54 protein-coding genes, 1 tRNA gene, 1 pseudogene and 1 riboswitch (2 of these 57 only partly in view) are annotated in these 56,440 nt (G+C 54.5%); of the genes and pseudogenes, 32 read left to right on the top strand and 24 right to left on the bottom strand.

The window, feature by feature from the left end; all coding sequences use genetic code 11:
• Positions 1-198, top strand: partial view of an OmpA/MotB family protein gene (locus tag G516_RS0116305; protein WP_036536772.1) — the final stretch only. It extends 522 nt beyond the left edge of the window; 198 of the gene's 720 nt are visible here — the last part of the coding sequence; its start codon lies off the left edge, out of view; it ends in the stop codon at positions 196-198.
• A 1-nt stretch (position 199) separates the two neighbouring features.
• Positions 200-700 carry a hypothetical protein gene (locus G516_RS0116300; RefSeq protein ID WP_028294539.1) on the top strand — a complete coding sequence of 167 codons (501 nt, stop codon included), beginning with the start codon at positions 200-202 and terminating at the stop codon, positions 698-700.
• Here G516_RS0116300 and G516_RS0116295 read toward each other — a convergent pair.
• Positions 697-1,335 carry a hypothetical protein gene (locus G516_RS0116295; RefSeq protein WP_028294538.1) on the bottom strand — a complete coding sequence of 213 codons (639 nt, stop codon included), beginning with the start codon at positions 1,333-1,335 and terminating at the stop codon, positions 697-699. The genes G516_RS0116300 and G516_RS0116295 overlap by 4 nt on opposite strands.
• Before the next feature lie 289 nt (positions 1,336-1,624).
• Here G516_RS0116295 and G516_RS0116290 point away from each other — a divergent pair, with 289 nt between their 5' ends.
• Both G516_RS0116290 and G516_RS24095 read left to right on the top strand, forming a co-directional pair.
• Positions 1,625-3,115 carry an aminotransferase-like domain-containing protein gene (locus G516_RS0116290; RefSeq protein WP_028294537.1) on the top strand — a complete coding sequence of 497 codons (1,491 nt, stop codon included), beginning with the start codon at positions 1,625-1,627 and terminating at the stop codon, positions 3,113-3,115.
• 215 nt (positions 3,116-3,330) lie between these two features.
• Positions 3,331-6,462: a bifunctional diguanylate cyclase/phosphodiesterase gene (locus G516_RS24095; protein ID WP_051219521.1), complete on the top strand. Its 3,132-nt coding sequence runs from the start codon at positions 3,331-3,333 to the stop codon at positions 6,460-6,462.
• A 60-nt stretch (positions 6,463-6,522) separates the two neighbouring features.
• Here the strand turns inward: G516_RS24095 and G516_RS0116280 are convergent, their stop codons facing one another.
• Entirely contained in the window at positions 6,523-8,289 is a 1,767-nt protein-coding gene (locus tag G516_RS0116280) for a subtype B tannase (RefSeq protein WP_211225132.1), read from the bottom strand.
• A gap of 630 nt (positions 8,290-8,919) precedes the next feature.
• Here G516_RS0116280 and G516_RS22960 point away from each other — a divergent pair.
• The 3 genes from G516_RS22960 (at position 8,920) to G516_RS0116260 (ending at position 11,447) form a co-directional block, all read left to right on the top strand.
• Positions 8,920-10,296, top strand: a complete 1,377-nt coding sequence (locus G516_RS22960; protein WP_051219520.1) for a DUF4041 domain-containing protein — start codon at positions 8,920-8,922, stop codon at positions 10,294-10,296.
• Between the two features lie 126 nt (positions 10,297-10,422).
• Positions 10,423-10,884, top strand: coding sequence for a helix-turn-helix domain-containing protein (locus G516_RS0116265; protein ID WP_028294535.1), 462 nt, complete (start codon positions 10,423-10,425; stop codon positions 10,882-10,884).
• Positions 10,884-11,447: a PIN domain-containing protein gene (locus tag G516_RS0116260; RefSeq protein WP_051219519.1), complete on the top strand. Its 564-nt coding sequence runs from the start codon at positions 10,884-10,886 to the stop codon at positions 11,445-11,447. The genes G516_RS0116265 and G516_RS0116260 overlap by 1 nt, the downstream gene beginning before the upstream one ends.
• A 161-nt stretch (positions 11,448-11,608) precedes the next feature.
• Here G516_RS0116260 and G516_RS0116255 read toward each other — a convergent pair.
• The 3 genes from G516_RS0116255 to G516_RS0116245 form a co-directional block, all read right to left on the bottom strand.
• Positions 11,609-11,684: transfer RNA gene (locus G516_RS0116255), tRNA-Arg, on the bottom strand.
• Positions 11,685-11,756: 72 nt separating this feature from the next.
• A complete protein-coding gene (locus tag G516_RS22955) occupies positions 11,757-13,223 on the bottom strand; it encodes a heavy metal sensor histidine kinase (RefSeq protein WP_051219518.1) in 1,467 nt (488 codons plus the stop codon).
• Positions 13,213-13,890, bottom strand: coding sequence for a heavy metal response regulator transcription factor (locus G516_RS0116245; protein ID WP_028294533.1), 678 nt, complete (start codon positions 13,888-13,890; stop codon positions 13,213-13,215). The genes G516_RS22955 and G516_RS0116245 overlap by 11 nt, the downstream gene beginning before the upstream one ends.
• 171 nt (positions 13,891-14,061) lie before the next feature.
• On the opposite strand from G516_RS0116245, the gene G516_RS0116240 reads away from it, so the two are divergent.
• From G516_RS0116240 to G516_RS0116230, 3 genes are all read left to right on the top strand, one after another.
• A complete protein-coding gene (locus G516_RS0116240; protein WP_028294532.1) occupies positions 14,062-15,843 on the top strand; it encodes a copper resistance system multicopper oxidase in 1,782 nt (593 codons plus the stop codon).
• Positions 15,840-16,859, top strand: coding sequence for a copper resistance protein B (locus tag G516_RS0116235; RefSeq protein WP_051219517.1), 1,020 nt, complete (start codon positions 15,840-15,842; stop codon positions 16,857-16,859). Before G516_RS0116240 ends, G516_RS0116235 begins: the two co-directional genes overlap by 4 nt.
• Before the next feature lie 117 nt (positions 16,860-16,976).
• Entirely contained in the window at positions 16,977-17,291 is a 315-nt protein-coding gene (locus G516_RS0116230) for a hypothetical protein (protein WP_036536768.1), read from the top strand.
• Between the two features lie 7 nt (positions 17,292-17,298).
• Here G516_RS0116230 and G516_RS0116225 read toward each other — a convergent pair whose 3' ends face one another.
• The 4 genes from G516_RS0116225 to flgA all read right to left on the bottom strand — a co-directional run bounded on the left by G516_RS0116225 (position 17,299) and on the right by flgA (position 19,750).
• Positions 17,299-18,081: a flagellar brake protein gene (locus tag G516_RS0116225; protein WP_028294529.1), complete on the bottom strand. Its 783-nt coding sequence runs from the start codon at positions 18,079-18,081 to the stop codon at positions 17,299-17,301.
• Positions 18,082-18,104: 23 nt separating this feature from the next.
• Positions 18,105-18,605 (bottom strand): flagellar export chaperone FlgN, encoded by a 501-nt coding sequence (gene flgN, locus G516_RS0116220; protein ID WP_028294528.1) that lies wholly within the window; start codon positions 18,603-18,605, stop codon positions 18,105-18,107.
• Between the two features lie 14 nt (positions 18,606-18,619).
• A complete protein-coding gene (flgM, locus tag G516_RS0116215; protein ID WP_028294527.1) occupies positions 18,620-18,934 on the bottom strand; it encodes a flagellar biosynthesis anti-sigma factor FlgM in 315 nt (104 codons plus the stop codon).
• 147 nt (positions 18,935-19,081) lie between these two features.
• Positions 19,082-19,750 (bottom strand): flagellar basal body P-ring formation chaperone FlgA, encoded by a 669-nt coding sequence (gene flgA, locus G516_RS0116210; RefSeq protein WP_084645122.1) that lies wholly within the window; start codon positions 19,748-19,750, stop codon positions 19,082-19,084.
• Between the two features lie 131 nt (positions 19,751-19,881).
• Between flgA and G516_RS0116205 the strand changes: the two genes are divergently transcribed.
• Entirely contained in the window at positions 19,882-20,808 is a 927-nt protein-coding gene (locus tag G516_RS0116205) for a chemotaxis protein CheV (protein ID WP_028294525.1), read from the top strand.
• 96 nt (positions 20,809-20,904) lie between these two features.
• Positions 20,905-21,726, top strand: coding sequence for a CheR family methyltransferase (locus G516_RS0116200; protein WP_036536766.1), 822 nt, complete (start codon positions 20,905-20,907; stop codon positions 21,724-21,726).
• 74 nt (positions 21,727-21,800) lie between these two features.
• Here G516_RS0116200 and G516_RS22950 read toward each other — a convergent pair whose 3' ends face one another.
• The 3 genes from G516_RS22950 to pyrC form a co-directional block, all read right to left on the bottom strand.
• Positions 21,801-22,166, bottom strand: coding sequence for a YacL family protein (locus G516_RS22950; protein ID WP_051219516.1), 366 nt, complete (start codon positions 22,164-22,166; stop codon positions 21,801-21,803).
• Between the two features lie 89 nt (positions 22,167-22,255).
• Positions 22,256-22,942: a ribonuclease T gene (gene rnt, locus G516_RS22945; RefSeq protein ID WP_084645120.1), complete on the bottom strand. Its 687-nt coding sequence runs from the start codon at positions 22,940-22,942 to the stop codon at positions 22,256-22,258.
• A 14-nt stretch (positions 22,943-22,956) separates the two neighbouring features.
• Positions 22,957-23,994 carry a dihydroorotase gene (gene pyrC / locus G516_RS0116185; RefSeq protein WP_028294523.1) on the bottom strand — a complete coding sequence of 346 codons (1,038 nt, stop codon included), beginning with the start codon at positions 23,992-23,994 and terminating at the stop codon, positions 22,957-22,959.
• A 267-nt stretch (positions 23,995-24,261) separates the two neighbouring features.
• Here pyrC and G516_RS22940 point away from each other — a divergent pair, with 267 nt between their 5' ends.
• On the top strand, positions 24,262-25,290 hold the full coding sequence (locus G516_RS22940) for a flagellar protein MotY (protein WP_169449553.1): 1,029 nt from the start codon (positions 24,262-24,264) through the stop codon (positions 25,288-25,290).
• Positions 25,291-25,384: 94 nt separating this feature from the next.
• Here G516_RS22940 and ribB read toward each other — a convergent pair whose 3' ends face one another.
• The 3 genes from ribB to G516_RS0116165 all read right to left on the bottom strand — a co-directional run bounded on the left by ribB (position 25,385) and on the right by G516_RS0116165 (position 34,227).
• Positions 25,385-26,125, bottom strand: coding sequence for a 3,4-dihydroxy-2-butanone-4-phosphate synthase (gene ribB, locus G516_RS0116175; protein WP_084645119.1), 741 nt, complete (start codon positions 26,123-26,125; stop codon positions 25,385-25,387).
• A gap of 131 nt (positions 26,126-26,256) precedes the next feature.
• A riboswitch (FMN riboswitch) is annotated at positions 26,257-26,439 on the bottom strand.
• 130 nt (positions 26,440-26,569) lie between these two features.
• Positions 26,570-28,948, bottom strand: a complete 2,379-nt coding sequence (gene pbpC / locus G516_RS0116170; RefSeq protein WP_051219514.1) for a penicillin-binding protein 1C — start codon at positions 28,946-28,948, stop codon at positions 26,570-26,572.
• A 197-nt stretch (positions 28,949-29,145) separates the two neighbouring features.
• Positions 29,146-34,227: an alpha-2-macroglobulin family protein gene (locus G516_RS0116165; protein WP_028294520.1), complete on the bottom strand. Its 5,082-nt coding sequence runs from the start codon at positions 34,225-34,227 to the stop codon at positions 29,146-29,148.
• Positions 34,228-34,607: 380 nt separating this feature from the next.
• Between G516_RS0116165 and G516_RS0116160 the strand changes: the two genes are divergently transcribed.
• Positions 34,608-35,825, top strand: a complete 1,218-nt coding sequence (locus G516_RS0116160) for an argininosuccinate synthase (RefSeq protein WP_028294519.1) — start codon at positions 34,608-34,610, stop codon at positions 35,823-35,825.
• Positions 35,826-36,136: 311 nt separating this feature from the next.
• Positions 36,137-36,355 (top strand): RNA-binding S4 domain-containing protein, encoded by a 219-nt coding sequence (locus G516_RS0116155; RefSeq protein WP_028294518.1) that lies wholly within the window; start codon positions 36,137-36,139, stop codon positions 36,353-36,355.
• Between the two features lie 189 nt (positions 36,356-36,544).
• Here the strand turns inward: G516_RS0116155 and G516_RS0116150 are convergent, their stop codons facing one another.
• From G516_RS0116150 to G516_RS22935, 3 genes are read right to left on the bottom strand one after another with little or no spacing between them, the layout of a single operon-like run.
• Entirely contained in the window at positions 36,545-36,883 is a 339-nt protein-coding gene (locus G516_RS0116150) for an AzlD domain-containing protein (protein WP_028294517.1), read from the bottom strand.
• The gene (locus tag G516_RS0116145) at positions 36,880-37,623 is read right to left on the bottom strand and encodes an AzlC family ABC transporter permease (RefSeq protein ID WP_028294516.1); all 744 of its coding nucleotides are present in this window, start codon (positions 37,621-37,623) and stop codon (positions 36,880-36,882) included. The genes G516_RS0116150 and G516_RS0116145 overlap by 4 nt, the downstream gene beginning before the upstream one ends.
• A complete protein-coding gene (locus G516_RS22935; protein WP_051219513.1) occupies positions 37,620-38,174 on the bottom strand; it encodes a helix-turn-helix domain-containing protein in 555 nt (184 codons plus the stop codon). The genes G516_RS0116145 and G516_RS22935 overlap by 4 nt, the downstream gene beginning before the upstream one ends.
• 191 nt (positions 38,175-38,365) lie before the next feature.
• Here G516_RS22935 and G516_RS0116135 point away from each other — a divergent pair, with 191 nt between their 5' ends.
• From G516_RS0116135 to G516_RS0116085, 11 genes are all read left to right on the top strand, one after another.
• The gene (locus tag G516_RS0116135) at positions 38,366-38,770 is read left to right on the top strand and encodes a UPF0158 family protein (RefSeq protein WP_028294515.1); all 405 of its coding nucleotides are present in this window, start codon (positions 38,366-38,368) and stop codon (positions 38,768-38,770) included.
• 117 nt (positions 38,771-38,887) lie between these two features.
• A complete protein-coding gene (locus tag G516_RS0116130; RefSeq protein ID WP_028294514.1) occupies positions 38,888-39,352 on the top strand; it encodes a GNAT family N-acetyltransferase in 465 nt (154 codons plus the stop codon).
• Positions 39,353-39,520: 168 nt separating this feature from the next.
• The gene (locus G516_RS0116125; protein ID WP_028294513.1) at positions 39,521-40,306 is read left to right on the top strand and encodes a bestrophin-like domain; all 786 of its coding nucleotides are present in this window, start codon (positions 39,521-39,523) and stop codon (positions 40,304-40,306) included.
• Between the two features lie 56 nt (positions 40,307-40,362).
• The gene (locus G516_RS0116120) at positions 40,363-40,893 is read left to right on the top strand and encodes a GNAT family N-acetyltransferase (protein WP_028294512.1); all 531 of its coding nucleotides are present in this window, start codon (positions 40,363-40,365) and stop codon (positions 40,891-40,893) included.
• A 14-nt stretch (positions 40,894-40,907) separates the two neighbouring features.
• On the top strand, positions 40,908-41,303 hold the full coding sequence (locus G516_RS0116115; RefSeq protein WP_028294511.1) for an MmcQ/YjbR family DNA-binding protein: 396 nt from the start codon (positions 40,908-40,910) through the stop codon (positions 41,301-41,303).
• A 377-nt stretch (positions 41,304-41,680) separates the two neighbouring features.
• Positions 41,681-42,124, top strand: a complete 444-nt coding sequence (locus G516_RS0116110) for a hypothetical protein (RefSeq protein ID WP_028294510.1) — start codon at positions 41,681-41,683, stop codon at positions 42,122-42,124.
• Between the two features lie 93 nt (positions 42,125-42,217).
• Positions 42,218-42,673 carry a DUF4231 domain-containing protein gene (locus G516_RS22930; RefSeq protein WP_051219512.1) on the top strand — a complete coding sequence of 152 codons (456 nt, stop codon included), beginning with the start codon at positions 42,218-42,220 and terminating at the stop codon, positions 42,671-42,673.
• A gap of 1 nt (position 42,674) precedes the next feature.
• A complete protein-coding gene (locus tag G516_RS0116100) occupies positions 42,675-43,082 on the top strand; it encodes a TIR domain-containing protein (RefSeq protein WP_036536763.1) in 408 nt (135 codons plus the stop codon).
• Between the two features lie 118 nt (positions 43,083-43,200).
• Positions 43,201-44,181 (top strand): DnaJ C-terminal domain-containing protein, encoded by a 981-nt coding sequence (locus G516_RS24090; RefSeq protein WP_051219511.1) that lies wholly within the window; start codon positions 43,201-43,203, stop codon positions 44,179-44,181.
• 379 nt (positions 44,182-44,560) lie between these two features.
• Positions 44,561-44,815: a type II toxin-antitoxin system Phd/YefM family antitoxin gene (locus tag G516_RS0116090; protein WP_028294508.1), complete on the top strand. Its 255-nt coding sequence runs from the start codon at positions 44,561-44,563 to the stop codon at positions 44,813-44,815.
• The gene (locus tag G516_RS0116085) at positions 44,808-45,071 is read left to right on the top strand and encodes a Txe/YoeB family addiction module toxin (RefSeq protein ID WP_028294507.1); all 264 of its coding nucleotides are present in this window, start codon (positions 44,808-44,810) and stop codon (positions 45,069-45,071) included. The genes G516_RS0116090 and G516_RS0116085 overlap by 8 nt, the downstream gene beginning before the upstream one ends.
• On the opposite strand, the gene G516_RS22920 is transcribed toward G516_RS0116085, so the two are convergent.
• Together G516_RS22920 and G516_RS0116075 are read right to left on the bottom strand one after the other, a co-directional pair.
• The gene (locus G516_RS22920) at positions 45,068-45,664 is read right to left on the bottom strand and encodes a LysR substrate-binding domain-containing protein (RefSeq protein WP_051219510.1); all 597 of its coding nucleotides are present in this window, start codon (positions 45,662-45,664) and stop codon (positions 45,068-45,070) included. The genes G516_RS0116085 and G516_RS22920 overlap by 4 nt on opposite strands.
• Positions 45,651-46,762: pseudogene (locus tag G516_RS0116075) on the bottom strand (IS3 family transposase). The gene G516_RS22920 and the pseudogene G516_RS0116075 overlap by 14 nt, the downstream one beginning before the upstream one ends.
• 344 nt (positions 46,763-47,106) lie before the next feature.
• On the opposite strand from G516_RS0116075, the gene G516_RS0116065 reads away from it, so the two are divergent.
• Both G516_RS0116065 and G516_RS0116060 read left to right on the top strand, forming a co-directional pair.
• Positions 47,107-48,696 carry a sensor histidine kinase gene (locus G516_RS0116065; protein ID WP_028294504.1) on the top strand — a complete coding sequence of 530 codons (1,590 nt, stop codon included), beginning with the start codon at positions 47,107-47,109 and terminating at the stop codon, positions 48,694-48,696.
• Positions 48,696-49,385, top strand: coding sequence for a response regulator transcription factor (locus tag G516_RS0116060; RefSeq protein WP_028294503.1), 690 nt, complete (start codon positions 48,696-48,698; stop codon positions 49,383-49,385). Before G516_RS0116065 ends, G516_RS0116060 begins: the two co-directional genes overlap by 1 nt.
• Positions 49,386-49,594: 209 nt before the next feature.
• On the opposite strand, the gene G516_RS0116055 is transcribed toward G516_RS0116060, so the two are convergent.
• Positions 49,595-50,455, bottom strand: coding sequence for a delta-class carbonic anhydrase (locus tag G516_RS0116055; protein WP_028294502.1), 861 nt, complete (start codon positions 50,453-50,455; stop codon positions 49,595-49,597).
• Between the two features lie 241 nt (positions 50,456-50,696).
• On the opposite strand from G516_RS0116055, the gene G516_RS0116050 reads away from it, so the two are divergent.
• Positions 50,697-51,194, top strand: coding sequence for an NlpC/P60 family protein (locus G516_RS0116050; RefSeq protein WP_028294501.1), 498 nt, complete (start codon positions 50,697-50,699; stop codon positions 51,192-51,194).
• 119 nt (positions 51,195-51,313) lie between these two features.
• Positions 51,314-52,231, top strand: a complete 918-nt coding sequence (locus G516_RS0116045) for a glutaminase (RefSeq protein WP_028294500.1) — start codon at positions 51,314-51,316, stop codon at positions 52,229-52,231.
• A 1-nt stretch (position 52,232) separates the two neighbouring features.
• Here G516_RS0116045 and G516_RS0116040 read toward each other — a convergent pair whose 3' ends face one another.
• Both G516_RS0116040 and G516_RS0116035 read right to left on the bottom strand, forming a co-directional pair.
• Positions 52,233-52,661, bottom strand: coding sequence for a group II truncated hemoglobin (locus tag G516_RS0116040; protein WP_028294499.1), 429 nt, complete (start codon positions 52,659-52,661; stop codon positions 52,233-52,235).
• A gap of 183 nt (positions 52,662-52,844) precedes the next feature.
• A complete protein-coding gene (locus tag G516_RS0116035) occupies positions 52,845-54,899 on the bottom strand; it encodes a TonB-dependent copper receptor (RefSeq protein WP_036536759.1) in 2,055 nt (684 codons plus the stop codon).
• A gap of 382 nt (positions 54,900-55,281) precedes the next feature.
• Between G516_RS0116035 and G516_RS0116025 the strand changes: the two genes are divergently transcribed.
• A complete protein-coding gene (locus tag G516_RS0116025; protein ID WP_028294497.1) occupies positions 55,282-55,875 on the top strand; it encodes a hypothetical protein in 594 nt (197 codons plus the stop codon).
• A gap of 27 nt (positions 55,876-55,902) precedes the next feature.
• Positions 55,903-56,277 (top strand): cupin domain-containing protein, encoded by a 375-nt coding sequence (locus G516_RS0116020; RefSeq protein ID WP_028294496.1) that lies wholly within the window; start codon positions 55,903-55,905, stop codon positions 56,275-56,277.
• Between the two features lie 144 nt (positions 56,278-56,421).
• On the opposite strand, the gene G516_RS24900 is transcribed toward G516_RS0116020, so the two are convergent.
• On the bottom strand, positions 56,422-56,440 hold the 3' portion of the coding sequence (locus G516_RS24900; RefSeq protein ID WP_169449552.1) for a hypothetical protein. Its footprint extends 140 nt past the window's final position; 19 of the gene's 159 nt are visible here — the last part of the coding sequence; its start codon lies beyond the right edge, outside the window; its stop codon occupies positions 56,422-56,424.

Genomic DNA, 56,440 nt, shown 5'->3' with positions numbered 1-56,440 from the left:
TACGTGCTGGAATTGTCGTCAGTAGAGCAAGACAAAAACTGGCTGAAAACCCATCTGACGGCCAACGGTCTGTCGTCGGCCAAGCCGGTCCGCGACCAACAGGGCGACGAAGTGGCAGAAGGCTCACGGCGGGTAGAATTTCGGGTGCGCACCGATGCCGAAGGCCGCATCGCCACCATTCTGGACAAGGTGCTGTAGCGTGAAGCTGGTGGACTTTTCCGAGCAGTCGGAATGGCTACAACTGCGACAAGCCATGGGTGCCGCAGACACTGGCTCGTTCGAGCTGCATGACCCCGAGCGGCATCTGAGTCATCAGGAACTGAAAGCCCTGGCAGAGCAGGGGCTGGTGATTCCGGCCAGTCGTTTGTTACTGCTGAAAGACCGCACACTGGCGCACAAGAATCGGCGCGTATGGGTTCGACAAACGGGGGTTGAATACCCTCAGTGGCATGTTTCCAGCTGTCACGAGGTGGATCAGTGGCGGCATAAGAACGTCGACGTACTGGCGAGCATTTCGACCCAGGAGCCGGAACTGGCGGATGGCAAAACGTCGGGTATTTGCATGGCCTGTCTGGCCGAGATGGGCTATCAGGGAATCGACAGCCGCCGTATTCGGCGGGTCGATTTTGCTGAGCAGGTGAAAGCAGAATTCAGTCTGGCGGCCTTCTTTTCAGAATACCCGCCAGACTGGTCAGTCTAGACGCGTGCGGTACGACGACGGCTACGAGCCCATACACACTGCCAGATAACGGCGTGGGCAATGCCCGTCAGGGCCATCGCGACGGCATCAATACCTGAGGCACTGTGTACACCGTCAATGGCGGCGGCATCCACTCCCAGCGAGTGACCAAACAGCAGCGCACACAGCGGCAGGGATACCACAAACTGCCATGCCACCATGGCATCGGTACGGCGGAACAACAGCAGTTGGCTACCCAGCTGATAAACCGTCAGAGCAACCACCAGTGACAGCAAGGCCCAGCCCAGCGACAGTTCTGTCACTGCATTCAGAGTGGCAAACGGCAGCAGCAGGGTGGCCAGCACGCTGGTGATGCCGATCCACGGCCAGTTGGCCGACGACGGAAAATCCCAGCCGCGTACCGACAACCACAGCATGGCCAGCACACCGGTCATGGCACTGGAACCAAACGCCAGGGTATGGCTGGAAAACTGCTCCAGCGCCAACCAACCAGACGCCACCATCACCATCGCAGCGGCGATTGCGCCGGTAATCAGAATACCCAGTGTCAGCGTGCGCTTGTTGGTAGCAATGGCCGCTTTACTCTCGATATTGCGGTCAGAAACGGGTAATTGAGCGGTAAGCGAATGTGTCATGGCGCCCTCCTGTGAGCGAATGATCATGGGACGATCACAGTATCCAATAGCGCAACTGTTGCGGTTAGCGGCAGAATCAAGGGGAAATACCAGTACAGAATGACGTAACAGTTAACTGAACTGGCCAAAAAGCAACAAACTGTACTGGTCATGCTTCAAGCCCCAGGCGTATGCTGTTGACATACTTTTCAACCACTCAGGACAGCCGTTACGGCGCGGTTCTTTTATTGCGGAATACCCCCTCAATACAGAGCCCGACGCTGACTCTTTTGTTATTCAGGACACCCTCATGCTGGAACGTACACTGGAAAAACCGCTTTACCTTCAACTGGCCGATAGCCTTGCCGCTGACATTCAGTCTGGCGTGTTTCCGGTCGGCCACAAGATTCCCAGTGTCCGTAAAATGAGTGCCCAGAAAGGCGTCAGCATTTCCACGGTGTCGCAGGCGTACGCCTGGCTGGAAGATCAGGGCTGGTTACAGGCTCGGCCGCAATCCGGTTATTACGTACGGTCGGCATTTGCCGCCAACGACCCGGAAGGTGAACCGCGGCTACCAGTGTCTGAGCCGGAGAAAACCCCTACCAAAGTCACCAAGGTCGAGCTGATTACCGAGCTGTTGGACGAGTTGAAAACGCCCAGCATGGTGAACCTTGGGGCAACGATTCCTGAAGATTCGCTGATGCCTCAACGGCAGTTGCAGCAGCACATTCAGAAAGCGGCGCGTTACCACATTGACGAAGTGTTGCAGTATCAGTTTTCGCCGGGCTATCCGGCTTTGCGGCAGCAGCTGGCAGTGCGCATGCGCGATGCTGGCGTGCACTGTGGCGCCAGCGAAATCGTGGTAACGCACGGTTGCGTTGAAGCGCTGACCTTGTGTTTGCGCGCCGCCACCAAGCCGGGCGACCTGCTGGCGGTCGAGTCACCGTGTTATTACGGCTTTTTGCAGCTGGCGGAATTGCTGGGCCTGAAAGTGTTGGAAATTCCGACCGACCCGCAAACCGGCATGAGCGTGGAAGCGTTGGAGCTGGCGCTGAGCCAGTGGCCGATCAAGGTCGTGCTGTTGACGGCGCGGTTTTCCAACCCACACGGTTCGATTATTCCGGTGGCACGGCAGAAGCAATTGGTGTCGCTGGCCCGTCGTTACGACATCGATTTGCTGGAAGACGATATTTACGGTGAGTTGGCGTTTATTGGCGATAAAGGGCCAAACAGCGCCCGCGCTGCAGACGGTGCTTTTTCGGCGCTGAAAGCCTGGGACACCGATGGACGGGTGATGTATTGCAGCTCGTTCTCGAAAACCCTGTCGGCCGGTTTGCGGTTGGGCTGGTGTTTGCCGGGGCGGCACTTCAAACAAGTGGTGAAAGAACAGACTTTCACCACCTTCTCGGCCAGTACCTTGTCGCAATATGCGGTGCAGTCGTATTTGCAGCACGGCCACTACGACCGTCATTTGCGTAAGCTGCGGCAGGTTATCACTGAGAACTTCGCCCGTTTCAAATTGGAGATTCGCCGCTTCTTCCCGGAAGAAACCCTGATCTCATGCCCCAACGGCGGTTACTGCCTGTGGATTCAGCTACCTGACGGTATCGACTCGACCAAGCTCTATCACCTGGCTCGTGAGCGTTCCATTACCGTGGTTCCAGGCAGTCTGTTCTCAAACAGCGATCGTTTTGACCACTACCTGCGTCTTAACATCGCGGTGCCCTGGAACGACAAGCTGGAAGAAGCCTTGCGCACCCTGGGTCAGCTGGTGCATCAGATGAGTCCTGCTAAAGGCTAAACAGACAAGGCTAACCAGATAAGGCCAATCAGCCAGTTGCTGCCTGCCAGTTGTGACTGGCACTTGGACTTCCTCTCTCCCTGTTCTTTACTGCAAGGATGACCCTTCGGGGCTCTTTTGATTGCTCTGACAGTTTCAAGCTGTTGTGAGCGTGCCAGGCGAGCCCCACAAGACTCCCGGCATCTTGCCGAAGGACAGGGACGATGAGGACGTTTATGACATTGCGCAAGCAGATGGTCGTCGCGGTTGTTAGCTTGATCGCTGTGGGTGCACTCAGTAGCTGGACCATCGGTCGCTTGCAGCTGCATCAGGAAGCTCAGGAACTGGTATCCCGCGAGCACGCTCAGGTGCTGAGCATGTCGGCGCGGTTTGAAGGTTACCTGCAAGGGGCGGTCAACATTCTGGAGTCGCTGTCGGGGGAAGCCAGATTTTCGGCCGCTCTGGCCGAGTCTCATCCCGAGCCTCTGGTCACGCCGATGCTGCGCGAGATCATCACTCGTCATCCGCAATTCCATCAGGTACGCTGGCTCGACGAAAGCGGCCGAGAGCAAGTCCGCTTGCAGCGCTTTGGTCGCGAGGTATTGTCTCTGCCCGATGGCGAGCTACAAGATAAATCATCGCGTTACTACTTCTCGGAAACCATCCAGTTACTGCGTGGCCAGGTGTATTTCTCGGACATCGACCTGAACATGGAAAACGGCCGTGTAGAACAGCCTTTCCGCCCGATGGTGCGGCTTGCCATACGGGTGTTCGACAACAATGGTGTGGGCCGTGGCATTGTGGTCATTAACCAGCAAATCGACCCTCTGCAAATCAATCCGGACACCCCGGAAACCGTCTCTACAGGCCTGGTGCTGAATACCAGCGGTGATTACTTACGCGGTTTTAGCAGCGAGCAGGAATGGGGCTTTATGTTCGACCAGCCGCAGCGGCTGGGGCAGAGCTACCCGGAGGCTTGGGAAACCATCTGGATGCAAAACGATGGCTTACTGGAGCGCGACAACCTGTGGACCTGGTCGACCGTGGCGCTGGCGAATGCCGCCAACGCACCTCGGGTAAAACTGGTGCGGTTTGTATCGGCCGAGACCCTGACGGCCATGCAATGGCAAATCTGCCGTTCCATTTTGATGGTCAGTACGCCGGTGACATTGCTGTTGTGTTTACTGGCAATGGCGCTGCTGCACTCCCGTCATCATCATCGTCAAACCAGTGCCCGACTGGAAATTTCCGAGCGTTTGCGACAAATGACCAGCGACCTTCTGAAGGTACGCGCACGGGCGCAAAACCTGGTGGAAAGCAGCATCAACGGCATTCTGATTGTTGATAATCACGGCGTAATCGTCCTGGCTAACCCGGCGCTGAACAGCATGTTCGGGTATCACGAAGGTGAGCTGGTGGGTCAACAAGTGGAAGTGTTGATTCCCGAGCATGGGCGCAAGGCGCATCAGCGAATGCGGCACGATTACTTGCAGCAGCCGTCGCGACTGTCGATCGTTAACGACCGCCATGTATACGGCAGGCACAAGCAGGGCCACAAGATCCCACTCGAAATCAGCCTGAGCCCGGTGGACATGGACGGTGAGCTGGAAGTATCGGCAACCGTGATGGACATCAGTCAGCGCCTGCACAGCGAAAAAGAACTGCGTAACTTTGCCCGTGCTTTTCAGGACTCTGGCGAAGCCATGGTCATTACCGACACCGAGTACTGTATCGAGCATGTGAACCAGGCGTTTCTGGACCTTACCGGCTTTGACCGCAACGACATCATCGGTCAGGGAGCCAGCATCTTCCTGGGCGGCTCGGAAGAGCAGCGCGACCACTTCAAGGTCGAGAAGGGGGATAAACGCTGGACCGGTGAGCACTTTGCCAAACGCAAGAACGGCGAGCTGTTTCCAATTCGGTTGTCGGTTAGCCATGTGGAGGACGACAGCGTTGGCATGCACTCGCCGATGGCGTCCTGTCATTGTCTGTACTCGTTTATCGATATCTCCGACATCAAGGCCAACCAACGCAAGCTGGAGCAGCTGGCCCATCACGATACGCTGACGGGCTTGCCTAACCGGGTGCTGTTTGCTGAGTCGGTTGAGCAAGCAATTGCCCGGGCGGAGCGGCGTCGTATGCGCTTTGCCATGCTGTTTATCGACCTCGACAACTTCAAATACGTTAACGACGGCCTCGGTCACCATGCGGGAGATCAGCTGTTGATCAAGGTGGCTGAGCTGATTCGTACCGAGCTGCGTCGTGAAGACCTGGTGGCCCGTTTGGGGGGTGATGAATTTGTGGTGCTGTTGCAGGATATTCACGATGTTGACGACGTGATTCGCCTGACCGACAAACTGCTCGACAAGCTCGACGTGCCTTTCAATATCAAAGCCGAAACCGTACGGGTGACCGCCAGTGCCGGGATCTGCATTTATCCGGACGATGGAGAAGATTACGAAACCCTGCTGCGGAAAGCCGACGGTGCCATGTATCAGGCCAAGGACGCTGGCAAAAACACCCATTGCTTCAGCAGTGACGATGTTAGCCAGCACTCCGCCAAATTGCTGAAACTCGATTATGAACTGCATCGAGCCATTCAGAACCGCGAGTTGTTCCTCAGCTATCAGCCGCAAATCGACCTGAGTACCGGCAAACTGTGTGGGGTTGAAGCGCTGGTGCGCTGGCGTCACCCGGAGCTGGGTGTGGTGCCTCCGGGGGACTTCTTGCCGGTGGCTGAAAAAACCGGCTTGCTGGCCTCGCTGGAGCATTGGGTGCTACGCACGGCGTGCGAACAAGCCAAGAGCTGGCGCGACCGCGATATCCGCTTTGGGCGCGTGGCCATTAATCTCTCTGGCACCCGCCTGGAAAAAGGTCAGTTTGCTTCTGAAGTGATTGATATTCTGCGAGACACGGGCTGTGACGGCGCCGACATTGAGCTGGAAATTACCGAAGACTTCATCATGCAACGGGCCAACTCGGCTCTGGAAGAACTGCAGGAACTGCGCAGCCGTGGCATCACGTTGGCTATTGATGACTTTGGCACCGGGTATTCGTCGCTGGCGTATTTGCGTCGCTTGCCGGTGGACAAACTCAAGATCGACAAGTCGTTCATTACCGAACTGGCGGAAGACAGCGGCAGCGAGCAAATTGTGATGGCGGTGATTGCGTTGGGCAAAAGCCTCGATTTGACCGTGACGGCCGAAGGGGTAGAAACCCTGAAACAGTCTGAAATCCTGCGCCGCAAAGGCTGTGACACGGTGCAGGGCTACTACTACGACAAGCCCCTGTTCCCACAAGACTTTGAGAACAAATACTACCCGTCGGTGATTCCATTTCGTGGTCGCCAAAACGGTCAGGGCCAATAAGCGGCGCTGACCGTTCAGAACTTGCCTGGTTAGGGTCTCTGGGTGTCGCTGGTAAACAGATTACTCCGCGCTGTTGGCCGCGGCCAGGGTATCAGCGATCCAGCTGAAGGCTTCTTGCACATCGTAGTTACCGGAATGCGGTACCAGATACGGGAAGGCGAAGTTCACATCCTGCACCGAATCATCATTACGAATGGCCTGATACAGCAGGGTTTGCATCGCAAACGCGGTATCGCGGTCGATCATGCCGTGGCGCACGTACCAGTAAGGCGCGGTGTCAGCATCGGTGCCCAGATATTCCAATGGGTTAATCAGCTTCAACTGGGTTGCGAGTTCACTGCCATACTCACTGGCGATGTACTCATCCCACTCCATGCCCGTGTCGTCCGGGCCAGAGCCATCGGCCTGAACTTCGTTGTTGTTCCAGCTCCACTCAATAAAGTTGGAATACTCGTAACTGTCGCTGCCGAACAGATTGGTTTCGCCACTGATGCTCGGATTGCCGGTGACGGCCCCTGCGTCGAACGCCACCACGGTTTTCAGGCTGATTGGCGTGGTGACGAAGGTCAGGAACTTCTCAAAGTCGATCTCTGCGACGGTGGCCGTGGTGCCTGATCCGTTCAGCGTCAGCCAGTCGTTGGGAATGCTGTAGGTGGTACCGCGTTGGGTAACCTCAAAGTTTTCGCCAAAGGCTGGCACTGCCGTACCCGCTGCAATCTGGCGCTCAATTTCCTCTTTCAGGAAGGCAACGGTTTCGTCGTTGATGGTGTCTGCGGTCAGCGCTGTACCGTCGGCGTTGGTCAGCCCCAGACCGGCCAGATAATCCGGGAACATGGCGGCAATGGCACTGGAAGCCGCAGGCTGTGGGCCTTCGGAGTAGGCGACACCGTTTAATGCGCCGGTGTTGTCATCGCTGCGAATGGCGTTGTACTGCCACTCGTAACCGGCGTCGGCATTACCAAGGTTGTTAATCGGGCAGTAAGCCACGGCGGCGAACACATCGTCGTTAATGGTGCTGGCCAGTGTGTCGTCAGCGCCGGTGACACCGGCTGCGCCAATGGCACTGAGGAACGGCAGGTAGTCGGCGCTGTTACCGCTGGCTGCAACCGCAGAGGTCAAACCGCCACCGCCACTGGTGCCGGTAACCACAATGCGTTCTGCCGAGCCCGGCATCGCAGCGTCGTTCAAACGCAAATAACGAATGGCGGCCTTGGCGTCGACAACAGGAGCCGGTGCTTTACCAATCCAATCGCCATTCACCCCACGGGCACCGCGACTGCGGGTGCCCACATCCACCAGCACGTATCCGGCTTTCAATGCGGCGCCAACGTTGTCGGTATCTGAATCGCTGACAAACTCCGCGCCATCCGAGACATCGGTTGCAACCGGACTGTTGAACCAGCCGCCATTGTTAACCATGAAATACAGCGCCGTTTGCTGATCTTCCAGCGCACTTTCCGGCACCGACACAATCATGGTCTGAAAGGTATAGGGGTCGGTAATTTCCAGTGGCTGGCCAAAGCGGGTAGAAGATGAACCGGCAGCTAGCGGGTTGGCCACATACACAATGCGGTACTGGCGAACAGCAACCGACTCACCATCGACCGTGACATTCACCGTGGTGTAATCGGTGGCATCAAACGCCAGGGCAGTGTCTTCCGCATCGGCAACCACCGAACTGGTATTGTCGTTGTCGTCATCACTACCACACCCCATCAACAGGGAAGCAGACAGCACCGCGACCGCCAGAGGCTTGGCAAACGCAAACGGGTTTGAGGAATGGATGGAGGACAAGGCCCCCAACAGGTTGGCATTGGACTGAGTCATTGCAGGCTCCAGCGAAGTTGTCTTTGTTGTTATTAAAATGCGTAGTCAGCGTCGAAGACCGACGGCTAACCAGGATCGCCGCTGGAGCAGAACGGCGTATCGACCACTGCATCCGGCAGGCTTATCACCTTTTCGATGCTAGAAAAGCCCGCCGACAGAAAACAGCCTGCCAACCCAAAACGAATCGTTATCAATTTTGAAACGTAAAGACCGCCACCTGCTGCCACTGAACTGGCCTGACAAACCCCTGTGACTTATTGACGATACTGACAAACCTGGCCTGAAATGCGCCACACAAACGCAACCATACGTGCCAGCGCACCGCTGAAAATGATTGCCTGTTTCCCTAACTGAAAAATAGCCATGGTGAACTGCTTGAAAAGTAGAGGGTATTCAGGCCCTGAAAAGCCGGGAAATTAATAACGCGAGACAAAAACTTATGGCCGGAGCTGAGTGGAGCGTCAGAACAGCAGCGATGTAATGGGTGTTTAGCCCGGCCATGTTAGTTTATGTGTAGTTTGCTTGCTGATGGAGTGGGTTGTAGTAGCGGAAGGTGTACAGCTACTTTCTCCGATGATGTGGTATCCAGTTGCAAGCTGAATTGATTTTTCGTGAAAAGGAGAGGCAGTCATGGAGCTGACAGAACAGCAGCAGGTATACGGTGCAGTGTTATTGGGCATCACTTTGGTGGGATTAATTTTAGCTTTGACGGCTCTGACAAAGCTCAGAAAGACCTTAAGTGATAAGTCATATGCCTTGGATGAGGTAGAAAAACGTTTTGAATCTGTCACTGATATTGAGGCTGAAGTAGAAGCCTGTCGAGTCACTAAGGATCGACTACTGAAAGATATAGAGGGGGTTCGCCAAAGCTACAAAGAAAAGAGGTCGTTGCTGCAAAAATTGATTCGCGAAGTGGCAATTTATGACGAACGAATTGAATCAGCTGAGCTTGGGTTCTACGAGCCCCATTTCGATTTTGATACTCCAGATGAATATAAGGAAGAGAGGCGGCGAGTACGAGAAATTCAAAAAGAGCTGCTTTCCAATGGTCAAGGCATCTACTGCACTGCGGAATGGACTGTAGAAGGTAGCCGAACGAAAGGTAGAGCACTTGCCAGAAAGGCAGTCAAAATTGCAGCCAGGGCATTTAACAACGAATGTGATTCATCGATTTCATCCGTTAGTTGGAACAACATACTGCGTATGGAAGAACGTATCAAAAAGGCCTTTGAATCAATCAATAAGCTGAATGACACCAATAGCGTTGTTATCACTCAGCAATACTTGGACCTCAAACTCAACGAGCTCCGACTTGCTCATGAATTTGCAGAGAAAAAGCAGGCTGTTAAAGAGGAGCAGGCTGAGATTAGACGTCAAATGCGTGAAGAGGCGAAGCTCGATCAGGAAAGAGAAAAAGCACTCAAAGAAGAAGAACGCTTTGCGAAGCTATTGGCAAAGGCCAAAGAGCAGGCGAATAGGGCTGCTGGAGAGAAATTAGCTCAGCTGAATGAACAAATTGCTCTCTTGGATGAAGAATTACGAGCGGCTCACGCACAAAGTGAAAGAGCATTATCGATGGCTCAACAGACGAAGTCCGGACATGTATACGTCATTTCTAACATCGGCTCTTTTGGGGAAAATGTTTACAAAATCGGTATGACACGAAGGCTAGAGCCATTGGATCGGGTCAAAGAGTTAGGTGATGCCAGTGTCCCCTTTGTATTTGATGTGCATGCGATGATTTACAGTGATGATGCTCCAGCTCTCGAGAGCCTACTGCATCGTTCATTCGATCATAAAAGGTTGAACCTCGTTAACAACCGGAAAGAGTTCTTTAGCGTAACCCTGAACGAAATACGAGAAGAGGTGTTAAGAGTTTCTCCCGATGCCGAGTTCGTTGTGACTGCAGAAGCCCGGGATTTTCGTGAGTCCAATAGCATACGAGAACAACGAAGAGAGCCTTCCCAAGTCGAGCAGGTGTTGGACGCTTTGCCTGCTGAAATTTGACGATATTGATTACTGCCTCAGTAGTTCACATTCGAGTAGATTACTTGCTGTTTCGTTTATTTCGTTTAATCTGATCTGACGACGTGAGTAACGTGCTGTAAAATCAGAAAAACAGGGGTTAATCCAATGGGCGCAGAAGTGGTATTCCTGCCGACTGCTGAAGACAGTGAGCAGGCTAAGGACTCCAGTCGGGTGCTGGCGCAGGCGTTGTCCAATTATTCCGATGATGATCGGGTTCGGATGACCATTCAAGGTAGCTCTGGCAGCAGCAACGAGCTGGTGCTGCCGGGCGACATTATGAACCTGATGCTTAATGTTCTGACACAGGTTTCTCAGGGTAATGCGATTAGCCTGGTGCCAATTCATCAAGAAGTCAGTACCCAGCAAGCGGCTGAGCTGCTGAGTATCAGTCGTCCCCACTTGGTAAAACTGCTTGAGCAGGGGGCGATTCCATTCCGCAAGGTTGGAAGTCATCGCCGGGTCAAGTTGACCGATGTGATGGATTACCGCAAGCAAGTGGACGAAGCTCGGGGAAAAGCGCTGGATGAGTTGGCAGAGCTATCTCAGGAATTAGGGCCGTACTTCTGATGGCTCTTTTTTCCGTGGTCCTGGATGCTTGCGTCATCTACCCACCGGCACAGAGAGATGTTCTGCTAAGTCTGGCCAAACGACGAATATTCAAAGCCTACTGGAGTGACAGGATTCACGATGAATGGATGCGTAACGTTCATCAGAATCAGGGCATATCAATGGATGGCCTGAAGCGAATTCGCGCGCTGATGGACAAGGCTGTTGATGATGCGCTGGTGACGGGGTTTGATGATTTGATTGAAGGATTGCAGCTCCCTGACGCAGATGATCGTCATGTCCTGGCTGCTGCTATTCATTGTGGTGCAAATGCCATCATTACCAGCAACTTGAAAGATTTCCCTGCTGAGTATTTAAAACGTTACGGAATAGATGCTATTCATCCTGACGACTTTATTGCTTATCAGATTGATATGGCTCCTGGAGCCTGTTGTGGGGCAATAAAGGAAATGCGTCAGCGTTTGAGGAAGCCTGCTCTCACGCCAGACGAATTTCTCACTGGATTGAGAAGCCGCCTACCTAAAAGTGCTGGAATGCTCAGTGAGTACAAAGAGCTGATTTAATTGTTACTGCTTATAAGCCTATCTATCATCCCTTCGTAAATGTATCGGCCAACCAAGCGTTGACACCAATTTGACACCATTTGAGGTTTTGGCACCGTTCTGACACTTGCATGATTGTGCGACTAACTGTCGCTAGAGCCTTGATTCAGCAGGAATAGTAATGGCCTCCCCACAGGGACTCGAACCCCGATCGTCCGCTTAGGAGGCGGATGCTCTATCCTGTTGAGCTATAGGGAGCGGAAGAGAGGGCGCGTATGGTACTGAATTCCAGCGCGCTTGGCCAACGGGCAAGAAGCTTTGTTGGTGTTTTTATGATCCTGTACGGTTTTGGTGTGACGCTTCCGGGGCGGCCTCCGGGATTGTGTCTGTGGCAGGCAGTGTGATGCTGAAGTGGTTATCGCGGTCAGCACTTTGGGCCGCGACGCTGCCGTGATGCAGTTGCACGATGGATTTGCAGATGGCCAGTCCCAGGCCGGTGCTTTCGTTGCCTGTGCTGCGGTGGCGTGATGGATCGGCGCGATAGAATCGTTCGAACAGGTGTTCAAGGTGCTGGCTGGGGATGGCGCTGCCGGGGTTACTGACGGTCAGTGTTACGCCGGTTGGGGTATTGGCCAGTGTGACGGTAATTCGGCTTTGCTCGGCGGTGTGGCGGATGGCGTTGGAGATCAGGTTGCTGATGGCTCGGCGCAGCATATTGCGGTCGCCTTGTACGTTGCGGGCTTCACCCTTCAAATGCAGCTCGATTGCACGTTCGTCGGCCAGCAGTTCAAAGAATTCAAACAGGTCTTCGACTTCTTCTTGCAGGTTTATCCGGCTGGTTTGCAGGGCTTGCTGGTGGTTATCGGCTTTGGCCAACCACAGCATGTCAGACACCATGCGGGCCAGCCGCTCCTGTTCTTCCAGGCTTGAATAAAGCAGCTCCTGATAACTGTTCAGGTCTCTGGGTTGCGCCAGCATCACTTGGGTTTGGGTAATGAGGTTGGTGAGTGGCGTGCGCAGTTCGTGGGCGATGTCGGCGGAGAAGTTGGACAGCCGTTCGAAGCCGTCTTCCAGTTGCGTCATCATGGTATTGAACGACTCAATTAACGGCACCAGTTCGCTGGGGCAATGCTCTGCCGACAGTCGCTGTTGCAATTGGCCGGGCTGAATCTGGCGAATGTAGTCGCCCACCTTGCGCAGCGGCGCGTGGCCCTGACGGATGCCCAGCCATACCGCGAGCAGTGTCAGCCCGCCCATGGCGGCGGCAATCAGCCACAACTGGTGGTTGAACCCATCCATAAAGTGGCGATGGAAGGCCAGGTCGGCGGCCAGTACCAGCTGGTAGTGATGGGCGTTTGGAGCTTGTCCGGTGCTGAGCGTGAGTACGGCGCCGCGATAATGCTGTTGGTCATGCTGCCATTGAATCAGGGTGTTGGCGTTGATGTGCTCGCTGCCCGGATGCTGCAAAACCCAATCGGGCAGGACAAAGTTGGGGCTGCTGTGCAGCAGGGTGCCATTGTCTCTTAGCTGCACCTTGATGCCGTGCTGGGCCTGCACTTGATCAAGCTGTTCCAGCAGTTCAGTTCGGCCGTGTTGGCTTTGGCTGCCAAGCAGTTCGGCGACCAGCGCCAGCTGCATGGCGTCCTGTTCTACGAAGTGGTCTCGAATGGATTGCTGCACCAGCATGACCAGGCTGATCAGGCCAATACCAATGGCCAGTGCCGCATACAGGGTAACGCGCCGTTGCAAGGACAGCGGTCGTTTACGGGAGCGGCTGCACAAAGGTTCAGTTGTCATCGTCGTCCAGCCGGTAGCCCATGCCGCGCACGGTATGGATCAGTTTGGGTTTAAACGGGTCGTCGATCTTGCGGCGCAGACGTCGGATGGCAACGTCGATGACGTTGGTGTCGCTGTCGAAGTTCATGTCCCACACCTGTGATGCGATCAATGACCGTGGCAGTACTTCGCCTTTACGACTGGCAAGCAGTTCCAGCAAGGTAAACTCGCGGTTGGTGAGGGAAATTTTCTGGCCAGCGCGAATGGCTTGCCGTTTGATGATGTCGATTTGCAGGTCGGCCACCGCCAATGATTCCTGTACCGGACGGTTGCCACGTCGCAGCAGGCTACGTACTCGCGCCAGCAATTCTGCAAACGCAAACGGCTTGACCAGGTAATCATCGGCACCCAGTTCCAGTCCTTTGACGCGGTCTTCTACCTGGTCCCGTGCGGTCAGAAACAGAATCGCGGTCTGGTTACCCGCCTCACGCAGTGACTGACAGATTTTCCAGCCGTCGACGTCCGGCAACATCACATCCAGCAGAATCAGATCGAACGTTTCAGTCATGGCCAGATGATGGCCGTCGAGGCCGTTACGCGCCAACACCACATTGAATCCGGCTTCGCTGAGGCCCTGGTGCAGGTAATCGCCAGTTTTGGTTTCGTCTTCTACGATCAATAGCCGCATAACGGTCTCCATGATGAGATTGCGATTGTAGCCGACCGGAGAGGGTCTGCGACATGACGTCAACATGACGATTTTGTCATCTTGAGGTCATCGGCAGGTCAGCTGTGTTTTTCGACAATGAGGCATTCATCAGGCGTCGTCGTTGGACGCATGGCTTCAAAGGAGAACGGAATGAGCAGTTGGCAGATGCCCGGATTGTCTCGTCGTCGATTTGTGCAGGGGCTGGTTGGTGGTGCTGCGCTGGCAGCGACCACGGCGAGTTATGGTGCCAAGGCAGATACACCTTCACACTTGTCTAACGGTAGTCAGGTTCTGAGCGGCAAGGTGTTTAACCTCGAAGTGTCAGAGACGCAGGTTAACTTCACTGGCACTCGTCGCACAGCGACTGTGATCAACGGTTCGCTTCCGGCGCCGACGCTGGTTTGGCAGGAAGGCGAGACGGTCACCATTCGTGTCACCAACAAACTCAGCGTGCCAACGTCGATTCATTGGCATGGCATTATTTTGCCGTATCAGATGGACGGTGTGCCGGGCATCAGCTTCAAGGGTATTGCTCCCGGTGAAACCTTCACTTACCGCTTCAAGGTCGAGCAAAGCGGCACCTACTGGTATCACTCCCATTCCGGTTTTCAGGAAATCACTGGCATGTACGGTGCCATTATCGTCAAGCCAAAAGCTGCCGACCCGATCAGTTACGACCGTGACATCCCACTGCTGCTGTCTGACTGGACCGATGATGACCCGATGGCGGTGTTTGGCAAGCTGAAGGCTCGTGCGGATTTCATGAATTACAGCCAGCCAACGGCGCCGGAGTTTTGGGCTGATGTGCGTCAGTACGGCCTGCAAGGGGCAATGAACAAGCGTCAGATGTGGAATGAGATGCGCATGAGCCCGACGGATCTGGCGGATACCTCATCGGCGGCCTTTACCTATTTGCTGAACGGCGTCACACCGGCCAGCAACTGGACTGGCGTGTTCAAGCCGGGTGAGAGGGTGCGTTTGCGCTGTATTAATGGTTCGTCAAACACCTTTTATGACGTGCGTATTCCGGGTCTGAAACTGACCGTGGTGGAAGCCGATGGTCAGCGGGTTGAGCCGGTTACGGTGGATGAATTCCGTTTTGGCCCGGGCCAAACCTACGATGTGATTGTGCAGCCGGCGGACCAGCCATACACCATCTTTGCCCAGAACATGGGGCGCAGTGGCTATGCGCGCGGCACGCTGGCTCCGGCATTGGGTATGGCTGCGCCTGTCCCTGCGATGGACAAGCCTGAATATCTGACGATGACCGATATGATGGGGGATATGGGCGGCATGCATTCCGGTATGGCGCATGGTGCTGATCATCATACGGGAATGAATCACGGTGCTATGAATCACGGTGCTAACAACCACGGAGACATGCATCATCAGGGCATCAAACAGCCTACTCATACCGTCAACCACGCCCGTTCAGAATATGGCTCAAGCGTCGATATGCGGGTCGATACCCCGCGTACCAATCTGGATGATCCGGGCATTGGTTTGCGCAATAACGGCCGCCGGGTACTGACTTTGGCGGATCTGCACACTCCGGGTGGTCCAATGGATCATCGCCTGCCGGAACGGGAAATCGAGCTGCACCTGACCGGCAATATGGAACGCTACAGCTGGTCGTTTGATGGTCTGGAATTTGGTGATTCCACTCCGGTGCATTTCCGTTATGGCGAGCGTCTGCGAGTGATTTTGCACAACGACACCATGATGACTCACCCAATGCACATGCACGGCATGTGGAGCGAACTGGAAAATGACCGTGGCGAGTTTCTGGCCCGGTTGCACACCATTCCGGTACAGCCTGCCCAGCGCATCAGTTTTCAGGTAACCGCTGATGCTCTTGGTCGTTGGGCCTGGCATTGCCACCTGTTATTCCACATGGACGCCGGTATGTTCCGGGAGGTAGTCGTATCATGAAACCGGCGATGAAAAAGACGCCGTTGATTGTGGCAGTGCTTTCGGTCATGAGCGCGACGGCCGGGCACGTGCTGGCGGATGACGCTGTGTCCATGGATCACTCTCAGATGAACCACAAAGGCATGGACCATGGTGATATGCAGATGGCTGCTCCGGCTATGGATCACTCTGGAATGGATCACTCCGGTATGAATCATTCGCAGATGAATCATTCTGCAATGGGCCACGAGGGAATGGGTCATGACAGCATGAACCATGGTGAGATGAACCATGATATGTCCGGTGTGCAAGGCGGCTCCGCACCGGCTAACGCCCGCGACCCACATGCGTATTCAGGTGGTTACACCCTGACATCGGGTCCGTATGCGATGGAAGGTCCTCGCCAGCTGGTACTGGCTGATGAGCACTGGTTTTCGTCGCTGTCGCTGGAACAGTTGGGTATCAGTCGCAGTGGTGCTGACACCAGTAAGGTTGTTGAAGGTGAATACTGGATTGGTACGACCTGGGATCGTCTGGCACTGAGCTTTGATATCGACCGATTGAATGGCGAGGCCGAAGCCGAGCTGGGCGGTTATTGGCGTCATGCTATCACCGCGTTCTGGAATACCCAGTTGGGCGTTAAGCATGAGCGGGGCGAAGACGATTCCCGCAACTGGGTCGGGGTGGGCTTTCAGGGGCTGGCGCCTTACTGGATTGAATCCGAAGCCATGCTGTTTGTTGGCGAACAGGGCGTAACCATGCTGGAGTTGAGCGCTGAATACGAGATCCTGCTGACCCAGCGCTGGATTATCGCCGTTGAAGCCGATGCCAATCTGGCGGGTAAGGATGATTCCGAAGGCGAGTTTGCCAGTGGGCTGGTATCTACCTCTGTGGCACCACGTTTACGGTATGAAATCAGCCGTCAGTTTGCGCCCTATGTGGGTGTGAAGCGCAGCCACTGGTACGGCGATTCGGCCGACTTGCAGGAATCTTCAGCCGAGACGGCTTGGCAAGCCGGTGTAAGAGTGTGGTTTTAAATCCGTCTTTGGCAGTAAAACACCGCGTTGGTACGGCCCGTTTGCAGCACAGACCTGCTGTAAGCGGGCTGCTACCATGTTGGTATGCCGCTGTTTATCTCATCATGGGGAGTTCTAATGAAAACACAGCAATCATTAACCCGGCCTGCCGTGGCTATGCTGGTTACTCTGTTTGGCGCGGTTGCAAGCCTGAGCAGTCATACTGCGTGGGCTCATGGAGATAGCCACAAGGGGCTGGAAGACGAGTGGTACATGAACATTGAAAGCGTTGAGGACCTGGAGTCTGATCACCATGACCACACTGAGTCGAAGTCGGCAGCGAAAGGCGCATCCGGGGATCATCACTCGCACGCCCAGCATTCGGAACAAACGCATCACCAGAATCACAAGCCTGACGGTTCGGGCAATCCGTCGTCAGAAGAGCCGCAATAAGCGTTTATTAACCCGCTGATCCATTCCCGGCCTCTGGTTCGGCGTTGGCCTGATGACGCTCTTCCCACTGGAAGTCGGCAATCAGTTTACGAATGTAGCGTTGGGCATTGGACGACACCCGTGAAAAGACAAACCCGGCGCGGGTGTTGCCATCGTTATCTATTATCAGGTGACGCACTTCCAGGCCACAATCCATATGGTGCTGCTCGTTGAAGCGGATGGTCGCAGCGGCAATCGGGTTCAGCGCTTGCAGCTCATTCTTCAGGTCGCCACTGAACAGCGCTTTAAAGCCGGATTCGGACAGGTCGAGTAAGCGCCCGCGGTGCTTGGGTACCACCAGCTCCGGGTCGGAGTGATCAACTTCCGGAATCTCAACCAACACCTTATGGGCGGTGGGAATATTCACCCGGTACGCGCCGCGGCGCTGAACATATTCCAACGAGCTGGGGAATTCGCCCCGGTAGCGGTCGGCATCTTTCATATAACGTAGGCGGCCATCGGCTTCGAAGCGGATTTGCACACCACGGCTTTCGCAAAACACACGAAAGCGTTTGCCCTGATGCAGTAACTGATTGCCTTCGGCGGGAATCAGGGCGCTCATAAAGAAGCTGCGGGATTTCAGGTCGACATCGGAAAATCGGGTACGAAACTGGGTACTTGAGCCATCAATCATAATCTCGACGTCTTTTTCCATCAGCACCAGCGCCCGCAATGCTCCGTAGATGTCGGCGGTGTTGGTTAACTGGCTGTTTGGCGTATCTGGCTCAAAAGAGGCCGAGGCGTGTCCCATGAAATGCTCCTGCGTGTGGTTCTTCAGGCGGAGATGTAGCCGCCGCCGGTTCCACCCAGCTGACTTTGTCCCTGCTTATTATAGAGAATAGTCGACTGTTGCTTTTTGCCACGCAGAATTTCCAGCCGTTGTTGAACCCGGCGGCGATTTTTCAAAACAATATCCGACAGCCGGGCCGACAAGGTCCGGTTGCGCTCGTACCAGGCGGCAAGTTGTTGCCACAGGGAGCGAATGTCGGCGTGGTGTTGAATGGTGGGATGCTGAAGAAAGGCTTCGGCCAATGGCAGTTGATGCTCGTTGAGCCATTGCAGCCGTTCGTTGGCCAGTTGGCTCAGGTGTTGAAGACTGGCCGATTTACGCCGCGCAGCGGCCTGCAAGGCTTCGGCGTTGGGGTGACGCAGCAGGGTGAGTTCATCGGTCAGACGATGATGCAACAAACGGGCGTGGGCCAGCTCGGCCAGAATCAATGCACGCAGTTGTCCCGTTTGTTGGTCGTTCAATGGCAGGTTTGGGGTCTTGGACATGGCAAGTTACCGAATCAGTTGAGGCCTCCCTCAAAGTCCAGCATTTTTCCTGCCAACCTGTCGTAATCGATTTTGTACTCACCGCTGTCGATGGCGCTGCGAATGCGTTCGACGGTGGCGTCATTGACTTCCGGCATTGAGCTGATTTCAGCTTCAATTTGCTGGATGGTTTTACCGCTGGCGCTCAGTTTTACCTGATCGCTGTAGCCACTGTCAGAGCTGCCCGCTTGTTTGGCGCTGTCGGCACTGGTTGCGTCGGTCGCATCGTTGCTCCGCGCTGTTGAACGAGTGCTGTTGTCCACACCGCCCGTAAGCTTGTTAATGTTCATGTTGAAGTCTCCAAACCATTGCATTGAATGTACCCCTGCTATGAGTGTATCGGCCAGCCCTTCACCGACTTTAGAAAATATTTTAAAAATTTTTGCCGATCGTTTATTTGCTGCTATCACGCGTGCAGGCAGGTATGTGAAGGTGAACTAACGCACTTCCACTTCACCCGGCCCAACAACGATTGCCGACACGACCTTTCCTGAACGCAAATTCCGTACCCGAAGCGATTTTCCCATGCGGCCGCTGCCCAGCGCCTCGGCCCGGGATTCAATCCTGATTGGCCCACGAACCACCAATACCCGGACGTGCTGACCGCGCTCGATCACCTGTGCAGGCCGCATCATATCGGGCGACAGCACCGTGCCCTGGCGCAGATTGCGACGGAACTCCATGTGCTCCAGCTGGTTGGCATCAAGCACATAGCCCTGGGTTAAATCGCCCAGATCCTGTTCGGCAAAATGAATGCTGGCGGCGTCGATTGGTTCGCCGGAGTTGACGGTACGCGTCAGAATTGCGACGGGTTGCATTACATGCAACTGCACAGCGACAAATTGTTGCCACCAGGGCGAACGGCACACCAGTTCGACGCCGTTACGACCCGGTTGGATGGGGCGTGTCAGTGAGGTTTCTACTTCTCCCTGACAAGTCGGTAACTGATAAGAAGCGCTGATGGAGGGCAGGCTGATGCTGGCCTGTGCGCTATCGCCGCCAATAGCCTGCCACTGCTTTAGCAAGGTCTGCTGCAACGTCTGTTGCCAGCCGGCGTGTGCCCAAACAGGCAGTGCCAACAGAAACAATACAAATATCCTACCCATGTTCCAGTTCTCTACTATGCTGATTAATGACTGAGTTGAAACGTCATGATTCTGGCGATTAACCAGCGTGAGTGAATGTCCCACAGTGGGTTTTGCAAGCGCTGTGCCGAATTACCTTTTGGGAGCTTTTTATGGCCGGTGTGTTAGATACGGTAAACCAGCGAACGCAACTGGTCGGTGAGAACCGACTGGAGTTGCTGTTGTTCCGCGTCAACGGGCGGCAGGTCTACGGCATCAACGTGTTCAAGGTGAAGGAGGTACTGCAATGTCCTCCCTTGACCGTATTACCTGGCAGCAACCCGGTGGTTCGTGGGGTCGCGCATATTCGTTCGGGCACCATTCCGATCATGGATATGAGCATGGCCACGGGCAACGCGGGTTTGACCGATTTGAAAAATGCCTTCGTCATCATTACCGAGTACAACGGTAAGACGCAGGGCTTTCTGGTTGGCGGTGTGGAGCGCATCGTCAATATGAACTGGGAAGAGATTCATCCACCACCGAAGGGTACGGGTAAAGAGCATTACCTCACCGCGGTAACCCGCGTTGAGAAGGCGCTGGTGGAAATCATTGATGTGGAGAAGATCCTCGCTGAGGTATCGCCAATCAACGAAGAAATCAGTGCAGGCGTTGTGACTGAGTCCGTGCAGGAACGGGCCAGACAAAAACGCGTGCTTATTGTGGACGACTCCAAGATTGCGCGTAAGCAGATTACCCGCTGTCTGGAGAACATTGGCGTCGAAGTGGTGTCTTTGAATGATGGGCGCCAGGCCTGGGAACATCTTTATGACATGGTGGAAGAGGGGCAGTCGCCCCAGGAAACCTACATGATGATGATCTCGGATATCGAAATGCCGGAAATGGACGGCTACACGCTGGTCACCCGCATTCGGTCCGACTCCCGTATGAGCGGTTTTTACGTGGTGTTGCACTCCTCACTCAGTGGGGTATTCAATAAAGCCATGGTCGAGAAGGTGGGGGCAGATGACTTCATCGCCAAATTCGACCCGGACGTATTGGCAGCCCAGGTAACCGGTCGCGTGGAAGCGGGCGCATGACAAGGACTACCGTGTGTTAGAAAAACGGCCAGGGACGGCGATTCAGGCACCAGGGACGGTGAGGATTGTCAGCGGCAATGAGGTTCGAAACAGAGTATGACACTGCAGATTACAGCGGATGAGTACAGGCAGTTCAGAGAGATGCTTGAAAGCAGTAGTGGCATCATGCTGGGCGAGGGCAAGGAGTACCTGATTGCCAGTCGCCTGCGCCGTTTGCTGGACTCCCAGGGCCTGAAAACCATCAATGACTTGTTGCGCAAGCTGTCGCTTGATCGGGCACTGCAAGAGCAGGTGATTGATGCCATGACCACCAACGAGACACTGTGGTTTCGGGATGAGCATCCCTACCGGGTGTTTCGGGAGCGACTGCTGCCTGAGCTGGCAGAAGCGCGTCGGCCGCTGAAAATCTGGTCGGCGGCGTGTTCGACCGGTCAGGAGCCCTATTCACTCAGCATCGAGATTGAAGAATTTCGCAAGTTGTATCCGGGTAAGTTGGCCTCTGGTGAGCGCATCCTGGCTACGGATATTTCTCCCAGCTCGCTGGCGGCAGCCAAGCAGGGGGTGTATCAGCAGTTGGCCATTCGTCGTGGTATGAGCGACAAGCACCTGAAATCCTATTTTCATCCACGTGATGGAGATTGCTGGCAGATTGACGAAAAGATCAAATCGCGGGTGGATTTCCGTTCGCAAAACCTGCAACAGAACTTCAGTGCGCTGGGCAAGTTTGACGTGATTTTCTGCCGCAATGTATTGATCTATTTCTCTGGTGATCTGAAATACGACATTCTGCGGCGCATGCATGGCTTGCTGAACCCGGGCGGGTATCTGGTGCTGGGTGCTTCGGAAAGTATGAATAACCTGGGCGAGTACTTCGATATGGTGCAGTGTCACCCGGGGATTATTTACCGGGCGCGATAAGGGTCTGGTGTGCCGTCAATCGTGGCGGCACTTTCAATCGGCATTTTCAGTCCCGCCGGCAATTGGCGGCAAATTCAGCTGGCGATAAAGTCCTTCCAGGCCAGCAACAAATCCAGAAAATCGTCCAAACCACAGCCGGCTTGCTGGTCGGATTCCTGCAAGCTCAGTTGTTCTTCTTCCAGATTGATATCTTCATCGTGCATGACCTCGTGAGCCAGTACTTCGGCTTCGTGCTGGGTCAGTTGCAGGATGGTTTCCTTGCCTTGCCAGCGGTAATCACGCAGGCCGCCATCGAGCAGCAGTTCGACGGTGGTGATCAGCGCCCGCAGATGTTTCAGGTCGTCGCCAATTTCATCGGTCAGCCAACGGCCCAGCAGCAGTTGTTCATCGTCCAGGCGGGCAACAGGCTTGTGGCCTTCAAACCAGAATTCGTAGTCCAAAGTGGGCTCCGGTAGCAGCAGAAAATCGGGGCGGGAGTATAGCGTGAGGAAGGCGAGTGAGGGCAGCCCTCACTCGCAAAAGGCAGGGCTTATTCGGCTGTGCTGTCGCTGTGGTTGTCAGCGTTGTCCAGCGCCAGTGGCCAACCACCCAGGTCCTTGTAGCGGTTCACAATAAAGCAGAACAGCTCAGCGGTTTTGTAGGTGTCGTAGGCGGCACTGTGGGCAGCATCATTATCGAAGTCGATACCGGCGGTAATGCAGCTTTTTGCCAGCACGGTCTGGCCCAGAGAAATGGCTGCAATCGAGGCGGTATCAAACGACGAAAACGGGTGGAACGGGTCGCGCTTGATGTCGCAACGGTCCACAGCCGCTTTCAGGAACGCATGGTCGAAATGGGCGTTGTGGCCCACCAATACGGCGCGGTTACAACCGTATTGTTTGATCTCGCGGCGCACGGTCTGGAACATGCTGCTGAGCACGTCGATTTCAAATTCGGCATCGCGTTCCGGGTCAAACGGATCAATGCCAGTGAAATCCAGCGCTTCCTTTTCGAGGTTGGCGCCGTCGAAAGGATGCACATTGGCTTCCAGGGTTTGATCCGGGTGCAGATAGCCGTCGTCGTCCATCCGCAGGGTTACCATGGCAATTTCCAGCAGCGCGTCGGTGTCCGGGTTGAAACCGCCGGTTTCTACATCCACTACCACCGGCAGGAAGCCGCGGAAGCGTTGTGCCATCAGGCTCTTGTCCTGCTTATCGCCGTTCGTTGCGTCAGTCATCATCAATCCTTAATTCAGCCGTTGGCCAGTTTCCAGCGCAGGGTATCGCCTGCACGCAGAGGAACAATCACGTCGTTGCCAAATTCCATTTCCGCCGGTACCTGCCAGTCTTCCTTCACCAGGGTGATGGTGTCGCTGTTGCGTGGCAAGCCGTAGAAGTCCGGGCCGAAGTGGCTGGCAAAACCTTCCAGTTTGTCGAGTGCGCCCAGGTCTTCGAAAATCTCGGCGTACAGTTCAATGGCAGCGTACGCGGTGTAGCAGCCAGCGCAACCACAGGCGCTTTCTTTGGCACCTTTGGCGTGAGGTGCGCTGTCGGTGCCGAGGAAGAATTTGCCGTTGCCGGAGGTCGCCGCTTCCTGCAAGGCCGCCTGATGGATGTTGCGTTTGAGGATTGGCAGGCAGTAGAAGTGTGGCTTGATACCGCCAACCAGCATGTGGTTACGGTTGTAGGCCAAATGCTGAACAGTGATGGTAGCAGCGACGTTGGCATTCTGGCTGTTGACGAAGTCGGCGGCATCTTTGGTGGTGATGTGCTCGACGACCAGTTTCAGGTCGTTATGACGGGAAACCAGCGGTGCCAGAATGGTGTCCAGGAACTCTTTTTCGCGGTCAAAAATATCCACATGGTTGTGGGTCACTTCTCCGTGTACCAGCAACTTCATGTTGTTTTCAGACAGGGCGGCGGCCAGTTCGTCCAGTTTGCCAAGGTCGGTCACGCCGGAATCTGAGTTGGTGGTAGCACCCGCCGGGTACAGTTTTACCGCTTGAACGCGGCCAGTGGCGGCGGCTTCAGCAATCATTTCCGGGGTGGTGTTGTCGGTCAGATACAGCACCATCAGCGGGTCAAAGGAGGTGTTGCCGGCCTGCGCCAGAATGCGCTCGCGGTAGGCCAGCGCCTGCTCGGCGTTCATTACCGGTGGCTGCAGGTTTGGCATGATGATCGCGCGCTGCATCACTCGGGCGGTGGCGGGTACCGTATGTTCCAGTACCTGACCGTCCCGCACGTGCAGGTGCCAGTCGTCCGGGCGAGTGATAGTAAGGCGATCAGTCATTGGGAATTCCTTCGTCGTGGTGATCGTGCCTGTTAGCGGGCAGCCGGAATGGTCCGAGTGCCACTAAAGACACCGATTCAGAATTTGAATGGTAAAAATTGGCCGCCATTGTAGCGCAACAGCGGCTTTGCTGCTTGGCTTTGTCGTGGGACTTACGCGTCGGCCATGAAAAGTCTGGCCGAAAGTATTCAAGCCAATTGGACGTCGGCCGATAACCTCGTTAAGCCATCCATGTTTTTGCCGTCAGGCACAGGTTGCAATGATTCCATGATTCGCCCAACGCGCCATTCTTCTGCCAATGGCCGTACCGATGCCAGCGCCTCGCGTCGTGCATCTAAAACGGCCCTGAAGACTCGACCTGCCAAGCGCTGGTTGAGGCTTCTGTGCATGGCTGGATTGTGTGGTTCGGCATTCTGGAGCAGTGCCGGACAAACGCCGCGGCCCTTGGAATATGGGCTCAAGATCGATAACACCAGCTGGATGGTGTATGGCTCTGTGTTCGAGTGCAAATTTGAACAGCCGATCCCGGGCTACGGGGCGGGCATTTTTGTCAAAAAAGCCGGTGAAGACATCAGTTTTCATCTGACCAGCACCAAAAACATCATGGACTACAGCAAGGCTCAGGTGGCGCTGTTACCACCACCGTGGCGTCCGTCGGAGCGCACCGAGAATCTCGGGTCGGCGGACATTCGCCGCGAAGGCCCACTGCTGGCGCTGGATTCCCGCCGCAGTAACGTGTTTATGCACGGCTTGCTGGAAGGCAAGCGGCCGACCATCAGCCATCACACGTACTACGACGACAACCGTTACGTGCGGGTGTATCTATCGAGCGTTACCTTTCAGGACTTTTACCCGATCTTTATGGATTGCGTGGCCCAGCTGCTGCCAATGAACTTTGATCAGGTGTCGCGCCGCAAGGTGTTCTTCAAAAGTGGTGAAGACAAAATCGACGCGGCGGATGTGAAAGTGCTGGATCAGATTATTTATTACGTCAAACACGATCCCAGAGTGAAAGCCATTTATCTGGATGGCCACTCGGACAGTGTCGGCCGCCGCTACGACAACCGGCAAATGTCCAAACGTCGGGTGGAAGATGTACAGCAGTACATGCTTGATGAAGACGTTGATCCGGCCATGATCACCACCCGTTTTCATGGCGACCGTTATCCGGTGGCCAGTAACGGCAGTGCCAACGGTCGGGCGCAAAACCGCCGTGTGACCATTCGCCTGGAAATGGACGAAGACATGCCGATACCGGATGACTTGCTGTTTATTTCCACTGGGCCATTGCGTTAACGGCCGCTCAAGTTTCTTAAATCCGCACCCCGTAAAACTTAAACCCGCAGAATACAGGATGGGCACAAGTGGCCATTCTGTATTCTGCAATGGGTTACTCCATCGTTTCTGCTTCTGCCTGTTGGGCAGTTGATTCCTGCAAGGTGCGGTACAGCACGATGTCTTCAATGGTCAGCACCGGCATATTGCGGGCCTTGCCAAAAGCGATGATTTCCGGCGTTTTGGCCATGGTACCGTCTTCGTTGGTGACTTCGCACAACACACCGGCAGGGCTCAGACCTGCCAGCTTCATCAGGTCGATGGTGCCTTCGGTGTGGCCACGACGTTCCAGTACGCCACCGGCGCGGGCGCGCAGCGGGAAAACGTGCCCCGGGCGGGCCAGGTCGTCGGCCACAGCGTCTGGCGCACACGCCGTTTTGATGGTGGTGACCCGGTCGGCGGCAGAAACTCCGGTGGTGACGCCGCGCTTGGCTTCAATGGATACCGTAAACGCTGTTTGGTTAGCGCTTTCGTTGTTGGTCACCATCGGTGCCAGCTGCAGTTTTTCGGCGGTGTCGTGTGGCAAGCACAGGCACACAATGCCGCTGCATTCCCGAATCATCAGCGCCATCTGGGCGTTGGTCAGGTGGTCTACCGAGTAGATCAGGTCGCCTTCGTTTTCGCGGTCTTCGTCATCCAATACCAGTACGCCTTCGCCTTTGCGGAGGGCAGCCAGTGCCTGTTCAACACGTTGGACAGGGGTGCCGAATTCGTTCAGCAGTGAGTGTTCGCTGGTAGGGGCCAGTGTGCCGTTCAAGGCATTTTCAACAACGGAATTTGAGCTGTTCTGATTCATGGTAATACTCCAGAAGAAATCATGAATCAGGGCTGATACGGGAGGGCCAGGCGCAAGGGAGCCGCGTCCGGCAAACAACAGACGGCCGACTACCAGCCGTTAGACGGCAGAGCAGACGGTTTTTGAGTGTCGCTTATCCTCTTTCATCCGGACTATGACCGTCGGCTCTGGCATTTGACCAGATCTGCTTGACCCTTTAACCGGCTGTTGACGGCCGATTAAAGGCGCTCGTGGGCTTGTTGCTATCAGGACTGTGTTGTCTTGATGGGCAACCTACCACCGGTGGGGAATTTCACCCCGCCCTGAGAATAAAACGGCTGTTTGAAAACAACCGCAGTCGAAGCATAGAAAAAACCGTTTGGCGCGGTCAAGCCTCTGCGGTGGAACAAGCTGGTTCACGGCGTCACTCGCGCAGAGCCATGCAGGATGAAATAGATATCCGCTTCAATCCCACCAGAAGCTGACCCAGTCACTGTTGCCCTGATCGTCTACCAGCATCAGCTGTTGTTTGCCCGGTCGTTGCAGTTGGATGTTCAGGGTTTGCTCGGCCCCCGTGCTGGCGACAAATTGGCCGTTCAGAAACCAGTGTCGAGCACCTAATCCACCTTGGCTGCCCAAGGTCATTTCGGGCGAGCGTTGAGCATTGACCGCCAACAGGTGACTGTCGGGTTCTGCGCCGATGATTTGCAGCGGCTGTTCTATGGCGACCTGGGATTTGCAGTCGTCGGCCAGCGCTGGAATCTGGTTCTGGTAGCGGTGTTTGCGGTTTACCCAGGGCTCCAGCATCAGTGGCCACAGCGCCAGTTTGACACTGCTGGCGCGGGGGCCGCCACAGCCCGGCTGAATCAGCTTGCCGTCGGCGTTCAGGCTCACGATCATTGGGTTCTGGGTGTAGGGGCGATGGGCGTCGGGCAGGGTAGGCGGTACCTGACCACGAACAATCCAACCTTGTCGGGTTTGATGGCAGGAGGCTTGGTCGGTCTCGCTTTGACGTCGTCCTAGTGGCCAGCAGACGGTGGCTTGTTCAACGTCGGCGGGTGCCGCAGGCCAGCCGGGTTGTCGGTCGACCATGCGGAAAACCTGTTCCAGCAGTGGCAATGCCGTTACGCCGCCAAAGTACCCCGGTGATGGGGTGCCATCCGGTCGGCCAAGCCAGACGCCAATGGTGTACTTTTCAGAAACACCGATGGCCCAGGCGTCACGAAAGCCATAACTGGTGCCGGTTTTCCAGCCGAACGGGCGATTCACGGCGACGTCGATGCTGCGGGTTCGAGAGGGCAGCGGGTTGTGTATCAGCTCGGCGGTAACCCAGGCGGCTTCAGGGGACAGCAGCCAATGGCTGGCCGGAGTCTGAGCTGATGTTTGTGTTTGGTGTTGGTGTTTAAGTCGCTGCTGAGACGGTAGCAGGTATTGAATGGGTTGGGTTTGCCCCTGATTCATCAAGCCGTGATAGAGCATCACCAGATCTTCCAGACGCACACCGCCACCGCCCAGTGCCAACGACAGGTTGGCTTTGCCGTCACCGGGAATACGGTAATTGGCACCTGCGTTACGAATGGCGGTGTGAAACACCTGGCTACCCAGTTGTTCCAACACTTGCACCGCTGGCAGATTCAATGACTGATGCAGCGCCTGACGCGGGGTGACTGGGCCAAAGAAGCCGTTGGAAAAGTTACCGGGTTGGTAATCTTCTCTCAGCCTTGGTACATCGCTGAGCAGGCTGGCTCCGTGAATGATGCCACGGTCCAGTGCCAGGCCGTAGATAAACGGCTTCATGGTTGAGCCGGGAGAGCGGACGGCGGTCACCATATCCACATGCCCCCAACGTGCCGCATTGCCAAAATCGGCGGTGCCAGCGTAGGCCGCTACCTGATTGGTGCTGTTTTCCAACACCAGCACGGCTCCGGAATGATGGTCTGGCAGTGGCTGAACATAGCGCTTCAGCAGGTCGGCCACTTCCATTTGCACGTCGAGGTCGAGGCTGGTTTGAATAACCGCCTGCTGGGGCTGTTGCTGCACCAAACGTCTGGCCAGCAATGGCGCGTGCTGAGGGACGCCGGGCTTGAGTGCCAGCACCGGCTCCATCAAGGCCAGTTCGGCTTCCTGAGCGGTAATTATGCCGTTACCTGACAGCCGTTTTATGACCTTGTCGCGGGCGGCCTTGGCCCGCTGCGGGTGACGGTCGGGGCGTAAGCGTGAGGGTGCCTGAGGCAATACGGCCAGTAATGCGGATTCTGCCAACGACAGCTCAGCTGCGGATTTATCGAGGTAGGTTTGCGCCGCCGCTTCGACCCCTTCAATCACGCCGCCCATTGGCGCGTAGTTCAGATACAAGTCGAGAATCTGTGACTTGCTCAAATGCCATTCCAGCTGCAGGGCGCGGGCCATTTGTCGGGCTTTGCCCGCCAGTGTGCGCGGGTGTGGATAAAGAATTCGGGCCACTTGCATGGTGATGGTGGAACCACCGGAAACCACACAGTCGCAGCGCCAGTTTTGCCAGGCCGCGCGCATCAGCGCCAGTGGATTAACCCCCGGATGATAGTAGAACCACTGGTCTTCGTAACTCAGCAAGGCCTGTTGATAACGCTGGTCTACCTGGGCGTGGCTGGTGGGATAGCGCCACACGCCTTGTTGATCGGGGAAAGCACGCAGCATGCGGCCGTAGCGGTCGGTCACGACTTGTGCGAAGTCCTGGGCAAGGTCTTGCAGGTTGTTTGGTTGTCGTTGTGAGTTGGCTTGATTGGCACTGTCCATTACGGCCTGTACCCGTGGCCCGACCGGATAACAGCGGTCGAGAACCCACAGGCTGACCATGATCGCCATGAGGCCAATACACGCCGTCTTTACCCACAGTCTGCGCCACAGAATGCGGCATACATGGGCGACTCTGCGGCCAGAGCGTTGACCCAGATGCCTGCCGATGGCAGTCAAACGACTATTGGCTAACGTGTGTATCGCGGTCGGGATGGCACGTTTCAGTGCCTCCAGCCGATTGCGCCAGCGACGGCGCTTGAGCCGGCTCAAGGCTCAATCACCATCGTTTGGGTGCTGATGCCGATGGCACGGGCTTCCGGGTCGTACATGTCTTCCAGCAGTGGTCCCGGAATACGGTACTGCCCCGGCGTGACGGCACGGGCAACGTAGTACAGGCGGGCGCGGTCCCGGCCGTTGTCGTAGCGGCTGCCAGTGGCCAGTGCGGCAACAAAGCGGTCATCGCGGAATTCCCGGTGCAGCAATGGGCTGTCGGCTTTCCATTCACTGATCGGCGTGCTGTCGATCACTACCTTGTCTATTGCACCGGCCGAACCGTTGGCCAGGTTTTCATTTTCCAGCTCCAATCCTGCCGGGAGCAGGTCCACGGCCATCAGGTCCGGGCGGTATTTCTTGCTGCTTACTTGCAGCTCTACCAATACCCGATCTCCGGTTTTCAGCGTCAGCTGGTCATTGTCGAACGCCAGTGGTGTGCCGTCTGGTTTGAAATAACGACGCTGGATGGTAACGCCGCCCTGATTCACCGGAGCGTTATTTTGCAGGTAGCCCTGCACCATAAACTCGGCACTGACTGACTCTTCACCGGTATTGGTGACGGCTGGCAACCAACCCAGCTGTTGGCTGTTAAGTGGCATTCGTTGCTGCCTGCTGCCACTCAGAATATCCGGCTGGTAGGCACCAGAGTCGATTACGGCTTGTGGCAGTTGTTGCATGGTCATGCTGACTTGCCATGGCGTCCCGTTCTGATCCTGCTGGTTGGAGGCTTGCAGCAGTTGGATACGTTCCTGAGTGCTTAACCAACGGCGATTGCGCAGGTCGGCCTCCAGTTCAAACAGCAGGTCGTCCCGCCATGCGGTCGCGGTTTTCGCCTGCCCCAACAGATTAACGATGGCGGCCTTGTCGCGCAGCGGTGAACCGTAGTCGCCAAGGTAGCGTTGGCTGCGTTGGTGTTGCTGGGCGGTTTGCAGCAGCTCATCGGCTTTGCGTTGATCCCCCATCAAACGCGCGGCTTCGGCCAGTTGCACCAGTGACAACGGCGTTGCGGAATCCGGCGCACCGGACGCCAGTTTGCGAATATCTGCCAGAGTGACCTGACGATGGCGCGCTAACACATAGGCTGAGTAGCTGCGGTAAGCGAAGCGGTAGCTGTCGCGGTCGTCGCTCCAGCGTTCACGATTGTCGGCACGGCCACGAACGTATTTCTGCATCCGCTGAATCGCACGTTCCAACACGTAGTTGTTGATGGGATAGCCTTGCTCGCGGGCATCGGTGAGGAAGTCGGCGGCGTAGGCGGTCAGCCAGTGCTGTTCGTAGTCATCCGACAACGACCACAGCGTAAAGCCACCGTTAGACAGCTGGCGTTTGTAGATTCGGTTAAGGCCGTCTGTCAGCGCCTGTTCACGCTTGAACTGGCGATTGCGGCGCTGGTTAAGGTCATCGATTTGCTGTTGCGGCACAAACAACCAGGGCCAGCTGCTGGATACCGATTGCTCCAGACAGCCATACGGATAATGCAGCAGTTCGTCGAGCTGGTGGGCCGGGTTGAGGTTCACACGGCTGTCCAGAATCAGCTCGCCCTTGAGGCCGGCGGGTGCCAATTGGGCAAATTCGTCGGCATCCATGGTCAGGCTCTCGCCAGCACTCAAACGGTCGCGGTAACGCTGGGTCACTGCTGCCAGCGTTGGCCGACTGACCAGTTGCCAATGACGATCCACCGGGTAGTCGTCGATGCCATCGACCGTAACGTGGAAGTCGATATGGCCTAGTGAGCCCTTGGCTGGCAACGTCGCAGTAAACGGCAGAGTAACCGTGGTTTTCTGTTGCTGTGCCAGCTCGATGGTGCGGTTAACGGCGTCAAACTCTACTGGGCCAGAGGCCTTGGCTTGCAGCGTCAGCGTGGCGGTCTTTCCGCTCAGGTTGGTCAGGTCGAGGGCAATATGGGATTGGTCATTGATGCCCGCAAAACGTGGCAGCGACATCTGGGTAACCAGTGGTGCTGCAATGGTGACTTCGGCATCGGCATGGCCAACCCGCTGGCTGTCGAACGCGACGGCCATCAGTCGTACCCGGCCGTTGAAGTCGGGCAGCGCCAATGGAATCGAGGCTTTGCCGTTAACCACGTTTACGCGGCCGGAGTACAGCGACACAATTTGCACCTGTGAACGGGCCATATCACCACCGCGCGCCATGGCGGCGTCACCACCAAATTTGAGGGTGGCGGGTTTGCTGTTATTGAAGTCGATCAGCTGGTGGTACAGGTCGTATTGGTCGGCCTGATAACGACGCGGAGCAAAAAAGAAATCGAATGGCTGCGGGGTTTCAAAGCCGGATACCGACAACACGCCCACATCGACGGCTGCGAGGGTAACCCAGGCGGAAGACACCGCTTTGCCACTGCTGTCTGTGACCGCCAGATCGACATTCACGGTGCGGTTTGGCAGCCACTTTTCCGGGGCATTCAAATTGATTTCCAGAGTGCGGTCAGTTCGATCCAGTGGCAGGTGAATCAGGCCCACCGCCCGGGTTGGGGTGATGCGCTGCTGGTTGTCTGATGGTTGCAGATACAACACGCTGGCGTAGAGGTTGTGCTGGGTCCAGCGTGGGTCAATGGGAATGTCGACCGTACCACCGGTTTTCGGCAAGCTGACCCGTTTGAAGAATTTCAGGTCGTCGCCTTCAACCATCACCAGCGCGTCGTAACTGGCTTGTGGCAGTTGCTCGATGGCGGCCGGTGGCGTGATGTTCAGCACCGCGACGTCGTTGCTGCGGTAGCCTTTTTTATCCCATGCCAGAGTCACTTGTTGTGGCTGGGCAGAATCGGATTCAGACCCGGAGCGCCACCAGTAGGATCGGTCGCCAGCCTTGAAGGGCACCATGGCTTGCAGGCCGGTGTCCGGGTCGGTAAGCAGCAACTGGTATTCGCCCCAGCCCACCGGCACTTGCAGTCGCAGTGGCGCTTTGCTGTTGAGGTCGACGGTCATCGACAGCTCTTTCACCGACTGCTCTTCGCGTTCGTCGTACCAGCCCCGGGAGCTGCTGTAGCGCCAGTGATATCGCGGCGTGACGTTCATCAGGCTGACGTTGACAGAGGTGCGGTCGAACAGCTGTTCGGTTCCGTCGGTCAGGACGATATCGAAATCGGCCAAACCGTCTTGTGGGGCATGGTCTGTGAAAGCCGGTTTGATGCCCAGCAGCTGATTGCCTGGCAGCCAGACTTCTTTGGTGCGGCGAATGACCGGACGGCCACCGGATTCAAACAGGCTACCCGTCAGTTCGACGGCCATGGGAATGGTCGCTTGTGGCCACTGGTTTTCGACGCTGACGGTAGCCTTGCCTTGTTCATCCATCGCCAGCTCTTGTTGGCTGTGGCTATTCCATTGGCGCTGGTTGGTGTTACCAAACCAGTAGTCTTTCCAGCCTTCAAACGGGTGCGGTTCCGGCCGTACGGCAACGCTGACGTCGAGGCGATTTCCGGCCGCCGGAGCGCCGTACAAATATTCCCCCAACACTGGAATTTTCAGGTCGTCTGCTCCGGTGTGACGGTTGCTTGCTTCGGCTGTACCGGAGGTTGGCCCAGCGGGTCGCCAGCTTAACTTCATGCGCTCAGGCATAAAGTCTTCCACTTTAAAGCGATAGGTCGCGGTTGAGCGGTCGGGCAGGTCGACTTCGACTCGCCAGGTGCCGGTCATGGCGCCATCGGCAATGGCGTATTGCCACTCGTAATAGCCGTCAGCCTGCGGTTTCAGGCTGATTTCAGTGGCCTTCTGGGCGTCCGGGCGAATGATGTCGGCGCGCAATGGCACAGCTTTGACCGGCTGACCATCGTCGCCACGCAGCAGTGCGGAAAATTGGGCGGTTTCGCCGCCGCGGTACAGATCTCTTGGGGCATAGATAAACAGGTTCTGCACCCGGTATGGACGCTGGCTGTAATGAAACGCCGACAGGTCCAGCGCGGTGGTGTTCAGTGGCAGGATGCTGACGGATTCGTCTGTACGAACAATCAGAATGTCTTGTGAATTCAGGCGACTGCGAAGGTGAAAGCGACCTTCCTTGTCGGTGCTGCCAATGTCTGTACGACTGCCGTTACCTGTCATGCGTTCGATGCGGGCACCGGCGACGGCTTTGGTCGTTGCCAGGCTTTGTACAAACAGCTCGGCCCCGTGATCGTATTGGCGCAAATGCAGGCCCAGATCGGTAACGGTAAACCAGGTTGTAGGGTGCTCGTATTCGAAGTTGGCGGGCTGATCCATGACGGCCACGTACATGCCCGGCAGCTGCAATTCCTTGATGTGGTTGATTGGCAGATTGACCTGACGGCGGCGGTTGTCATCGCTGGTTAATTCAAAGCGGCCCTCGTACGCCAGTTCGGCGTGTTTGCTGACGGTTTGCAGGTAGTAGTTGCTGGAACGGGTGCCATTGCCAAGCAGGTCGAGTACCGAAGCAATTTGATTGTCGTTAACCCGCATAAAGGTGACGTTGGCTTCTTTGATGTTGCGAGTAATGACCGGCAAGCCCTGTTCACTGCCCGGTACCAGCACATGGCCGTCACTGGCGAACGACAGTACCGGTGGAGCGGCGGCGGTCGTCACGGTATCGGCATACGACTGGCCCAGTTGTTTGCCAGATGCTGCCATCAGGCCGGGGCTGACATTAATTTTATAAGTAGTTTCCGGAACTGCACCGGTCATAAATAGTGACTTGCCGTCCTCGGAAAACAGCCAGCCAATACCGCCACTGGCGCGTTGATTGTTCACTCGGATGAAATCGGTCAGGTCGCGGCTGCGATCCAGCGGCGCTGAAAAGCGGATTTCCACCGTGCTACCGCCATCGAAGGTGGCTTCCCGAATAGCACCGATGGTCAGCTCAATATTGGCGTAGCGGTCGGCGTCATCCAGTGGAGCTATCTGGCTGCTGCTTTCGCCATTGGTTTCCGGGCTGTCGTTGTGAGTAGCCGGTTCGCTGTTGGTGGATTCCGTTGTGGACGCCTGGACGGACTGAGCACTGGACGCTTCAGCGTTGTTCGACGTTGTCGGTGCTGACGCTTCCTCGCCACAACCGCTGAGGGCCAACAATAAGGAAACAGTAACAAGTAGCTGTGGGAAGCCTGGCATTGTCGCCCTCCTGGCGTACCTGAGATGCTTCGTCGAATAACCGCCGAAGCCACAAAGAAGAATTTGAAGGGCGACGATTATAGCGACTGAAATAAATTCGGCCGGAAGTGCTGCATGTTTTTGGTTGATATTTGCATTAAAAATAACTGGTCAAATCACAACCTTTGGTAGGTGTTGTGTGGGATATAATTCGATCATTTATGCCGCAATCCGAATTTAATTCGTCAAAATCTGGCTAAATGATCAATTCATTTAATAGTCATGGCTGGATAAAAGGGCAGCATCTCGTTAGAATGCTGCCCTTTTTCTTAGGCCGTTCCCGTCTGGTGCGGCGCCTGTTGGTGGTTTCTTCCACAGGCAGAATTCATCTGGAGAATTTCATGTCAGACATCAAAAAAGTGGTGCTGGCCTATTCTGGCGGTCTGGACACGTCCGTAATCGCCAAGTGGCTGCAAACCGAATACAACTGCGAAGTGGTAACTTTCACTGCCGACCTGGGTCAGGGTGAAGAAGTTGAACCTGCACGCGCCAAGGCTGAAGCCCTGGGCATCAAGGAAATCTACATTGATGACCTGCGTGAAGAATTCGCTCGTGATTTCGTATTCCCGATGTTCCGCGCCAACACCATCTACGAAGGTGAGTACCTGCTGGGTACCTCTATCGCGCGTCCACTGATCTCCAAGCGTCTGATCGAAATCGCCAACGAAACCGGTGCCGATGCCATTGCTCACGGTGCGACTGGTAAAGGTAACGACCAGGTTCGTTTCGAACTGGGTGCCTACGCGCTGAAGCCAGGCGTAAAAGTGATCGCGCCATGGCGTGAGTGGGATCTGAACTCCCGCGAAAAACTGATGGCCTACTGTGATGAGCACAACATCCACGTAGAGAAGAAGAAAGGCAAGAAGTCTCCATACTCCATGGATGCCAACCTGCTGCACATCTCCTACGAAGGCGACCTGATCGAAGATCCATGGGCAGAGCCAGAAGAAGACATGTGGCTGTGGTCTGTTTCTCCAGAGAATGCTCCGGACGAAGCAACCTACATCACTTTGAGCTTCAAAAACGGTGACGCGTACGCCATCGACGGTGTTGAGAAGTCTCCAGCCACCATCATGGAAGAGCTGAACAAGCTGGCGGGCGCCAACGGTATCGGTCGTACCGACATCGTTGAAAACCGTTACGTGGGTATGAAAGCTCGCGGCTGCTACGAAACCCCAGCGGGTACCGTACTGCTGAAAGCACACCGTGCGATTGAGTCCATCACTCTGGACCGCGAAGCGGCTCACCTGAAAGACTCCCTGATGCCTAAGTACGCCGAGTTGATCTACAACGGCTACTGGTGGTCTCCAGAGCGTCAGATGCTGCAAGCGGCCATCGACGAAACCCAGAAAGTGGTTAACGGCGACGTACGTCTGAAACTGTACAAAGGCAACGTGATCGTTGTTGGCCGTCAGTCAGAAGACAGCCTGTTCGACGAGGCCATCGCGACCTTCGAAGACGATGCTGGCGCATACGACCAAAAAGATGCAGAAGGCTTCATCAAGCTGAACGCCCTGCGTCTGCGTACCGCTGCCAAGAAAGGCCGTGGCATGCTGTGATAACAGTGTCAGACGTCTGAAGTCAGAGGTCTGACGCCTCGTTCCCACGCTCTGCGTGGTAATGAATCTGTCTGATAGATGAAAACGGGAGCTATCTTTGCTCCCGTTTTTTATGCCTGCCGTTTAACAGCTAACCACAAAACAGCCGCGCGGGTTCCCGCATTTAGCTGCTATCATCCCGCTTATTCAGGGCAGCCCGACTTCTTCTGAGGGCCAAACCTCTGCTATTCGCCACGTCTATTCACCACGAGTATTCGTCACGAGTATTCGTCACGACATTGCGCTGCCACCAATTTTCTAATGGATACCCCATGCAAGACATCATCATCACCCGCGAGCCGGTTGAACTGTTCAAAATCCTCAAATTCGAAAATATTGCCTCCAGTGGTGGTGAAGCCAAGCTGATGATCGAAAACGGCGAAGTGCTGTTGAACGGCGAGCTGGAAACCCAGAAGCGCAAGAAAATCCTCAACGGCGACGTCATCGAAATCTTCGGCGAGCAATACAAGATCGTATTGGCCGGGGAATAATGATATTCGCTATCCCCGTAGGTCAGATAAAAACGCGAAGCGGGTGCCATCTGACGTGTTTCTGACCGCTCCCTTGTCGGATGGCGCAAGCTTATCCGACCTACAGTAATAACCCCTGTAGGAGCAGGCTTGCCTGCGATGGTTGGCTATTGCGCAAGGTGGGCAATTCAATTCGGCCAACGGATGGGGCTAGCGAAATACCACTTCGACCAGCCCAAACACCAACACGCCAACAAACGTGGGCACCCCCATGGAACGGGTTTTGCGCCACACCAACAAGGTGGCGATGATGCCCACCGCACTGGCGATCCACGCCAACGGCGTCGGGTGTGCAGGCACCAGCGAAGTGCCAAACATGGCGGCAATCATTGCAGGCCCCATCACCGTCAGCCAGTCGGGCGTATCGGCCATCATGCCTTCGTTGTGGCTGCGCGCCTGTTTGCGCTGCATCCACACATACGGCACCACACGAATCAGGTAAGTGCCGACGGCAATGCTCACCAGCGTTAGCCAAATCTCTGTACTCATGGTTTTGCCTCCGTCGGCTGAGCATCGTCTGATGGCAGGCGAGGCTTCATCGCGTGGAACACCAGGGCGCCAGCGATGGCGGCCAGCGGAATGGCCACATTCGGATAGCCCAGCAACTTCACCACCAATGCCAGCACCGCGGCGCAGGCCAAAGCCGCAGTCCATACGAGGTTGGTACAGCGTGGGGCAACCAGCACCAAAAACAGCGCGGGCAGGGCAAACGGCAGCACGTCGTTAATTAACGGCCAGCGCTGGGTCAACTCGTCGCCGGCGATAGCACCAATCGCAGTGCCGGCAATCCAGCTGAACCAGGCCAGCAGCGCCGCACTGGTGTACCAGGCCATACGATCTTGCGGCGCAAGCTTCGGCAAAATGGTCAGCGACAGCGCGAAAATCTGGTCGGTTAAACAATGCATCAACGGAATCCAGCGTTTGTCGGTGCCCAGATACGCTGTGATATTCGGTGCGTACAGCACATGGCGGGCGTTGATCAGCAAGGTCATGATCACCACCAACCATAAAGGCGAACCGGAGGCGACCATTGCCACAAACAAAAACTGCGACGCGCCAGCGTAAATAAATACCGAGATTAAAATGGTTTCCAGTACGCCAAAGCCGGACTGAATGGAAATCAAACCAAACGAAATCGCGATGGGGATATATGCGCCCAACAGGGGCAGTGCGTCTTTCAGCCCTTGCTTCCAGGCGGAACCCGGCGGCGTTGCTTCGGATATGTTCATTCGCTATCGCTCGTTAGAGGGGCCGGTTGCCGCTCGTTTTTCGGGTAGGTGACCACCACCATCATGGTCGCCCACAGTTCGTCGGTCTGGTATTTGTGCGGCCGCGAGGCGTCAAAAGTGTAGGTGTCGCCCGCGCGCAGGGTTTGTAATTCGCCGGTGTTGCCCGCATTCACCTCGCCGCTGACCATGGTCACGGACTCCACCGTACCGGCAAAGTGGGGTTCAGACTCCCGCACACTGTGAGGTGCACAATACATCCAATACACATCCACCCGCGGGTTATCCGTGCCCTGATCAATCAATCGCACCTGAACGCCGTTTTCTCCCCAGGCCATGTCGGCCCTTGCGATCAAATCGCTGAACGGCACATTCAGCTGCATCGCCAGCCGCCAGATGGTTTCAATGGTGGGGTTGCCTTCCCCTTGTTCGATGCGCGACAAGTTGGACTTGGCGATACCGGCATTAGCAGCCAGCTGCGACAGCGATAAGCCTTGAGCCAACCGCAGTGATTGCAGGTTTTGGCCAAGTGTGGCGAAGTTGGGTTTTTCCATTGAATGGCCTTTCGGGAAGCGATTTGCTCGGTTAGCTTTGGGTCAGCAGTGTGTTCTATAAAAAGAACGTTCTATATATCGAACGTTTTATCCGGGGTTGAGCAGGAAGTCAACCGCTGCTTTTCTGTATGCCGCAGGCGGCTTATCATCGAGCTCGGTTTGAAAGACGCCCATGGATAAACAGGGACAACATGAAAGTAAATCTGGAAGAACTGGAATACGCGATTGATTTGGTATCGGCTGATCCTTCTGGAGAAGCGAAAGGCTATGTGGATACCAATACTGGTGCGGTCTACTACATTTGCGATGGCATAGATACCGAAGTGCCGGATGATCTGGGCAGTGACCGCTACCTTGAAGTGCCACATAAGGAGGACTTTGATTTGGGCACGTCCCTGGTGTTCCGCTTTGTACGAGCAGAACTGCCGGACGAGTTCGACCGTATCAGTGGCTTCTTTTCCAAAAAAGGTGCTTATTCAAAGTTCAATGCGCATCTGGACAACATCGGGGCACTGGAACGCTGGCACCAATATGTAGATCAGGAAACCCGCGAAGCGATTAAAGAGTGGTGTGACGATAACTCGCTGAGTTACTGAGCTATCACCTCATAGGTGACCACTGTTATGTACAGGAAGTACTCACTGGCACCGTGCGGTTAGAGCGCATAAGCGTTTCTATTTTCTGCGCTGAATGGTGACATTCAAGGATGATGTATGACGATTAGAACTGCTGCCGCCAGTGATGCCGAAGCCCTTTCAGAATTGGTTGGCTCGTTGGCGCATTTTTATCTTCAAGAGCCGGTTGACCCTGAGGGCTCACAAAGACCACTGCCCGAGTGGTTTGCCGAAACCATAACCGTTACGGCGTTCGAAGTACGTATCAGCGACCCGGATTATCTCAATCTGGTGAACGAACAAGCGGGCAAGATTGTTGGCTATATTTCGGTTAAACAAAGATCCCATCTCTATCACTTGTTCGTTGCCGAGTATGCTCATGGCCAAGGTATTGCTCGCTTGCTTTGGAATTCCGTGCTGGAGCGTCAACCACTGGTTAGCCAGTACTCACTGCGTTCGTCGTTGTTTGCAGTGCCCGTATACCAAAAGCTCGGCTTTCAGATAAACGGTGAAGCGGGAATGAAAGATGGCATTGGCTTTCAGCCTATGGTTTTCGGCCGATGACTCTTAATCGGCGGTCTCTTAATCTGAAAACCGTGAACCTGGAGACTCCCAACCTGAAAAATACGCTGGCAAATTGATCACACTTGCCGTAAAAGCGGGTTTATAAAGTGCCCCGCTTGCATCTGTTTTCTCTTCTCTCTTCTCCAATCCTTTTTATCGGACTCATCCATGCCATCTACCGAACTGCTCTACAGTGTTAGCAGCGTCACCATTGCTGTGGTGTTGTTTGTCGCCATCGTGGTGTTTAACGAATTGGGCTTCCGCGCCGGGCGCTTTGTTCAGGCCAATACCGACGATGAAGTGAAAGCCATGACGGGCTCCATTCAAGGCAGTATTTTGGGCCTGCTGGCGCTGCTGCTGGGCTTTACTTTCAGCATGTCGATGCAGCGTTTTGATGCTCGCAGCATGGCGGTAATCGACGAAGCCAACGCCATTGGTACCACCATGTTGCGGGTAAAACTGCTACCGGATGAATACCGCCAACAGGCGTCCGATTTGCTGCATCAATACGTTGTGCTGCGCGCGGAAGTGGGGGTGATTGACCTCACTCACGAAGCCGAACGCGCGGCCTATAACGAGCGTTCGGTTGCAGTGCAAAACCAGCTGTGGGACATCGTCACCAAAGCCACCGACGCCGACCCTCGTCCGGTAACCACCGGCGCGTTCTTGAACTCGCTGAACGACATGATCGATGCCCAGGGCAAGCGCAACGCCATATTGCAGCAGCACGTGCCTGAAACCATCCTGTTGTTGTTGTTCTTTGTATTCGTCGTTAACGGCGCCATGATGGGGTACTCATCAGGCCTCAGCGGCAAACGCATGACCGTGCCGATTGTGCTGGTATCGCTGCTGATTACCCTGATTGTATTCACCATTATCGACCTCGACCGGCCCAAGCGCGGCCTGATTCAGGTAGACCAGAGTGTGATGCAAAGCCTGGAATCAGCAACCTGATCGAGCAAGGACTTGCCATTGCGAATGCACACTATTACTGAGCCACAAGGACGCCCATGTCGACCGCAACCATAATCCAGTGCAGCTATGAACAACACGCGGATCAGATTCTGGATATCTTCAACGACGCTATTGCAACCTCAACGGCGTTGTTCGATTACAAACCAAGGCAAGCAGAGTCGATGATCGGCTGGTTTGAAGCCAAGGCTGCTGGCAACTTTCCGGTCATTGGCATGGAACAAGACGGGCAGCTCGTTGGCTTTGCCAGCTACGGCACCTTTCGAGCCTGGCCAGCTTACCAATACACCGTTGAACATTCCGTCTACGTACACAAAGCGCACCGTGGAAAGGGCATTGGCAAACAGCTGACGAAAGCGATTATCGAAGCCGCCGACAAGCAGGGGGTGCGCACACTGATTGCAGGCATCGAAGCCTGTAACCAAGGCAGCATTGCACTGCATGAAGCCCTGGGGTTTGAACACTGCGGTACGATAAAAGATGCAGGGTACAAATTTGGCCGTTGGCTGGACCTGGTGTTTTATCAGAAAGTGCTGGACGGACCCGCCTCGCCATCAGAAGTGCTTTAAGCAAGGAGAGGGCCGTGAGCCAAGGCTACGAAACCAGCAAAACCTACCTGTTAAACAAACCCGAAGCACAGCTGGATTACCCCTTCGGCCCGGAAGCCGAGGTTTATAAAATATTCGGCAAAATGTTTGCGCTGCTATACCACCGTAACGGTCAGGACTGCGTAAACCTCAAATGCGACCCGCAAGAAGCCATCGAACTGCGCGACGTCTTCGATGCCGTTCAACCCGGCTACCATATGAACAAAAAACACTGGAACACCGTGGTACTAAACGGCTCACTGCCGCAAGGGGAAATAGAACGAATGATCGATAACTCCTACGCGCTGGTGGTGAAAAGCTTGCGCAAGGGCGAGCGGCTAGGGCTGGAAGCGCGGCATGGTACACAGGCTATTTATGGAAGTGCTAACTAACCTATTCGTTAAATTGAAAGCCGATCCAGTGGGCCTATGCTCATGTTTCTGCTCCTCCTGGAAGAACTGTGTGAATGAACAGTGTGTCAATGGGGCAGGCTAAAGCATGCGTGTTTTGTCCCTGTTTATCCTGTATCGGGTTGCTCGTTTTTCCAGCAGCTGTTAGCGTAAGTGGCTGAAATTAGAGTGGTTGGCAAAAGTGGAGAGACTGCTTTGCGTGCCATCAAGGATGGAAAAACGCGCATGCGTGTTTAGTCGGGTGTGTACGGCTGGAAAGAATTAAAAACAGCTTTAAAAATCAGAGAGTTAATTTTGATTCACAACAATTTACGTCATCGACAAAACGCGCATGCGCAGAAATAAAGCTGTTAATAGCTATGGAATACCTTGTGCAGCCGACCGAAGATTCATGGAATTCACGGAGAGAGTGGTTTGAAGGTCTGCTATTAGAATTCGAGGAATCAGGCTCCTATTTGGTCAGTGAGCAAGCTTCGGCGCTTATAGGTGAAGTTCAGTCTTGTTATTGCGCTGGAGCATGGATTGCAGCAATCGTGCTTGCCTTTACCGTAATTGATGCCCAGCTTATTGAAGTTGAAGCCCCAGGATTTAAGGGTAGTGCAAAGGAACTGCTAGAGTCGCAAGGACTTGGTTCAGAGTACCAAGCTTTAAGGCTGCGGAGGAATCGCATCATCCATCTCCGCCCTGAAGAGCCAGCGATAACTGTGGATCAACAGTGGGGCTCTAGAACGGAGCTTAAGGAAGAGGCTGAAAATGCAATTCACCTTATGCTGTCAGCCTTTTTTGCCAACCCTAGTGTGTAGGCTATTAACAAGCAGCGGCAGGCGGACCAAATTTCCGCTCCTTCGTCGCTACAATTTGCCCGCTGCACTGGGCGTTACATCAGGAGCGTGAAATTGAACGCTGACGAATACATTAAAGATCGTCTCGAAGATCAGATTTCTTGGTACGACAATAAAAGCCAATCTGCACAAAAGTGGTACAAGCGGTTACGTTTGGTTGAATTCTTTTGCGCTGCTTTAATTCCATTCTTGGCGGGAATGATTGCTAATGATACAGAAGATCTAAAAATAGCTATAGGAGGACTAGGTGTCATAATCGCAATTATTACTGCTGCCCAAGGCCTCTATCAATGGAACGAAGATTGGATTCAATACAGGACAACGTGTGAATCGCTAAAGAAAGAAAAATTCCTCTTTTTAACAAATTCGGAACCATACGACAGCGAAGATCAAGACAATTTAAATCTACTGGTTCAGCGAGTGGAGACATTGGTTTCCAAAGAAAATACGAACTGGGCTCAATACATGATGAATCCACCAGAGTCAGAAAAGCCAAAAAGGAATCCTTAAAATGATATTTGGATGGAAAAAAGACATATTCATAAGCTATGCATATAAAACTGACAAACGCTATAAAAATTTGCTCGTTGCTTGGGATAAAAATGATTTATTTGATTTCGAATTCTATGATGGTTCAGTAACAGTTCCTGTAAATAGTACTCAAGCTGGACCAATTAGGCGGGTCATATCTCAAAAAATATCTCAAGCTACTCACTTGCTTTGCATTGTTGGCGAGGAAACCCATAAAAGTGCGTGGGTTGAGTGGGAAATAAACAAAGCTGTTGAAACCGGAAAAAAGATTATCGCTGTAAAAACCAATAGATCCAATACAACTCCAGATGCGCTCTACGGTGTTGGAGCAACATGGGCAATGTCATTCACATTCGCTGCCATTAAAAAAGCAGTCGATGAAAGCTAAGGTATAACAATGCCATAAACTCGGACGTCTAAAAGCTGCGCCGGTCGTTTCTCCCTCTGCAGCTTTTTACCACGGGTATGGCTGGTGTTAAACTAATCACAGATCCCTACAAGATTATATGGCAGAAATATTTATAAGTTATAAGCGAGAAGAGCAACACATTGCACAAAAATTCGCAGAGCTGTTAGAGGTTCACGGATGGTCTGTGTGGTGGGATCCAAAAATTCATGCAGGTGAGCGTTTTGATGAAGTGATTCTTGAAGCACTCAATGGGTGTCAGTGTGTGATTGTTATTTGGTCTAAACGCTCCATAAATTCGACATATATAAGGGACGAAGCAAGTTATGCGCGTGACCAAAATAAGCTTGTACCAGTCGCTGTCGAAGACGTGCAGTTGCCTTTTCGATTTAATAATATTCATACCGAGAATTTTTATGATTGGGAAAAAGGTGAAAAAGCAGATTGTTACGCTCGTCTCATAAAAAGTATAAGCAAGCTTGTTCCAGCGCCTCAAAAGGTCATATCGGCGTCAGAGTCAGATGTCCAGGCATCATTACTTGACTGTTACTATCTTGTCGAAATTAATTTAGAAGATGCCGCAAAAGGAACGACTGAAATAATTAAAGGGTCATTTCGTGGAATGTGTGAGCACTGCGGGGGCGGTGGTAATCGATATTCGGTTAATAAGGACTTGATTCCGTGTAATAAATGCAATGGCAAAGGTAGTGTTTTGGTGCCAAAAGCTCTAAATGTGAAAATACCTGCAGGTGTTGATACCGGCGATCGTATACGCCTCAAGGGAGAGGGGCATTCCGCGCAACATCAGATCGGCGATCTATACTTAAATGTGCAAGTTCGATCCCACCCAACCTTCACTCGTTCGGAGAATAACCTCTTCACCAAAATATATTTGAGTTACGCTTTGGCTGAAAATGGAGGAGAGCTAACTGTTCCGACTTTGTTTGGCCTTGCCAAAGTAAAGATTCCACCAAATTTCCACTCAGGCAAGAAACTCAGACTGCGAGGAAAAGGGCTCCCTAGTGTGCGAGGAGAAAGTGTTGGTGATCTTATATGTTATGTTCAGATAGGACCGGGATAAGAAGCGAGAAAATTTATGTAATATCGTCGATAAATCATCAAGAAATAAATGCAGGAATGTTTAACAAAACCATGCAGCGGACGCGCCAAAGGCGCGCGCCGCTGATGGTTGGCGTTAACCCAACCGTCTCCCCTGTTACCCAACTCCCAAACTGAGGGCTCTCCATTATGGTTCGCTCCTGCCATGCATGGCTTTGGTGGTTTTCAGACAGTTAACAAGATGACTCCAAGCTCTCAGGGCCGAGCGGGAAAACCACGCAGCACAGGCAGTGCGTCTGCAGGGCCTTGGCTGCGAGAAACAGATCGATGTACGGTATCTTGTACATGTTTGTGTTCTTAAGCTAGACTTGTCCTCTATAATGTACAAGTCGGGTGTCGACATGAGAATTGTCTCTTTCACTGAAGCTCGTAACAATCTCAAGTCTGTTTTGGATAACGTCATCAACGATGCGGATACTACGGTAATTACTCGCCGGGATTCCGAGGATGCCGTTGTGATGTCATTGGACTACTACAACAGCCTTATGGAAACGGTTCATCTATTACGTTCACCAGCAAATGCTGAGCATTTAAACCGTTCAATAGAGCAGTATAAAAAGGGCAAAACGACTCAGCGAGAACTCATTGATGAGTAATCGGCTGTTATCTTGGACTGATGAAGCCTGGGACAGTTACGTCTATTGGCAGAATCAGGACGAGAAGATCCTGAAACGTATCAATAAGCTCATTAGCGATGTTCAGCGTTCGCCGTTTGATGGAATAGGAAAACCAGAGCCTCTTAAAGAAAACCTGTCGGGCTTCTGGTCTCGTAGAATTGATGATACCAATCGCTTGGTGTACGCCATTGACGATACAGCAATTACGGTAATTTCTTGCCGTTATCATTACTAGCTCAACCCAAACTGCGGACTTTCCACTATCGTCTGCTCCAGCCTTTTGGTGGCCTCGTTGGTTTTTCGGGCGGTAAACAGGGTGACTTCGGTGTCCGGTAGGGTTGGTAACACATCGGCGATGATTTCGAGGTCATCTTCCAGTGTATGGCGGGGAATAATGGCTACGCCGATCCCGGCTCTAACGGCTGCCAGTATGCTGGTGCGGCTTTGGCTGGTGAAGGCCACTCGCCATGGTATGTCGTGTTTATCCAGCGCTCGGCAGCCGGAGCGGCGGTGGTAACAGCCTTCGTCGAATACTGCCAGGGGTAGCACCGGGTCCATGTTCAGGCTGTGGTCACGAGCTTTTATCCACACCAGGTCATCCCTTCTCAGGCGTACGCCTTCGTCCGTGCCTGCCAGCATTTCCACCATCGCCAAATCCAGCTTGCCGCCTTCCAGCATATCGACCAATCGGTCGGGGCGGTGGTCACAGAACACTTCCAGTTCGGCTTCCGGATAACTGAGGATAAACGCCTGCAGAATCGGCGCGAGGGTGTGGCTGGCGTATTGGTCGTGAGTGCCTGTAACCCTCCCCTGATTAGTGCCACTCATTATTAGAGTTTCTCCGGGAAGGTTGCTTGTTCACGATACTCGCTTGGCGTCATATCTCCGAGTGATTCGTGTGGTCGTTCTTCGTTGTACTCTCTCATCCAACGGCTGGTAATGTCTCTGACTTCGTCCAGGTCGCTGAAGAGATAATAATCCAGTATTTCTGTTCTGTAGGTTCGGTTGAACCGTTCTACGTAGCCATTCTGGGTCGGCTTACCCGGTTTGATAAATTCCAGCTTCACGCCATGCTCTTCAGCCCATTCTGCTAGCACCAGTGCCGTAAATTCGGGCCCACTGTCCATGCGGATTTGAGCAGGATAGCCTCGCCATTCGGCAATTCTATCCAATGTACGGATTACCCGCCTGGAGGGAAGGTTCAAATCGACTTCAATGCCGAGTATTTCTCGATTGAAGTCATCGACGACGTTGAACGTCCTGAACCGCCGTCCGCATTTGAGCGCATCGCTCATAAAGTCCATCGACCAGCTACGATTTTCAGCTTCAGGCACTGCCAGCGGTTGTGGGTATCTATTTGGCAATCGCTGCTTGCCTTTACGTCGCAAGTTCAGCTTGAGCTGACAATAGATCCGATACACCCGCTTGTGATTCCAGGGATGTCCGAGCTTCCGCAATTTCACGAAGAGTTTGCGGAAGCCGTATCTCGGATATCTCTCCGCGACACTTTGCAAAGCCTCAATGACCGCATCATCCCGATGTGGATCGGGACGATAGTGGTAGGTGCTTCGGGCGATATTCAAAGCTCGGCAACTGCAACGCTCGCTGAGTTGATGCTCGTCTTTAAGGGCATCGACCAGCAAGCGTTTCTCTGCGGGCGTTAAAGCTTTTTTCAATTACATCCTTGAGTGCTCGGTTTTCCAAAGCCAGGTCCGCATACATGCGTTTGAGCTGGGAAAGCTCGGACTCCATGTCTTTCATCCGTTTGATATCAGAAGCTTCCATACCGCTGTATTTGCTTTTCCAGTTGTAATACGTGGCTTCGGAAACACCGTATTCACGGCACACGTCCTTGACGGTTCGACCGGCTTCGACGGCTTTCAGAATGGTGATGATCTGGCTTTCAGTGAAACGGGATTTACGCATGAGATGATCTCCTTGGTGCGTTGATTATCCCGGAAAATCTCCAGTTATGAATGGCTTAGTTTTTGGGGAGGGTTACATGCCGAGCCGAGTGGTGGAGGAGGTTGTGGTCGGCATGGGCTCAGCGGCTTTGGTGCATAGCCCGGTGAATAGCTCGGTGGAGCCGTAATCGCTGTGATGTACCGCTGCCCAATCTGAAAGAGTTGCGTGAATAAATTCACTCCTACATGGAATCCTTGTAGGAGTGGTGAGCACCAAAACAACTTCTCCGTTAAAACCGATATACTGATCACCTGAAATAACGTCTCAATTGCGGTTGGTGTTACGGTCGGTTATACGGGTGATGCATGTTCAAGAAAAAGCTGTTTTTGTTCGGTTTTCTGTCGGCGGCGGTGCTGATCATAGCCCTGGCTGGCGTGGCGGTGTCGGCGCATATCACTCGTGAAAACCTCAAGCAAAGCATGGTGGCGCAGAGCCTGCTGGCAGAGCACCAGCAGCTTTCGAGTATTTCCTATCGATTATTCAAGCAGCTTACCGATGAGCTGATTTTCGGCCGCAATGCCAACCAGGCGTTGGTGCGCCGCAAGCAGGAGTTGATTGACCAGTCGTTGCGAATCATCCGGGAGCTGGAGATCGAACAGCGGCAAGCCCTGGGCGAACAACTCACCCAGGGCAGTGTGGAAGACACCGACGAACTCGAAGCCTTGCTGCAAGCAATCATCACGGAGTTTCGGGCCATCATTGCTGAAAATGACCAAACTCCATTAAGCCAGCGGGCACGCTTCCAGCAGCTGCTGGAAGTCACCATCGATAACCAGTTCCGCGAAGCCATTAACGCAGCGGTTACCCGTCAGAGCCGTATGGTGTCGGCTACCAACGCCCGTATCGATACGCTCAACACCGCGCTGGTGTGGTTCACCATTTTGCTCGGCGTATTGGTCGGCCCATTTATTGTGTTTGGCTGCTTCTGGCTGTTTAACCAGCTGTATCAGCCGTTAAGTGAAATCACCACTGGCACCCGCCTGATTGCTTCCGGCGATTACAAAACCCGTTTGCCGGAAAACCTCGATAGTGAGTTCGACTCTCTGGTGCAGTCACTGAACCAGCTGGCTACCCGGTTGGCGGAGCACGAGCAACAGCAAGAGCAGCAAAACCAGCAGCTGCAATTTGAAGTGGAGCAGCGCACCCGCGAGCTGACCGAGGCCAATCATCAGCTGACCATGCTGGATGCCCGTCGTAAGCAGTTTATTGCCGATGTGTCCCATGAGCTTCGCACCCCTCTAACGGTCATTAGAGGTGAGGCTCAGGTGACCTTGCGCCAGCAAACCGGAGACGAGGCGGTTTACCGGGAAACGCTGAACATCATTCTGGAGCAAGCCGTTGGTCTCAGCCGTTTGGTCGACGATTTGTTGCTGCTGGCCAGGGCGGAGATGAGCGAGCTGCGCTTGCATCTTGCGCCGGTGAATCTGGCGGAATTGGTACAGAACCAGTGCCGACACTGGCAGCGTTTGATGCCCAAGCGTCAGTTTGATCTGGAAATTGCACCGCAGTTGAACGAGTGTCTGGCGATGGCGGACGAGCAGCGTTTGCAGCAAGCAGTGGCGATTTTGATGGACAACGCCACCAAGTATTCACCGCTGGAAGGCCGGGTAACCCTTAGCCTGTCGAGATCCGATACCCAAACCGGCGAGTATTATCAGATTCAGGTGGTGGACGAAGGTGAGGGGATTTCGCCAGCGGATTTGCAGCACATCTTCGAACGTTTTGTGCGCTTCAAGCCACGTGCGGAAGGCATGGGGCTGGGGCTTGCCATCGCCAAAGCCATTGTGCAGGCGCATCATGGTGATATTCGGGCGCAGTCGTCGGCCAGTGGTTCGGTGTTTAGCCTGATGATTCCTGTCACCGCCAATGGCGTTAGCCTGGAGAACAAGAGCTGATGAAAATTCTGATTGCTGATGACGAAGTACCGCTGCTGAATTTTCTGGAGCGCGGTTTGCGGGCGGAAGGCTTTGAAGTGGTGAGTGAGTCGTCGGTGTTGAAGTTGTTGACCACCATTGAGCAAGAGCAGCCGCAAGTCGCCGTGCTCGACCGTATGTTTGGCAATGAAGACAGCGTCAGCCTGTTGAGCCATATCAAGCGACTGCCAGTACCGCCTATGGTGCTGCTGTTAACTGCACGGGACGATGTGTCAGACCGGGTAGAAGGCTTGCGCGAAGGTGCCGATGACTACCTGTGTAAGCCGTTCGATTTTGATGAATTGCTGGCTCGCATAGAAGTGCTGGGGCGGCGGCCTGTGGTGGCTCATGTGGTGGAAACCCGCACGCTGGATTGTGGCTGTGGCGAGCTGGTTTTGGATCTGGACGAGCGTATTGCCCGGTTGCAGGATGAAGAAATGCAGCTGACCAAGCTGGAATTCGACTTGTTGCAATATTTGTTGGAAAACGCCGGCAAGGTGCTGACCCGGGAACGGATTTTGAGCCGGGTATGGCAGTCGGTGCGGGACCCGCAAACCAACATTGTGGATGTGTACATCAGCCGCTTGCGTCAGCGATTGGCGCAGACCGATGATTTGAAAATTGAAACCCTTCGCGGCAGTGGTTACCGGTTGTTGCACACAGCGCATTAAGCGTTGGCGGGGAGTATTGGGAAGGGGAAAGGTGCGCGGTGCACACCCTACATTGGGCTGCTTGCAGAATCGGTTGTAACCGCGAATCGCGAGCAAGTTTACTCCCACAAATCAGGCCTTGTAGCCGTGTTACCCGTAGGAGCTGGCTTGCCTGCGATTTAACCTTCCAATAAACAAAAAAGGGTGTGCGGTGCACACCCTATACGCTATCAGTCGATTTTAGACAGCAGATCCGGGTTGATTACCAGGTTACGAACGCCGTGAGCGTGGTCTTCCTTGAAGACGTTGCTGTCACACCATTCGTCAACAGAGGCGATGTCTACCACGGCAACTTTCGGGCGAACGCTCCAGCTAACCTGGAATGGGGAACCGCCTTCGTTGTATTTAGGACCAGTGGTGGAGCCTTCGTACTGAACCGGTGCACCCATGTTGGTTGGGATGTTTGGCGCCTGGTGGTAGCCGTTCACTTCTGCGATTTGAGTCATCTTGGTGAAGTCGATGGCTTTGCTGTCGTTAGCCAGAACGATCACCTGGGTTTCTACGCGCAGCTGTGGGTTGCCGATGCTGTCAGCCAGACAAGAACCCAGAGTTGGACCCGGTTTTACCGGAGCGGTGGAGTGTACAAAGTGTACTTCCAGTGTTTCGCCCACTTTCAGGCCGTGACCCTTGTCGCCACATACGTTGCCTTTGTATGGCTTCAGCTGGGATTTGGTCAGCTTGCCGTCGTACAGGAAACCGGTGCCGTGGCCTTTGCCATCGCCGTTACCCTGATAAGTCGTGAATTCGCCGCCCTTGTGCTCAGCGCCACTGTGGAAGTGGATGTTACACAGGTTCATTTGAGTGTGGGATGGCGCTTCAGAGAAGATGATCTTGTTGTTGCCAGCCAGAGTGTCGATGTCACGCGGAGACTGTGGACCAAAGCCTTTGCCTTCGGTGTTGGTGGCCAGGTTGGCGCGCTGCTCGGCAATCACACTGTCGGCAACGTCTTTGGAGGAACCAGCCTGAGTGGACATGGAAACGGCAGTCAGCAATACGGCCGGTGCAAGAAACGCGATGTGCTTGGTGTTCATGTTGAGTCCTCTGTTAAGAAGACGTCAAGGTAGCTAACCGCTCTGAAAAGAACCTGAACTGAACATTAAAAACAGATTAACAAACGCTAACGAAGCAATCCTGAAGCAGTTACATCCGGTTACGTGGTTACCTCAAGCATTCCGAGCTGCTGAAGGAAGATGGGTGTTCGCCCATGTAAGTGTAAACCTGCTCGAACCTCCCGCTTTGGCTTGTCACAATACGTTGATTGGGAGGAAGAGTATGAGAATCGGGTATCTGACCACCGTATTGGCTGTTGTGGCGGTGTGTTCCGGCTGGCTGTCGGGGTGCAGCAGTTCAGCACCAAAGGCATCGTCGCAACCACTGGATATTATGGATCTGGTGGACGGCGTTGATGTGCGCGACAAACTGTATCAGCAGTACGATGACTGGCGCGGCACCCGTTATCAGTGGGGCGGGCAGTCTCGCAGTGGCGTCGACTGCTCGGGGTTTGTGCAGCTTACCTACACCCGTGTACTGGGCAGTTGGGTGCCCAGAACCACCTTGTTGCAAAGCCAGTTTGGCCGGGCGGTTAATCGAGTGGATTTACAGCCCGGTGATCTGGTGTTTTTCAAAACCGGGTTTGATACCCGCCACGTCGGTATGTATTTGCAGGATGGCGATTTCCTCCATGCCTCTACCACTGCCGGTGTCACGATTTCCAACCTTGATGAGCCCTATTGGCAGCAGCACTACTGGCAGTCCCGCCGAATGCCCTGAATTTTGTGTTCAGAATCCCGTGTTTAGAATCAGGCCCAGTAACCCTCTAATATCTGCTCTTCCGGCGTCTCTTCCCTGTTGTATTATCGCGACCTGAACAGACGATCGAGGTGAAGGCCTTGCAAGACATTCTGGACGACATTGTCGCCACCATTGGCAAAAGCGACGACCGCGGCAACGTGGCGGACTATATTCCTGAGCTGGCCGGAGTCGACCCCAATCAGTTTGGCATCTGTGTGGCGACGACCGACGGACAGGTGTTCAGTACGGGCGATAGTGAGCAGCTGTTTTCCATTCAGAGTATCTCCAAGGTGTTCAGCCTGACGGTGGCGCTCGGCCACCTGGGCGACGGCGTGTGGAAATGGGTTGGCCGCGAGCCATCGGGCGATCCGTTCAATTCCATCGTGCAGTTGGAGCACGAACACGGCAAGCCGCGAAACCCTTTCATCAACGCCGGTGCCATTGCCATTGCTGACGCCATTCTGATGAAGCGCCTGCCCAAGGAAGCGCTTGCCGAAATTCTAAGCTTTGTGCGCTTTATTGCCGATGATGAATCGATTTGTTTCGACAGCAAGGTCGCTCAGTCGGAGCTGGATACCGGTGAGCGAAACCGCGCTCTGGCGCACTTTATGAAAGCCTACGGCATCGTCAAACAGCCGGTCGATTACGTGCTGGGTACCTATTTTCATCACTGTGCCATTGCCATGAACTGCCGTCAGTTGGCGCAGTCCGGGTTATTTCTGGCAGGGGATGGTCGCAACCCGGTAACGGGTGTTCGGGTGATTTCTTCCAACCGTGCCCGACGCATCAATTCCCTGATGCTGATGTGTGGCCACTACGATGGCTCCGGGGAGTTTGCTTTTCGGGTTGGCTTGCCGGGCAAGAGTGGTGTTGGTGGTGGCATTCTGGCCGTTGCACCGGGCAAGGCATCGATTGCGGTGTGGTCGCCGGGGCTGGATGAGGTAGGTAACAGCAAGCTGGGCACCGCCGCGCTGGAGCGGCTGGTGCAGAAAACCGGTTGGTCTGTATTCGCCTGAATCAGCTATTCGCCATGCGATGCTGACATACCTGCAATACCCGCTGTGCTGGACGGCTGAGCTCACGAATCAGGTATTCACGAAAATCATTCGGGTAGTCCAACTGCTGCAGTGCCTGGTCCATACAGGTAAGCCAGGCGCGGGTGCTGTGTAAGTCGGCGGGCAAATGCGCGTGGGCTTGTGGAATGCTGATCGGACCGTAGTGCTCCCGATACAGCTTTGGCCCGCCAGTCCAGCCGCTCAGGAAAAACGCCAGCTTGCGGCTGGATTCCGTCAGGTCGGCAGGGTGCATGGCACGCAGGCTGGCCGCTTCCGGCAAGGTGTCCATGATCTGATAAAAACGATCGCATAGCTGGGTCAGCCCTGGCAGCTGTCCTGCTGCCTGATACGTGGCGTCGCCATCGCCGTATTCACGTTTATCCGCTGTCATATCGGGTCTCACTCACTTCGCGTCTTATCAGGTTTTGGGTCTTGTCAGCTTTGGGCCTTGGGCGAATCATACTCGGGTGCAGATTCAGGCAGCCAGTGTAATCCATGATGGCGGCCGGTCTGAATCTGCGTTCCTGTCCCCCTTTCAATGTCCCTCTCAATGCCCCTATCAATAACCCAGGTATCAGAAGCTATATTGACCTTTCAACCAAAAAGTCCGACCCGGTTCATTAACACGGGTGTCGTTCTCATAGCCGGCAATGGCGGCCCCCGAGCGTGAAATATGCTCGGCGTAGGCTTTGTCGAACAGGTTGTCGATACCGCTGCTGATGCGCAGGTCGCTGCTGACTTTATAAGCCAGATGCAGGGACGTTACCTGGAAGGCCGGGCTGCGGCCGATGTCCTGTCCAACCACGGTGCCGGTGCCTTCGGCAACGCGATTTTGTGCAGCGACGCCACGCCATAAGGCTCCGGCTTCCCAGCTGTCTGTCTGCCAGGTGAGTCCCAGTTTGGCTTCCAGTGGCGGCATTTGTCCCAGCGGCTGATGGTCGGTGAGATTGTGGCCGCGAACCCACGCTAATGAGGCGTTGGTTTTCCATTGCTCACCCAGGTTAATCGTTGCATCGGCTTCTGCGCCCCAGCTGCGCGCGGTGACGTTGCGGGCGTTGGAGGCAAAGCCGCTGACGTCTGGCAGTTGCTCAACCAGAATGTAGTTGTTGTGGTGGGCGTAGAACACCGACAGGCTGCCTTTGGCGTAGCCGCTGGTGTGAATCATGCCCATGTCAATCTGGGTGGTGGCTTCGGGCGACAACTCGAACGTACTGGCGCTGCCGCTCATCATCATGCTGGTGGCGGCCGGTTTTTTGGTGCGTTCCCAGTAATCGGCGGCGCGTTCGCTGTGGCCAAGGCCCAGATACCAGCGATGGGTGCCGCGCATGTTCTGTTCATATCGCACAAACATGCTCTTGAGAGTTTGCTGGTCACTGTTGCCTGCGGTCTCGACGCCAGAGCGCAGGTCGCGGGCGTAGTCCTTGTTCAAACGCAGGCCCAGATGCAGGCTGTTGAAGTTGGCCAGCGGCTGATCCAGTTCGGCGTATAGGCCGGTGCTGGTAAAGCGCATGTCGTCCACGCGGCTGAGGTTTTTATAGGCCGGGGCCATTCCCATCATGCCCATCGCCGTTCGATTACGGTGATTGTTGGCCTGCCAATCGAGGCCAACTTCCAATTCGCCAGCTGGTAATTGCGCCAGATTCAGGTCGTTGGACAGCACCAGTGCAGCGCCTTTGGAATCCCGGTCGGGGTTGCTGACCATGGTCATCCCTGTGTTATTGCGCAAGCTGTAGTTGTCCATCACGTGGTCGATGCGATTGCGGTAAAAGCGGGCTTCCAGTTGCTGTGCGCTGATCAGACTGTCGCTGCTGCCATTCAGTTGCTGAACCCAACGCACACCGGCGTTGTTGCGTTTGAACTGAGCGCCGTCCATCGAGCGGTCGGCGTAGCGTGCTTCACCGTCGCTGGTGCCAAGGCTGACTTCCAGGCGTGTTGCGGCTGTGGGGGTCAGGCCCAGGGTGGCGTCGGTGCTCCAGCGAGTATAGGCAGAATGCACTTCGTTACCGTTGCCGTCAGTGTAGTTATTGGCGTCCGCTCGGGTGCCATTGAGCTTCAGGTAACCTGTCTGGTTGCCTGCCAGCAGATGTGCCATCTGGTCATTACGGTCGGCGCTGGCGTACAGCAAGCTGGCGTCACCGCTGATATCCGCTTCTTCAAAAACCGGGTCCTTGCGTTCAAATCGCACCACACCCGCACTGGTGCCTGGGCCATTTTTGACCGACTGGGGTCCCTTGATGATGGTTACCTGATCATAGGATTCCGGAAATACATACGCCGTTGGTGGGTCCATGCGCATGCCACAGCCGCCCAGAATTTGTTCACCGTCCAGGACGATGCCAAGCCGTGATGCGGCCATGCCGCGTAACACCGGATCGCCGTCGCTACCGCCTTTGCGCACCACGCTGAATCCCGGAATGTTTTTCAGCAGGTCAGCGCCATCCGCAGCCGGCAAAGGCTGACGAGGGGCCTTGGGGTCGGTGATCAAATACAGCGGGTCTTGTGTCTGAGTGCCGGTGACCACGATGGTGTCTTGCACCGCAAGCAGGGTGCCTTGTTCGGCAGCGTTGTCGGCAATGGCCTGATGGTTGACCGCCATGCTGAACACGGTAATGCCGGCGATGGATTTCATGGCGGTTGCCACTGTTTTGGGCAATAACTTGGCGTTTGGTTTAGTGCTTGGCTTGGCGTTTGACTGGCAAGCCGCTTCAAGGGTGTGGAGCGAAGTGTTTGATATCTGCGTCATGCTGGGGTTCCTGACAGCGATCCCTGAGTGATTGTTGTTCGGCGGCGGAGCTTAGCAAGGGGCATTGGAGTTGCCGTGTGACGGGATGTCGCACGCTTAAGACCGGTTTAAGCCTAGGTTTGGGCCTCTTTGTCAGGCGCTGGGGTGCTTTCTACGGGACTGGCGATCAGTTTCTGCTCAGTCGTCGATGGTCGTCGTGAATTGGCATTGCCATGGCCCAAGGGCGCAGGGATGCTTCGGTTTTTATACAAGGACAAGGGTCTGGGCTATGGATTTGTTTTTACAGGTATGGGCAGCATCGTTTTATCTGTCCAACAAGGTGCTGTTTGCCATTGCTGAGTCCCGCGATGAAGAATGGAAGCGCAAGCTGAAAATCGTCGGTTGGGCTATTTACATTCTGGGCGTGCCGCCTTGGGTAATCATCATGGTTGCCAAAAGCAACTGGATGGCTGCTGCCATTGAAGCAGGCGGTATTCCGGCCATGATGCTGGGTTTGTACAACGTGATCAAAGGCCAGCCATCGACCAACCGTTTGCTGAACCGGTCCATTGAAGCCTTTACCTACAGCATGTTGGCGCTGGGCATTGGCTACAGCTTGTATGAATACGGTGGCATCAGTGCACTGTCTCAGGTATTGGAGTTCGGCGTGACGATCGGCTTCTTGCTGGGCAGTTACTACATGGCAAAGGGCAGCATGTACGGCTGGTTGTTCTTTGCCCTGATGAATATTTCCATGGGCAGCCTGACCCTGCTGCAAGACAAATACATCCTGGCTATCCAGCAAATGATGTCGCTCAGCTTCGTGATGTACGGTTTTATGGTGGCGCGCAACAACGCTCGCCGTCAGGCCGCTGGTGGCTGATTATTCAACGTTTCTGGAGCGTAAAGGATGCTTACCACACCGCAGTATTTCAGCACCGCTGCCGAAGATGAGTATTTCTTCGTTGAAGGCTGCCACATCCTTGAATACCTCAACGACCCGGCAGACAGCGAGTGTTCGATTGCTCGCGCACGAGTAGAACCGGGCGTGCAAACCCGGTTGCATTCGCTGATTGATACCACGGAACGTTACCTGATCCAGTCGGGCAGTGGCATTGCCACCATTGCTGGAGAAACCAAACGTCTTGCAGCAGGGGACGTGGTGGTGATACCTGCCGACTGTCCGCAACAGATTCGCAACGACGGCGAAGATGACCTGGTGTTTCTGGCTATTTGTACACCTCGGTTTGTGCCCGAGTGCTATCGGGATTTGGAAGATTCCTGACGCTCTTCAAGCTGCTCTTGCAGTAGAGTAATTGCAAAGCCTGACATCCACGAAAGCTTGGTAATTACTGAACGATAGGTTAATAAAAATGTCGCTGTGGTTTGTTCTGCAGCGCCATTTTTTGTGGCGATGTTCTGGGGAGGGTTACACAGGTTGACCAGAA

The sequence above is a fragment of the Oceanobacter kriegii DSM 6294 genome (genome assembly GCF_000422845.1).
GTDB lineage: Bacteria > Pseudomonadota > Gammaproteobacteria > Pseudomonadales > Oceanobacteraceae > Oceanobacter > Oceanobacter kriegii.
The sequence above is the reverse complement of the archived record's forward strand: the minus strand, read 5'-3'. Positions and strand labels throughout refer to the sequence as shown.

What these genes read in the sequence shown, in the direction of transcription:
- G516_RS0116295 (WP_028294538.1), bottom strand. Translation starts at nt 1,335, where the DNA reads ATGACACATTCGCTTACCGCTCAATTACCCGTTTCTGACCGCAATATC.
- G516_RS0116290 (WP_028294537.1), top strand. Translation starts at nt 1,625, where the DNA reads ATGCTGGAACGTACACTGGAAAAACCGCTTTACCTTCAACTGGCCGAT.
- G516_RS24095 (WP_051219521.1), top strand. Translation starts at nt 3,331, where the DNA reads ATGACATTGCGCAAGCAGATGGTCGTCGCGGTTGTTAGCTTGATCGCT.
- G516_RS0116280 (WP_211225132.1), bottom strand. Translation starts at nt 8,289, where the DNA reads ATGACTCAGTCCAATGCCAACCTGTTGGGGGCCTTGTCCTCCATCCAT.
- G516_RS22960 (WP_051219520.1), top strand. Translation starts at nt 8,920, where the DNA reads ATGGAGCTGACAGAACAGCAGCAGGTATACGGTGCAGTGTTATTGGGC.
- G516_RS0116265 (WP_028294535.1), top strand. Translation starts at nt 10,423, where the DNA reads ATGGGCGCAGAAGTGGTATTCCTGCCGACTGCTGAAGACAGTGAGCAG.
- G516_RS0116260 (WP_051219519.1), top strand. Translation starts at nt 10,884, where the DNA reads ATGGCTCTTTTTTCCGTGGTCCTGGATGCTTGCGTCATCTACCCACCG.
- G516_RS22955 (WP_051219518.1), bottom strand. Translation starts at nt 13,223, where the DNA reads ATGACAACTGAACCTTTGTGCAGCCGCTCCCGTAAACGACCGCTGTCC.
- G516_RS0116245 (WP_028294533.1), bottom strand. Translation starts at nt 13,890, where the DNA reads ATGCGGCTATTGATCGTAGAAGACGAAACCAAAACTGGCGATTACCTG.
- G516_RS0116240 (WP_028294532.1), top strand. Translation starts at nt 14,062, where the DNA reads ATGAGCAGTTGGCAGATGCCCGGATTGTCTCGTCGTCGATTTGTGCAG.
- G516_RS0116235 (WP_051219517.1), top strand. Translation starts at nt 15,840, where the DNA reads ATGAAACCGGCGATGAAAAAGACGCCGTTGATTGTGGCAGTGCTTTCG.
- G516_RS0116230 (WP_036536768.1), top strand. Translation starts at nt 16,977, where the DNA reads ATGAAAACACAGCAATCATTAACCCGGCCTGCCGTGGCTATGCTGGTT.
- G516_RS0116225 (WP_028294529.1), bottom strand. Translation starts at nt 18,081, where the DNA reads ATGGGACACGCCTCGGCCTCTTTTGAGCCAGATACGCCAAACAGCCAG.
- flgN (WP_028294528.1), bottom strand. Translation starts at nt 18,605, where the DNA reads ATGTCCAAGACCCCAAACCTGCCATTGAACGACCAACAAACGGGACAA.
- flgM (WP_028294527.1), bottom strand. Translation starts at nt 18,934, where the DNA reads ATGAACATTAACAAGCTTACGGGCGGTGTGGACAACAGCACTCGTTCA.
- flgA (WP_084645122.1), bottom strand. Translation starts at nt 19,750, where the DNA reads ATGGGTAGGATATTTGTATTGTTTCTGTTGGCACTGCCTGTTTGGGCA.
- G516_RS0116205 (WP_028294525.1), top strand. Translation starts at nt 19,882, where the DNA reads ATGGCCGGTGTGTTAGATACGGTAAACCAGCGAACGCAACTGGTCGGT.
- G516_RS0116200 (WP_036536766.1), top strand. Translation starts at nt 20,905, where the DNA reads ATGACACTGCAGATTACAGCGGATGAGTACAGGCAGTTCAGAGAGATG.
- rnt (WP_084645120.1), bottom strand. Translation starts at nt 22,942, where the DNA reads ATGACTGACGCAACGAACGGCGATAAGCAGGACAAGAGCCTGATGGCA.
- pyrC (WP_028294523.1), bottom strand. Translation starts at nt 23,994, where the DNA reads ATGACTGATCGCCTTACTATCACTCGCCCGGACGACTGGCACCTGCAC.
- G516_RS22940 (WP_169449553.1), top strand. Translation starts at nt 24,262, where the DNA reads ATGATTCGCCCAACGCGCCATTCTTCTGCCAATGGCCGTACCGATGCC.
- ribB (WP_084645119.1), bottom strand. Translation starts at nt 26,125, where the DNA reads ATGAATCAGAACAGCTCAAATTCCGTTGTTGAAAATGCCTTGAACGGC.
- pbpC (WP_051219514.1), bottom strand. Translation starts at nt 28,948, where the DNA reads ATGGCGATCATGGTCAGCCTGTGGGTTCTCGACCGCTGTTATCCGGTC.
- G516_RS0116165 (WP_028294520.1), bottom strand. Translation starts at nt 34,227, where the DNA reads ATGCCAGGCTTCCCACAGCTACTTGTTACTGTTTCCTTATTGTTGGCC.
- G516_RS0116160 (WP_028294519.1), top strand. Translation starts at nt 34,608, where the DNA reads ATGTCAGACATCAAAAAAGTGGTGCTGGCCTATTCTGGCGGTCTGGAC.
- G516_RS0116155 (WP_028294518.1), top strand. Translation starts at nt 36,137, where the DNA reads ATGCAAGACATCATCATCACCCGCGAGCCGGTTGAACTGTTCAAAATC.
- G516_RS0116150 (WP_028294517.1), bottom strand. Translation starts at nt 36,883, where the DNA reads ATGAGTACAGAGATTTGGCTAACGCTGGTGAGCATTGCCGTCGGCACT.
- G516_RS0116145 (WP_028294516.1), bottom strand. Translation starts at nt 37,623, where the DNA reads ATGAACATATCCGAAGCAACGCCGCCGGGTTCCGCCTGGAAGCAAGGG.
- G516_RS22935 (WP_051219513.1), bottom strand. Translation starts at nt 38,174, where the DNA reads ATGGAAAAACCCAACTTCGCCACACTTGGCCAAAACCTGCAATCACTG.
- G516_RS0116135 (WP_028294515.1), top strand. Translation starts at nt 38,366, where the DNA reads ATGAAAGTAAATCTGGAAGAACTGGAATACGCGATTGATTTGGTATCG.
- G516_RS0116130 (WP_028294514.1), top strand. Translation starts at nt 38,888, where the DNA reads ATGACGATTAGAACTGCTGCCGCCAGTGATGCCGAAGCCCTTTCAGAA.
- G516_RS0116125 (WP_028294513.1), top strand. Translation starts at nt 39,521, where the DNA reads ATGCCATCTACCGAACTGCTCTACAGTGTTAGCAGCGTCACCATTGCT.
- G516_RS0116120 (WP_028294512.1), top strand. Translation starts at nt 40,363, where the DNA reads ATGTCGACCGCAACCATAATCCAGTGCAGCTATGAACAACACGCGGAT.
- G516_RS0116110 (WP_028294510.1), top strand. Translation starts at nt 41,681, where the DNA reads ATGGAATACCTTGTGCAGCCGACCGAAGATTCATGGAATTCACGGAGA.
- G516_RS0116100 (WP_036536763.1), top strand. Translation starts at nt 42,675, where the DNA reads ATGATATTTGGATGGAAAAAAGACATATTCATAAGCTATGCATATAAA.
- G516_RS24090 (WP_051219511.1), top strand. Translation starts at nt 43,201, where the DNA reads ATGGCAGAAATATTTATAAGTTATAAGCGAGAAGAGCAACACATTGCA.
- G516_RS0116090 (WP_028294508.1), top strand. Translation starts at nt 44,561, where the DNA reads ATGAGAATTGTCTCTTTCACTGAAGCTCGTAACAATCTCAAGTCTGTT.
- G516_RS0116085 (WP_028294507.1), top strand. Translation starts at nt 44,808, where the DNA reads ATGAGTAATCGGCTGTTATCTTGGACTGATGAAGCCTGGGACAGTTAC.
- G516_RS22920 (WP_051219510.1), bottom strand. Translation starts at nt 45,664, where the DNA reads ATGAGTGGCACTAATCAGGGGAGGGTTACAGGCACTCACGACCAATAC.
- G516_RS0116065 (WP_028294504.1), top strand. Translation starts at nt 47,107, where the DNA reads ATGTTCAAGAAAAAGCTGTTTTTGTTCGGTTTTCTGTCGGCGGCGGTG.
- G516_RS0116060 (WP_028294503.1), top strand. Translation starts at nt 48,696, where the DNA reads ATGAAAATTCTGATTGCTGATGACGAAGTACCGCTGCTGAATTTTCTG.
- G516_RS0116055 (WP_028294502.1), bottom strand. Translation starts at nt 50,455, where the DNA reads ATGAACACCAAGCACATCGCGTTTCTTGCACCGGCCGTATTGCTGACT.
- G516_RS0116050 (WP_028294501.1), top strand. Translation starts at nt 50,697, where the DNA reads ATGAGAATCGGGTATCTGACCACCGTATTGGCTGTTGTGGCGGTGTGT.
- G516_RS0116040 (WP_028294499.1), bottom strand. Translation starts at nt 52,661, where the DNA reads ATGACAGCGGATAAACGTGAATACGGCGATGGCGACGCCACGTATCAG.
- G516_RS0116035 (WP_036536759.1), bottom strand. Translation starts at nt 54,899, where the DNA reads ATGAAATCCATCGCCGGCATTACCGTGTTCAGCATGGCGGTCAACCAT.
- G516_RS0116025 (WP_028294497.1), top strand. Translation starts at nt 55,282, where the DNA reads ATGGATTTGTTTTTACAGGTATGGGCAGCATCGTTTTATCTGTCCAAC.
- G516_RS0116020 (WP_028294496.1), top strand. Translation starts at nt 55,903, where the DNA reads ATGCTTACCACACCGCAGTATTTCAGCACCGCTGCCGAAGATGAGTAT.